This window comes from Cupriavidus numazuensis (assembly GCF_905397435.1).
GTDB lineage: Bacteria > Pseudomonadota > Gammaproteobacteria > Burkholderiales > Burkholderiaceae > Cupriavidus > Cupriavidus numazuensis.
Window position 1 is genome coordinate 1 of record NZ_CAJPVI010000029.1, and the last position, 57,671, is coordinate 57,671.

The 57,671-nt window shown below is 63.4% G+C and carries 46 protein-coding genes (1 of these 46 running past the window's edge); 9 read left to right on the forward strand and 37 right to left on the reverse strand.

Annotation, left to right across the window (positions count from 1 at the left end; all coding sequences use genetic code 11):
- Nucleotides 1–91 precede the first annotated feature (91 nt).
- The 4 genes from KHO41_RS22045 to KHO41_RS22060 form a co-directional block, all read right to left on the reverse strand.
- Entirely contained in the window at nucleotides 92–1,063 is a 972-nt protein-coding gene (locus tag KHO41_RS22045; RefSeq protein WP_211955417.1) for a Bug family tripartite tricarboxylate transporter substrate binding protein, read from the reverse strand.
- Between the two features lie 77 nt (nucleotides 1,064–1,140).
- A complete protein-coding gene (locus KHO41_RS22050) occupies nucleotides 1,141–2,205 on the reverse strand; it encodes an isocitrate/isopropylmalate dehydrogenase family protein (protein WP_211955418.1) in 1,065 nt (354 codons plus the stop codon).
- A 15-nt stretch (nucleotides 2,206–2,220) separates the two neighbouring features.
- Complete coding sequence (locus KHO41_RS22055) at nucleotides 2,221–2,646, reverse strand: cupin domain-containing protein (protein WP_211955419.1); 426 nt, start codon at nucleotides 2,644–2,646, stop codon at nucleotides 2,221–2,223.
- Nucleotides 2,647–2,687: 41 nt separating this feature from the next.
- The gene (locus KHO41_RS22060; RefSeq protein ID WP_211955420.1) at nucleotides 2,688–3,713 is read right to left on the reverse strand and encodes an amidohydrolase family protein; all 1,026 of its coding nucleotides are present in this window, start codon (nucleotides 3,711–3,713) and stop codon (nucleotides 2,688–2,690) included.
- Between the two features lie 312 nt (nucleotides 3,714–4,025).
- Between KHO41_RS22060 and KHO41_RS22065 the strand changes: the two genes are divergently transcribed.
- Nucleotides 4,026–4,907 carry a GntR family transcriptional regulator gene (locus KHO41_RS22065; protein ID WP_244873958.1) on the forward strand — a complete coding sequence of 294 codons (882 nt, stop codon included), beginning with the start codon at nucleotides 4,026–4,028 and terminating at the stop codon, nucleotides 4,905–4,907.
- 69 nt (nucleotides 4,908–4,976) lie between these two features.
- On the opposite strand, the gene KHO41_RS22070 is transcribed toward KHO41_RS22065, so the two are convergent.
- The 7 genes from KHO41_RS22070 to KHO41_RS22100 form a co-directional block, all read right to left on the reverse strand.
- Complete coding sequence (locus tag KHO41_RS22070) at nucleotides 4,977–6,374, reverse strand: aldehyde dehydrogenase family protein (protein ID WP_211955421.1); 1,398 nt, start codon at nucleotides 6,372–6,374, stop codon at nucleotides 4,977–4,979.
- 71 nt (nucleotides 6,375–6,445) lie between these two features.
- A complete protein-coding gene (locus KHO41_RS22075; protein ID WP_211955422.1) occupies nucleotides 6,446–6,748 on the reverse strand; it encodes a putative quinol monooxygenase in 303 nt (100 codons plus the stop codon).
- 12 nt (nucleotides 6,749–6,760) lie between these two features.
- A complete protein-coding gene (locus KHO41_RS22080; protein WP_211955423.1) occupies nucleotides 6,761–7,813 on the reverse strand; it encodes an Ldh family oxidoreductase in 1,053 nt (350 codons plus the stop codon).
- Nucleotides 7,814–7,869: 56 nt separating this feature from the next.
- Nucleotides 7,870–9,324, reverse strand: coding sequence for a CitMHS family transporter (locus tag KHO41_RS22085; RefSeq protein WP_211955424.1), 1,455 nt, complete (start codon nucleotides 9,322–9,324; stop codon nucleotides 7,870–7,872).
- Nucleotides 9,325–9,505: 181 nt separating this feature from the next.
- Nucleotides 9,506–9,925, reverse strand: coding sequence for a cupin domain-containing protein (locus KHO41_RS22090; RefSeq protein ID WP_211955425.1), 420 nt, complete (start codon nucleotides 9,923–9,925; stop codon nucleotides 9,506–9,508).
- A gap of 429 nt (nucleotides 9,926–10,354) precedes the next feature.
- Nucleotides 10,355–11,254, reverse strand: a complete 900-nt coding sequence (locus KHO41_RS22095; protein ID WP_211955426.1) for a GntR family transcriptional regulator — start codon at nucleotides 11,252–11,254, stop codon at nucleotides 10,355–10,357.
- Between the two features lie 111 nt (nucleotides 11,255–11,365).
- Nucleotides 11,366–12,367 carry a Bug family tripartite tricarboxylate transporter substrate binding protein gene (locus KHO41_RS22100; protein ID WP_211955427.1) on the reverse strand — a complete coding sequence of 334 codons (1,002 nt, stop codon included), beginning with the start codon at nucleotides 12,365–12,367 and terminating at the stop codon, nucleotides 11,366–11,368.
- Nucleotides 12,368–12,660: 293 nt separating this feature from the next.
- On the opposite strand from KHO41_RS22100, the gene KHO41_RS22105 reads away from it, so the two are divergent.
- Entirely contained in the window at nucleotides 12,661–13,728 is a 1,068-nt protein-coding gene (locus KHO41_RS22105) for a lactonase family protein (RefSeq protein WP_211955428.1), read from the forward strand.
- Here KHO41_RS22105 and KHO41_RS22110 read toward each other — a convergent pair whose 3' ends face one another.
- A complete protein-coding gene (locus KHO41_RS22110) occupies nucleotides 13,729–14,895 on the reverse strand; it encodes a M20 aminoacylase family protein (RefSeq protein WP_211955429.1) in 1,167 nt (388 codons plus the stop codon).
- A 178-nt stretch (nucleotides 14,896–15,073) separates the two neighbouring features.
- Between KHO41_RS22110 and KHO41_RS22115 the strand changes: the two genes are divergently transcribed.
- Nucleotides 15,074–15,544 carry an Lrp/AsnC family transcriptional regulator gene (locus KHO41_RS22115; RefSeq protein WP_211955430.1) on the forward strand — a complete coding sequence of 157 codons (471 nt, stop codon included), beginning with the start codon at nucleotides 15,074–15,076 and terminating at the stop codon, nucleotides 15,542–15,544.
- Between the two features lie 45 nt (nucleotides 15,545–15,589).
- Here KHO41_RS22115 and KHO41_RS22120 read toward each other — a convergent pair whose 3' ends face one another.
- From KHO41_RS22120 to KHO41_RS22130, 3 genes are all read right to left on the reverse strand, one after another.
- Nucleotides 15,590–17,179 carry an APC family permease gene (locus KHO41_RS22120; RefSeq protein ID WP_211955431.1) on the reverse strand — a complete coding sequence of 530 codons (1,590 nt, stop codon included), beginning with the start codon at nucleotides 17,177–17,179 and terminating at the stop codon, nucleotides 15,590–15,592.
- A 106-nt stretch (nucleotides 17,180–17,285) separates the two neighbouring features.
- Complete coding sequence (locus KHO41_RS22125; protein ID WP_211955432.1) at nucleotides 17,286–18,509, reverse strand: diaminopropionate ammonia-lyase; 1,224 nt, start codon at nucleotides 18,507–18,509, stop codon at nucleotides 17,286–17,288.
- A 26-nt stretch (nucleotides 18,510–18,535) separates the two neighbouring features.
- Entirely contained in the window at nucleotides 18,536–19,807 is a 1,272-nt protein-coding gene (locus KHO41_RS22130; RefSeq protein WP_211955433.1) for a Zn-dependent hydrolase, read from the reverse strand.
- A 551-nt stretch (nucleotides 19,808–20,358) separates the two neighbouring features.
- Here KHO41_RS22130 and KHO41_RS22135 point away from each other — a divergent pair.
- Complete coding sequence (locus KHO41_RS22135) at nucleotides 20,359–21,444, forward strand: NAD(P)H-dependent flavin oxidoreductase (RefSeq protein ID WP_211955434.1); 1,086 nt, start codon at nucleotides 20,359–20,361, stop codon at nucleotides 21,442–21,444.
- Between the two features lie 158 nt (nucleotides 21,445–21,602).
- Nucleotides 21,603–22,364, forward strand: a complete 762-nt coding sequence (locus tag KHO41_RS22140) for an IclR family transcriptional regulator (protein ID WP_244873959.1) — start codon at nucleotides 21,603–21,605, stop codon at nucleotides 22,362–22,364.
- A gap of 28 nt (nucleotides 22,365–22,392) precedes the next feature.
- Here KHO41_RS22140 and KHO41_RS22145 read toward each other — a convergent pair whose 3' ends face one another.
- The 3 genes from KHO41_RS22145 to KHO41_RS22155 form a co-directional block, all read right to left on the reverse strand.
- Nucleotides 22,393–23,163 carry an IclR family transcriptional regulator gene (locus KHO41_RS22145; protein ID WP_211955436.1) on the reverse strand — a complete coding sequence of 257 codons (771 nt, stop codon included), beginning with the start codon at nucleotides 23,161–23,163 and terminating at the stop codon, nucleotides 22,393–22,395.
- An 83-nt stretch (nucleotides 23,164–23,246) separates the two neighbouring features.
- The gene (locus KHO41_RS22150; protein WP_211955437.1) at nucleotides 23,247–24,746 is read right to left on the reverse strand and encodes an aldehyde dehydrogenase family protein; all 1,500 of its coding nucleotides are present in this window, start codon (nucleotides 24,744–24,746) and stop codon (nucleotides 23,247–23,249) included.
- A gap of 116 nt (nucleotides 24,747–24,862) precedes the next feature.
- The gene (locus KHO41_RS22155) at nucleotides 24,863–26,047 is read right to left on the reverse strand and encodes a CaiB/BaiF CoA transferase family protein (RefSeq protein ID WP_211955438.1); all 1,185 of its coding nucleotides are present in this window, start codon (nucleotides 26,045–26,047) and stop codon (nucleotides 24,863–24,865) included.
- A gap of 357 nt (nucleotides 26,048–26,404) precedes the next feature.
- Between KHO41_RS22155 and KHO41_RS22160 the strand changes: the two genes are divergently transcribed.
- Complete coding sequence (locus KHO41_RS22160) at nucleotides 26,405–27,547, forward strand: porin (RefSeq protein ID WP_376989540.1); 1,143 nt, start codon at nucleotides 26,405–26,407, stop codon at nucleotides 27,545–27,547.
- A gap of 319 nt (nucleotides 27,548–27,866) precedes the next feature.
- Here KHO41_RS22160 and KHO41_RS22165 read toward each other — a convergent pair whose 3' ends face one another.
- The 6 genes from KHO41_RS22165 to KHO41_RS22190 all read right to left on the reverse strand — a co-directional run bounded on the left by KHO41_RS22165 (nucleotide 27,867) and on the right by KHO41_RS22190 (nucleotide 33,989).
- Nucleotides 27,867–28,760, reverse strand: coding sequence for an HpcH/HpaI aldolase/citrate lyase family protein (locus tag KHO41_RS22165; RefSeq protein WP_211955439.1), 894 nt, complete (start codon nucleotides 28,758–28,760; stop codon nucleotides 27,867–27,869).
- Nucleotides 28,761–29,132: 372 nt separating this feature from the next.
- On the reverse strand, nucleotides 29,133–30,194 hold the full coding sequence (locus KHO41_RS22170) for a porin (protein WP_211955440.1): 1,062 nt from the start codon (nucleotides 30,192–30,194) through the stop codon (nucleotides 29,133–29,135).
- Nucleotides 30,195–30,239: 45 nt separating this feature from the next.
- A complete protein-coding gene (locus tag KHO41_RS22175; RefSeq protein ID WP_211955441.1) occupies nucleotides 30,240–30,764 on the reverse strand; it encodes a gamma carbonic anhydrase family protein in 525 nt (174 codons plus the stop codon).
- Between the two features lie 32 nt (nucleotides 30,765–30,796).
- A complete protein-coding gene (locus tag KHO41_RS22180) occupies nucleotides 30,797–31,786 on the reverse strand; it encodes a Bug family tripartite tricarboxylate transporter substrate binding protein (RefSeq protein ID WP_211955442.1) in 990 nt (329 codons plus the stop codon).
- Between the two features lie 55 nt (nucleotides 31,787–31,841).
- Entirely contained in the window at nucleotides 31,842–33,023 is a 1,182-nt protein-coding gene (locus KHO41_RS22185) for a CaiB/BaiF CoA transferase family protein (RefSeq protein ID WP_211955443.1), read from the reverse strand.
- 18 nt (nucleotides 33,024–33,041) lie between these two features.
- Nucleotides 33,042–33,989 carry a hydroxymethylglutaryl-CoA lyase gene (locus tag KHO41_RS22190; protein WP_211955444.1) on the reverse strand — a complete coding sequence of 316 codons (948 nt, stop codon included), beginning with the start codon at nucleotides 33,987–33,989 and terminating at the stop codon, nucleotides 33,042–33,044.
- 206 nt (nucleotides 33,990–34,195) lie between these two features.
- Here KHO41_RS22190 and KHO41_RS22195 point away from each other — a divergent pair, with 206 nt between their 5' ends.
- Nucleotides 34,196–35,167, forward strand: a complete 972-nt coding sequence (locus tag KHO41_RS22195) for a LysR family transcriptional regulator (protein ID WP_211955445.1) — start codon at nucleotides 34,196–34,198, stop codon at nucleotides 35,165–35,167.
- A gap of 157 nt (nucleotides 35,168–35,324) precedes the next feature.
- Here KHO41_RS22195 and KHO41_RS22200 read toward each other — a convergent pair whose 3' ends face one another.
- The 5 genes from KHO41_RS22200 to KHO41_RS22220 form a co-directional block, all read right to left on the reverse strand.
- Entirely contained in the window at nucleotides 35,325–36,803 is a 1,479-nt protein-coding gene (locus KHO41_RS22200; protein WP_211955446.1) for an aldehyde dehydrogenase, read from the reverse strand.
- A gap of 25 nt (nucleotides 36,804–36,828) precedes the next feature.
- Nucleotides 36,829–38,451, reverse strand: a complete 1,623-nt coding sequence (locus tag KHO41_RS22205) for a GMC family oxidoreductase (protein WP_211955509.1) — start codon at nucleotides 38,449–38,451, stop codon at nucleotides 36,829–36,831.
- The gene (locus tag KHO41_RS22210) at nucleotides 38,451–39,758 is read right to left on the reverse strand and encodes an MFS transporter (RefSeq protein ID WP_211955447.1); all 1,308 of its coding nucleotides are present in this window, start codon (nucleotides 39,756–39,758) and stop codon (nucleotides 38,451–38,453) included. Before KHO41_RS22210 ends, KHO41_RS22205 begins: the two co-directional genes overlap by 1 nt.
- 354 nt (nucleotides 39,759–40,112) lie before the next feature.
- Nucleotides 40,113–40,685: a flavin reductase family protein gene (locus tag KHO41_RS22215; protein ID WP_211955448.1), complete on the reverse strand. Its 573-nt coding sequence runs from the start codon at nucleotides 40,683–40,685 to the stop codon at nucleotides 40,113–40,115.
- Between the two features lie 93 nt (nucleotides 40,686–40,778).
- A complete protein-coding gene (locus tag KHO41_RS22220; protein ID WP_211955449.1) occupies nucleotides 40,779–41,654 on the reverse strand; it encodes an IclR family transcriptional regulator in 876 nt (291 codons plus the stop codon).
- 487 nt (nucleotides 41,655–42,141) lie between these two features.
- Between KHO41_RS22220 and KHO41_RS22225 the strand changes: the two genes are divergently transcribed.
- The gene (locus KHO41_RS22225; protein ID WP_211955450.1) at nucleotides 42,142–42,423 is read left to right on the forward strand and encodes a hypothetical protein; all 282 of its coding nucleotides are present in this window, start codon (nucleotides 42,142–42,144) and stop codon (nucleotides 42,421–42,423) included.
- A gap of 81 nt (nucleotides 42,424–42,504) precedes the next feature.
- Here KHO41_RS22225 and KHO41_RS22230 read toward each other — a convergent pair whose 3' ends face one another.
- Nucleotides 42,505–43,446 (reverse strand): hypothetical protein, encoded by a 942-nt coding sequence (locus KHO41_RS22230; RefSeq protein WP_211955451.1) that lies wholly within the window; start codon nucleotides 43,444–43,446, stop codon nucleotides 42,505–42,507.
- A gap of 376 nt (nucleotides 43,447–43,822) precedes the next feature.
- Between KHO41_RS22230 and KHO41_RS22235 the strand changes: the two genes are divergently transcribed.
- Entirely contained in the window at nucleotides 43,823–47,830 is a 4,008-nt protein-coding gene (locus tag KHO41_RS22235; RefSeq protein ID WP_244873960.1) for an AAA family ATPase, read from the forward strand.
- Between the two features lie 108 nt (nucleotides 47,831–47,938).
- On the opposite strand, the gene KHO41_RS22240 is transcribed toward KHO41_RS22235, so the two are convergent.
- From KHO41_RS22240 to KHO41_RS22270, 7 genes are all read right to left on the reverse strand, one after another.
- Nucleotides 47,939–49,036 carry a Leu/Phe/Val dehydrogenase gene (locus KHO41_RS22240; protein WP_211955452.1) on the reverse strand — a complete coding sequence of 366 codons (1,098 nt, stop codon included), beginning with the start codon at nucleotides 49,034–49,036 and terminating at the stop codon, nucleotides 47,939–47,941.
- A 250-nt stretch (nucleotides 49,037–49,286) separates the two neighbouring features.
- On the reverse strand, nucleotides 49,287–50,702 hold the full coding sequence (locus KHO41_RS22245; RefSeq protein WP_211955453.1) for an amino acid permease: 1,416 nt from the start codon (nucleotides 50,700–50,702) through the stop codon (nucleotides 49,287–49,289).
- Nucleotides 50,703–51,212: 510 nt separating this feature from the next.
- A complete protein-coding gene (locus KHO41_RS22250; RefSeq protein ID WP_211955454.1) occupies nucleotides 51,213–52,142 on the reverse strand; it encodes a LysR family transcriptional regulator in 930 nt (309 codons plus the stop codon).
- Nucleotides 52,143–52,229: 87 nt separating this feature from the next.
- Nucleotides 52,230–53,258 carry a DUF1214 domain-containing protein gene (locus tag KHO41_RS22255; RefSeq protein ID WP_244873961.1) on the reverse strand — a complete coding sequence of 343 codons (1,029 nt, stop codon included), beginning with the start codon at nucleotides 53,256–53,258 and terminating at the stop codon, nucleotides 52,230–52,232.
- A gap of 12 nt (nucleotides 53,259–53,270) precedes the next feature.
- On the reverse strand, nucleotides 53,271–54,677 hold the full coding sequence (locus tag KHO41_RS22260) for a DUF1254 domain-containing protein (RefSeq protein WP_211955455.1): 1,407 nt from the start codon (nucleotides 54,675–54,677) through the stop codon (nucleotides 53,271–53,273).
- A gap of 42 nt (nucleotides 54,678–54,719) precedes the next feature.
- On the reverse strand, nucleotides 54,720–56,141 hold the full coding sequence (locus KHO41_RS22265; protein ID WP_211955456.1) for an aldehyde dehydrogenase family protein: 1,422 nt from the start codon (nucleotides 56,139–56,141) through the stop codon (nucleotides 54,720–54,722).
- Nucleotides 56,142–56,176: 35 nt separating this feature from the next.
- A protein-coding gene (locus KHO41_RS22270) for a GMC family oxidoreductase (protein WP_211955457.1) crosses the window boundary here: on the reverse strand, nucleotides 56,177–57,671 show its 3' portion. 239 nt of this gene lie beyond the right edge of the window; 1,495 of the gene's 1,734 nt are visible here — the last part of the coding sequence; the start codon falls outside the window, past its right edge; its stop codon occupies nucleotides 56,177–56,179.

Here is a 57,671-nt window from a genome sequence, read left to right on the forward strand (position 1 = left end):
TGCAGCGCGGCACCCGTGCTGGGGTTATAGGTAGTAATGGTTTGGGTCATGGCTATCCTTCGGAAGACCAGTCAAAGGGTTGAGTAACGAGCTAGTCCGCTGCGACGTTCGTGGTCTTCACGACGGCCGACCATCGGGCCGATTCGTTGCGCATGAAGCGGGCAAGATCCTCGGGAGATCCGCCTGCGGGTTCCGCGCCCAGCTGTGCCAGCCGCTGCTTCGTCGCAGGCTCCTTGAGGATTTCATTGACCTGCGTATTGAGAAACTGGATGACCGGCTTCGGCGTGCCGGCCGGGGCCAGCAGCCCGTACCACGCCGGCGCGTCGAAGCCATTCAGGCCTGCTTCCGCGAAGGTCGGCACATCGGGCAGTTCGGGCAGGCGATGCGTGCCCGTCACGGCAATGGCGCGCAGCTTGCCGCCCTTGAGCTGCGGCAACGCGGATGCCGCGGTATCAAACATCATCTGCACCTGTCCGCCGATCAGATCGGTGACAGCCGGGCCACTGCCCTTGTAAGGCACGTGGATCATGTCGGCATTGGTCATGCTGCGGAACAGCTCGCCCGCCAGATGCACCGACGTTCCCTTGCCGCCCGAGGCAAAGTTGACCTTGCCCGGATTCGCCTTGATGTACTGGATCAAACCCTTGAGGTCCTTCTCCGGGAAAGCCTTCGTCACGACCAGCACGGTCGGGGACGTGGCAATCTGCACCACGGGCACGAAATCCTTCTCGGTGTCGTAGCGCAGCTTCCTGTAGACGAACGGATTGATCGACAGCGCCACCTGACCGAACAGCAGCGTCTGGCCATCGGGCGCGGCACGTGCTGCCAACTCATTGCCGATATTGGTGCCGGCACCCGGACGGTTGTCGATCAGGAACTGCGCCTTCGTCTTTTCGGACAGGCGTGTGGCGATATAGCGCGATACGTTGTCGCTGCCGCCGCCCGGTGCAAACGGCACGATGATGCTGACCGGCTTCGCCGGGTAATTGCTGTTGGCGCTGGCACCGCCGACGAGCGCCACGCTGGCGAGCGTTACCGCCAGCAATGACTTGAATGCGTGCATGCTGTCTCCGAATGTTCTTTTGGTGTCAGGAGGCGCCGTAGCAGTCGTGCCGCAAAGCGCCTCCCTCGAGGCGGGAATCAGGCCTTGGTGATGCGCTGCGCAACGGCCTTGCCGAATGCGGCGCAGCCCATCGTGCCGCCCAGGTCGGCCGTGCGCGTGGCGGGATTCGCCAGCACCTTGTCCACGGCGGCGTCGATGGCTTGCGCCGCCGCGACAAAGTTCGGCTTGTCACGGTGTTCACCGAGCCACTGCACGAGCATGGCGACGGACAGGATCATCGACGTCGGATTGGCCTTGTCCTGCCCCTGGATGTCCGGCGCCGACCCGTGCTGGGCCTGCGCGCAGCACAGCGAATCACCGGCCATGACCGATCCGCCCAGACCCAGGCTGCCCGACAGTTCGCTGGCCAGATCCGACAGGATGTCGCCATAGAAATTCGTCGCCACGATCACGTCGAAGCGCGACGGGTCGCGCACCAGGTAAGCCGTCGACGCATCGACCAGCAGGTCGTCGAACTTCACCTCGGGGAATTCGGCCGCCACCTTGCGCACTTCACGCAGGAACAGGCCATCGGTCATGTGGAAGCTGTTGGCCTTGTGGATCGCCGTCACGTGCTTCTTGCGCTTCATTGCCAGTTCGAACGAACGGCGGGCGATACGCTCCGAGCAATGCGCGGTGATCTTTCGCACCGAGATCGCCATGTCTTTCGACGGCATCATCTCGCCCCAGCCTTCGTACATATTGCGGTCGGGATAGAAGCCTTCGGTGGCCTCGCGCATGATGACGAGGTCCATGTTCCTCGCGCCCTTGCCCAGGAAGTCGCGCGAACGCGACGGCCGCACGTTGGCATACAGGTCGAGGTCGCAGCGAAACGCCGCAGAGATATTGCGGCCGCCCTTGTCCGGGGTCGGATAGTCGGCGTGGGACTGGGTACCGAGGATCACGCCGTCGTACGAAGTGGCTTTGTCCAGCACCTCCTGGCGCAGCGTGGTGCCGTGCTTTTCGAGGCTGGTGAAGCCCACGTCTTCATAGTCGTACTGCAGGCCCAGATCGAAGACCTGGTCGGCCTGCTTCAGCACGTCGATGGAGGCAGCAACGATTTCGGGGCCGATGCCGTCGCCCGGGAGAACAAGAATGCGCATGATGGAATCTCTGAGTTAAGCCTTGGGGGTCTGGTGCTCGGCCGATACGGGGCGCGTCTCGCCGCTATCGACCAGGGTGCGCGTGGCGTCGGTCATGGCGTAGATCCACAGGATCTTCATCGGCGACGTCTTCGACAGGTTGCGGAAACGGTGCGGCACGTTGGGCGGAATGAACGTCGTGTCCAGCGGCTTGAGCCGGTATTCGAGGCCGTCGATGTCGAGCATCGCATCGCCCTCCACCAGCACGACGCTTTCCTGGCAGTTATGGCTGTGGAACGGGATCTCGACGCCGGGCGCGAACGACGTGTAGCCGGTGATGAAACTGTCCGAGCCAATGGACTTGCCAACCAGCGGCGTCGTGCTGGCGCCACCGCCTCGGTCATAGTTGGGCAGTTGGTCGGGCTTGAGCAGCACGGCGCCCGATGGGGTCTTGATGGTCATGGTGAAACTCCGGAGGGATTGCTGGATCGGTGAATGCGGTGTCAGGCCGCCGCGCGGCCAAAGCCGTAGAGCCTGGCCGGGTTGTCGACGAGAATGCGTTGCAGCAGCGCAGGGGTATTTGCCCAGCTCGCTAACTGGTCCAGTGCGCGTCCGGCATCCTCTTTGCGGAACGGCTCGATTTGCTCGAGATTGCCGGACCGGTTGCCCGAGCTGCCCGTGTGGGGCCAATCGGATGCCCACACGAGCCGGTCCGGCCGCGCCTGGATCAGCGCCCGGGCGAATTCGGTGACATCGTCGAAGCCAGGCGCGCTGCGCGACGCGCGATACGGAGCCGACAGCTTCACGTAGGCGTTACCGCGCTTCACCAGTTCGACCACGCTTGCGAACGCGGCCTTCTGTTCGTCTTTCTTGTAGGTCTTGATGCCGGCAAAGTGATCGAGCACTACCGGCACCCTGAGGGCGGCAATATCCGTAGCCAGCTCGGCAATCACGTCGACGTCCGCATAGACCTGCACCGCCCATCCAAACGGGCCGATCAACTGCTCCGCACGCTTCAGCTGCGTCAGCGCGAAGTCGTGGTTGCGCTGGCCGCTGACTTCCAGGTTCAGGCGAATCCCGCGCACACCGTGGCCATGCATGGCCTGTAGCGCTGCGTGTGTGGTTGCCTCCAGATCGATCACCGCCACACCGCGTGCCCGCTCACCAAGCCTGCCCAGCGCATCGAGCAGCGCGGCGTTATCAAAGCCGTAGACACTGGGCTGAACCAGCACGATGCGGTCGATGCCGAGGCGCTGCTCGAACGCAATCAGGTCTTCAACACGAGCCGCGCCCGGCGTGTACGACCGCCTGGCGGCAAACGGAAAGCGCGCGCCATCGAAAACGTGGACATGGCAGTCACAGCTCCCTGCGGGCAGCTGGAAAGTGGGCACGCTGACGTGGCGAACGAGATCCGGGTTCACAGTGGTTCCTTGTATGGACAGGCCAGTTGCATCGGCCGCCAGGGCTTCGAACAGGGAAAGTCCGCCAATGGCCGCAAGGCCCGCCTGAAGCACTTGTCTGCGCTGCACTGTTGTCTCCTTGTTTTGGATCGCACCACCGTCCGGTGACGCGATGTTTGGTATTTTATAAATTCAAAGAACCGTGTAAAGGGTTTTTTGAGCAAACAAAGAACCAAGGAACAGGGAAGAAGCCGGCCAGACGTTGCGGCGCAACGCTTTGCGGGTAATTTCCGTGGTTTACCCGCAGGCAGCCTCAGTGCGCGCTGAATGTGACGCGTAGCAGGCGCTCCGGATCGACGGAGTCGCGTGGAACTTTGGATTACCAAAAGACCTTACGAGGATGTGATAGCATCAGCCAACCGGTTTGGAACGCTTTTCCCCATGGCCCGCCAACTCGCCGACGTCCTTGCGGCAAACATTCACCAGTACATTTCCGCCGCCGGCATGGCGCCGGGCACTCGCCTGCCCGAGCGCGCGCTGGCCGAGCAATTCCGGGTATCGCGGTCGCCGGTGCGCGAGGCGCTGCGCCGTCTGGCGACGCAGTCCGTGGTCATCGCCCACCCGGAGGGCGGCTATGCCGTCGCTGAAGGAGGCCCGGCCGTGCCGGCGAACGGCCACGAGCCCGATGCCGCCCAAGGCGACGACAGCGAGGCGGTTTACTTCAGGATTGCGGAGGAACGGCTCAACGGCGAACTGCCCGACCGCTTTACCGAGAATGAAATGATGCGCAGGTATGGCATCACGCGCGCCCAGCTGGGCGCGATCCTGCGCCGCATGACACAGGAAGGATGGGTCGAACGGCTGCCCGGCCACGGTTGGATGTTCTTGCCCGTGCTGACTTCCGCGGAGACCTACAAGCAGGGCTACCGCTATCGCCTGCTGATCGAGGCCGCCGGCATCCTGGAGCCAACCTTCGAGCTAGACCGCGAAGCGCTGCTGCGCTGCCGCGCCGAACAGGAAGCGCTGGCCAACGGCGGCGTCCACACCGCAACGGCGGCCGCCCTGTTCGATGCCAACAGCCGCCTGCACGAAACCATTGCCGCCTGCTCGGGCAATGCGTTCATCCTCGAAGGCTTGCGCCGGCTGGACCGATTGCGCCGGCTCATGGAATACCGCAAGGCAGTCGACCGCGACCAGGCCGAACGGCGCTGCCGAGAGCATCTGACGCTGATCGACATGCTGCTCGCTGGACAGCAGGAGGCGGCGGCAGATTTCATGCGGCTGCACCTGCGCAATGCGGTGCGGGAGAAATCCGATAGCTAGTGGTATCGGATTTACGTCCTTCCTGCCTGCGTGCTTGCACAACAGTCGAGTGCAAGCACGAACACCCGATCAGTTTGTTGCGACGGACCAGTATGTCCTGGCGTTCATGAATTCCCGGATACCCGCTGCGGCCAGCTCGCGCCCATATCCCGACTTCTTGGTGCCGCCGAACGGGATGCGGGCATCAGATGCCGTAATGGCATTGATGAACGCGGCACCGCTGGTGATTTGCCGGGCAACGTCCAGGGCGCGCTGGTTTGAACCGGCCCACACGCTCACCGACAGCCCGAACGGCGTTGCATTCGCCAGGCGAACCGCGTCGGCATCATCCTTGGCGATGGCGATGGCGGCCAGCGGGCCGAAGGTCTCTTCGTCAAACGCGGCCATGCCTGGTTGCATGTTGCCCAGTACCGTGGCCTCGTAGAAGTTCCCCGGTCCATCGACGGCCTTGCCGCCCGCAAGCAGCACCGCACCGGCATCCAATGAACGACGGACCTGTTGATCCAACGCGTCACGCAGGTCCGCACGCGCGAGCGGCCCCATCTGGGTTGCCGGATCCATCGGGTTGCCGACGACCAGCTTCTGGGTGCCTTGAACAAATCGCTCGACAAACGCCTTCGCAATGGCTTCGGAGACGATGAACCGCTTGGCGCAGACACAGCTCTGTCCGGCATTGTGGAAGCGCGCCTTGACGGCCGCGGCCACTGCCGCCGGCAGATCCGCGTCGTCCAGCACGATGAACGCGTCCGAGCCGCCAAGTTCGAGAACGGACTTCTTGGACGCACGCCCAGCCGCGGCACCCACGGCCGCACCGGCACGGTTCGATCCCGTCAGCGTCACGGCAGCGATGCGGTCGTCCTGAATCAGCCCGTCAATGACCTGCGGAACCTGCGGTTCAGCCACGACCAGCGTGGTCACAAGGTGCTTCGGCAAACCCGCGTCGACGAACAACTGTTCCAGGGCCAGCGCGCAGCCCGTAACGTTGGGCGAATGCTTCAGCAGAACGCCATTGCCGGCAGTGATGGCCGGGATGGCAAAGCGCATGACTTGCCACACCGGAAAATTCCACGGCATGACCGCGAGTACGAGGCCGATCGGCTCATAGCTGACCCACGCATCCACGCCGTCGATGCTGACCGGCTCATCGGCAAGGATGCGTTCGGCATTGTCGGCGTAGTACAGGGCGGTGACCGCGGACTTCTCCATTTCGCCGGCGGCCTCGGGCACTACCTTGCCCATTTCGGCGGCGATCAGTTCGGCCATCGACTGGCTTTGACGGCGCAGTTCCTCGGCGAGGCGGCGCACCGCCGCGACGCGGACTTCCAACGGTTGCTTTCCCCATGCCAGCGCAGCAGCATGCCCGGCATCCACGGCACGCTCGATCTGGTCTGCAGTCCAAGCGTCATAGGTCTGAAGCGCGGCACCCGTGCTGGGGTTGTAGGTCGTAATGGTATTGGTGTTGGTCATGGCTATCCTGTCGGCCAGTATCGTTCGGTACGGATGTCCCGCGGCAGCCTGCGCGCGGGTGCAACATGTCTTCAGGCGTGGTGGAAGAGCCGATCGCAGATCGTGTTGATCTGGCTACCCTTCACGACGCAGCGGTCCGCGGCCTCGCGCCATTTCGCAAAATGCGGTGCCGCACGATGGGCGTCGATGGCCGCCGCGTCGTCGTACAGCTCGTAAAACATGAAGTGATGCGGGTTCTTTGTGTCCTGCGTCACGTCGAAGTATTTGCACCCGACTTCATCGTTGAACGTGCGCTTGGCGTTTTCCTTGATCGCGGCAAGGAACTCTTCGAGGCGTTCGGGGTAGATGTCGAGGGAAACAATCAGGGCGATCATCGCAAGGTCCTTTCAGGTGTTGGCAGTCGGCAAGGCCGTGCCGGTCTCGGCCGCCAGCTTGGCCATGCTTTGCCAGGTGGTGTCGGCAAGCGAGATGCCTGCCTCGTTCAGTTGCGCGGTATTGCGGTCCTCCAGTTCGCCCGGAAAGAAGATCTCTTCGATGCCGTGGGCTTTCGGTACCGCCTTGACTTCGTCGATCAACGCTTCCATACGCTGCTCGAAGTCCGCAAGCGCCATCGTCGAGTTGATATCGATCGTGATCAGCAGGTGGCCGCAACCACTCGGGCGATTGGCCTCATACGGGCCCGCGACGTTGGAACCGAAGTGGCTGCCAGTGAGGACGCCCGCGAGCACGTCCATCATGAAGGAGATGACGTAGCCCTTGTGACCGGCCATCGGAAGGATCAGGCCGTGAATCGCCTCCTTGGCGTTGGTCGTCGGCACACCCTCCTCATCTGCCGCCCAGGTGTCAGGGATCTCGACGCCGCGCTCCGCGGCGAGGTAGATCTTCCCGCGAGCGACTGCGGTGTTGGCAATGTCCATGACCGCGATGCCACGGCTGCCGGCCGGTGCAGCGATGGACCACGGATTGGTACCGATGCTTTTTGCCTTGCCACCCCAAGGGGCCATTGCGGGACTGGCGTTGGTGGCAAGAATCGCCACGCAACCTTGCTTAGCCGCCATGCGCGTGAAGTAAGCCGCCGTACCGAAGTGGTTCGAATTGCGCACGCCGACCGCACTGATGCCATGTTTGCGGGCACGATCCACGCCGAGTTCCACGGCCTTGGCGGAAAGCACCTGCCCAATCCCATGCTGTCCGTCCATGACCGTGACCGCACCGCCATCCATGACGATCTCGGGTCGGGTGACGGCGGTCATGACGCCGCTGCGCAGGCGCTCGACATACCAGGGCAAGCGAAGCATGCCGTGCGACGAGTGTCCCCACAGTTCCGCGACGACGAGACTGTCGGCCAGAAGGTGAGCGTCTTCCGACGGGACGCCGAGCGATTCGAGAACCGCTGTTCCGAAATGCGTCAGGGCTTCGGCGTGAACGGTGGTTGGCATGTCAATCTCCAGATAATGCGATGTTTCTGTAGTGGCCTGCGTTGCTAGCAAGCCGGTCAGATCGGATAGGCGCCAGTCAAGCCGCCCGCGATGAGCATGACCAGACCCACGGCAACCGCGCGCCAGATCGTCTTCCGGGCATGCTCGCCAAGTTCGACCTTGGCCAAGCCCGCGAGCAAGAGAAATGAAGGAACCAGCGGACTCGATTGATGCAACGGCTGGCCAACGATTGCCGCCCGCGCCATTTCCACGGCCGAAATCCCGTAGTGGGAGGCAGTCTCGGCAAGGATCGGCAGCACGCCAAAGTAGAACGCGTCGTTGCTCGTGAAGAACGTCATCGGAATGCTGATGACCCCGGTCACGATGGCGAGATGCGGGCCCCAGGACGCCGGGATGATGGCCACGAGCCATTTGGCCATGGCTTCGACCATCCCACTTCCGCTCAGAACGCCGGTCAGTACTGTTGCGGCGAAGACCATTCCCACGACACCAACAATGCTCGATGCGTGCGATTTGATTTGATCCGCCTGATCGGCAACGCGCGGGAAGTTGATCACCAGGGCAACCGCCACGCCCAGCAGAAAGACCACCGGCGATGGGATGACCTCGACCACAAGCAACGTCATGACGCCCAACGTCAGCAGCGCATTGACCCATGCGAGATGTGGGCGTGCATTGGGACGCTGAAGGATATGACCGTCGCTCGAGAACGGCGCGGAGAAATCATCCTGGACGTCGCGCTGCGCGGCGGATGCATCCGCTCGCACCGATGCCATGGCGCCATGCGGGAACGCCATTGCGGCGCCGGATACGTTGCTAAATCCCGTGGAGGCCGCAACCGCGACCGGGCGCTTGCTGCCCGCACCCAGCAGCCCGGTGTCCGGCTGAATCGCCAGGTAACCGATACGCGCACGTTCCGAACGACCCAGCAGGTAGGCGAGGAAAAGCAATGCGCACACGGACATGAAGATTGCGGGCGCCATCGGGACAAAGATGTCGACCGGGTTCAACTTGAGCGCCGCTGCGGCGCGCGCTGTGGAACCTCCCCAGGGCACCGTGTTGAAAATGCCATTCGCTGTTGCCGCAATGCACGTCAGCACCCATGGGCTCATGCCCAGGCGAAGGTAAATCGGCAGGAAGGCCGACGTGACGATAATGAACGTCGTGGAGCCGTCACCATCGAGGGACACGATTGCCGTAAGCAGTGCGGTACCCAGGGCCAGGCGAACCGGATCGTTGTGGACGAACCGCAAGATCAGCCGGATGAGCGGATCGAACATGCCGACATCAATCATCATGCCGAAGTAAATGATGGCAAAGAACAGCAGGCACGCGGTGGGCGCTACGGTCTTGATTGACTTGATGATCGACTGACCAAGGTCCAGTCCCCCGCCCGCGACAAGGCCAAAGATGATCGGCACCAGGATGAGCGCAGCCACCGGCGTCAGCCGTTTGGCCATGATCAGGGTCATGAATGCGGCAATCATGCCGAAACCGAGAATTACCAACATCGTTGTCTCGCGTTTGTTCTGGACCGGCCTGTGGGCCTGACGAGAGAGTTTCCCGCCGGCTGGTCACATATTTGAGGGTGCAGGAAAACTACGCCCCGGCGTCATCCGGGTCGGTTCCTTGCGCAGCGAGGTCTGAGGCTATCCGCCGCAGACCTGAAAGGGAGCGATTAGCGTTGCGCGATCAGTGCTTGCCGTGCTCTGCGGCTACGGGGTTCGTTGCTCCCGTCTCGGTCAAGGTGCGCGTAGCGTCGACCGTCGCGTAGATCCACATGATCTTCATGGGCTCTGTCTTCGACAGATTGCGGAAGCGGTGGTTGACGTTCGGCGGAATGAAGGTCACGTCGTGCGGCTTGAGCAAATACTCGAGGCCATCGATATCCAGGATGGCCTCGCCCTCCATCAGCACAACGCTCTCCTGGCAGTTGTGGCTATGGAAGGGAATCTCCACGCCTGCGTCGAACGACGTGTAGCCGGTGATAAAGCTCGTCGTGCCCAGTTCGCGCGACACCAGCGGCGTGGTACGGGCCCCACCACCACGCTCATGCGTCGGCAAAGTTTCGGGCTTCAGGAGGACGGCGCCGGAAGGGGTCTTGCTGGTCATGCTTTGTCTCCGATCTGGATTTGCGCGGTCGGCTGCGGATGAGCAGGCTGCGTGGGGGAAATGGCGATGCGGAGCTGTTTGGCCGCGCGCCTTGCACTGTCGCAATGTCAATCTGCGACGATGCGTTGATTGATCGAAGTATAGCTTTCTGTGATTACAAAATGCAAAAAGGAAAACGTAAGCGTTTACCCTTGATTGCCAGTGGATAAGGCAAAAGCAACGAGTGCAGCCGGTGCGTCGGATGGCACGCGGTACACTTTTTGCGACCAAAATTGAGTTTGGAGGAGCCGGCGGAAACGCCGTCGCGGTTTGGAAGCGACGATGTGGGAGAACGCCTGCGAACAACAGGCGGGATCGGGTCAGACTAATGCCCGTAGATTGCCTTTTGAAGCAAGGAACAGCAATACAAACAGAGTATCGACTCGTGGGTCAAGCCGCGCTCTTGAACACGGATTTGCTGCGCACCTTTCTCTGGCGCGCGCCCTCAAGATGCTCCCGCATCAACCCCGCCGCCTTCAGCAGATCTTGCGCGGCGATGGCTTCGAGGATAGCCAGGTGCTCGATCGCCTGTTCCTGGCGCGGTTTGCGGTCCTTCGCTTGCCCGTATTCAACCAGCCGCCGCAGCGAGTCCATCCGCTTGATGGATTGCACAAGGAAGCGATTGCCCGACCATTTGGCGATGGTTTCGTGAAACCGGCTGTTGGACTCGAACAGCTCGATCGGGGTCATGGTCTTGTACCCGCCATCGACGATGGCGCGTTGCTGGCGCCGCAGAGCAGCCAGTTCCACGGGATCGGCGCGAAACCACGGGCTCAGCAGCCCGGTTGGCTCCAGAGCCGTACGGTAAAGATAGCTTTCCTCGTAGGCCTGTGCGGAGTCGATCATCGGGAGGAAGGTCCAGCCATGTCCAATGGACCGCTCTACCCACCCTTCCTCCTGGATCCTGGAAAGCGCCTTCCGCAATGCGCTGCGCGCGACATTGTATTGCCGCATCATGTCGGCTTCGGTGACGAAGTCCGGCAGCGCACCGCTCAGCCGGTCTTCCGCGATCTTCAGATGCAGCGGGTCGTCTGGCTCCTGCGAGAGCTCCTGAGCGATCGCGGACAGATCCGCGGCGTCCTTGTCGAGGAAGAAGCCGCGATTGTGGTCATGGACGACCGCCCCCACCTCAACAAGATAGCGCAGTGCCACATTGACGGGTGACCGCGACACACCGATCCGCTCGGCCAGAACGCTCTCGGCAAGGTGATCGCCGGCGCGAAGCGCATCCAGGCGCGCCAGGGCGACGATTTCGCGTGCCACGCGCGTTTGCAGTTGGGAGAGATTCATGGTTCGACCGGCGGTGATGGGCAAGGCCGCCGAGTCGTCTGGCGCACCCGGCGTGATGGTTCACATGGCATTTTGCCATGACGTCCGCCAATCGCCCACGGTGCCGCATGATCAGTCGATGCGCATGCCCAACTGCTGGATCAGTTTGGACCACTTGTCGTTCTCCCGGCGAATCAGCGAGGCGAACTCTGCCGGGCCGGCTGCCGTCGGCTCATAGAGCTGGCTGCGCAGCTTGTTCGCGTTGTCGGGATCTTTCAGGCCTGCCAACAGGGCCTGGCTCAGCTTCTGCGTCACCGCCGCCGGCGTACCTTTCGGCACCACGGCGCCGGCCCAGGAAGTCGCCTCATATCCCGGCACTGCTTCTGCCAGAGCCGGCACGTCGGGCAAGGCGCTGGCGCGCTTTGCCGATGTGACGGCCAGAGCCCGCAGCTTGCCAGCCTTGATGTGCGGCAGTGCTGCAAGCGGGTCAGCGATACAGGCATCCACCTCGCCGCCCAGAACCGCCACCACCGCCGGCGCGCCACCTTTGTAGGGGACATGGACCAGGTCGATCTTTGCCAACGATTTGAGCATTTCGCCGCCGAGGTGGTTGCCGCTGCCATTGCCAGCAGAGCTGTATGCGAGCTTGCCAGGTTTGGACCTGGCCAAAGCAATGAACTCCTGCAGGTTCTTTGCCGCCACGTTGGGATTGACCACCAGGATGTTGGCCACGGATGCCATCCACACCAGCGGCTCAAAGTCGCTCACCGAATACCCGGGCCGCGAGTAGAGATGCGGGTTGAGTGCCATCGTCGACAGATTGACGAACGTCATCGTGTAGCCGTCCGCCGCGGCACGAGCGCCGGCGACTGTGCCGATGTTGCCCGCGGCGCCCGGACGGTTGTCAATCACGATGGGCTGCCCCAGCACGCCCTGCGCTTTTCCCTGGACAGTACGACAGAGCAGATCCGCCCCGCCACCCGCAGCCTGCGGCACGATGAAGGTGATGGGCTTCGAAGGAAAGGCGCTCTCGGCCATCGCCAATCGAGGCGACATCGATGCAACGCCAGCCAGAGGCGCTGCCAGGATGCCTTGCACGATGGACCGCCGGCGTTGATTGGGCACGGACGTCATGATGTTGTCTCCTTTTGAACTTGTTTACATATCGCGTTTTATGATCATAGAATGCATTAAAGGCAGCGACAACGAGTCCAGGATTTACAGCGCGAGATATATGCGTCATGCGGCGCTTTCAGATGGAAACGTAGGGTATACATGCGTCCAATTGCTCAATCCTCACAGAGCAATTGGCGAAACCAGCAGCGCGGTTGAGGGCTACCACGTCGTACTGGCGCATGGCCACGTATTGCCTTTACAGATACCTAAACGCATTCGAACATCGATACGCGTACGAATCAGGAGGAGACATGCCAACCATCGCTTATACCGGTTGCCGCACGACGGCTCAGCGCAATGCCAGAGGATGCGGGATAGAAGTTTTCGCTGTCGATGAACAAGGGAACTGGGTACATCGGCAGAGCGTTGGCGACCTGGTCAATCCTTCTTTCCTGCTGGTCGACCAGGAGCGGCATCGTCTTTACTGCGTGCATGGGGACGAGAGTGAAGTCAGCGCCTTTCGCATTGATGCACGGAGTGGCGTGCTGACAAGGCTTAACACGCAATCCACGCAGGGCGCAAACCCCGTTCATCTTTGCCTGACCCAAAGCGGCGACAGTCTGGTCGTCGCGAACTACGCAAATGGAACGGCCGTCGCGCTTCCCGTGGAGAAAGACGGCCGCCTCGGTCTTGTTGCAAGCACACTTCGATTCACTGGAGACCCTGGCCCACATGCCAGCGAGCAACGCGGTCCGCATCCGCATCAAGTGCTGAGGTTGCCAGGGACAGACCGCTTCGTTTTTCCGGACAAGGGCACCGATTCCATATGGTTCGCAGAGTACGATTCCGCACGCCAGGCATGGAGACCAGACTCTCTTCTGCGACTCGACGCCAGCCCCGGCGCGGGACCGCGGCACGGCGCCCTTCACCCGACTCGCGCTCTGCTGTACATCGTCAACGAGCTGGACTCGACACTGGCGACCTACCAGCTCAGCGGCCAAACAGGATGCGAACTCATCACCATGTCAGACCTTCTTCCGGGCGGCTTCACCGGGCACAACCAGTCGGCAGGCATTGCCCTCGATCGAACGGCTGAGCGTGTATTTGTCAGCAATCGCGGGCACGACACGATTTCGATGCTGGCCATTGACCCCGCGACCGGAATTCCGCATCTGAGCGGTTGGGTGCCAAGCGATGGAAGAACGCCGCGATTCATCACTGTGGACGCGGCGCAGCGCAATCTGGTGGTGGCCAACGAAGGCTCTGACGCGATCAGCCTCTTTCCGATCCACGATGTCGCGTCGCGCTACGCGCTTGGAACGCCGCGGCGAGCGGTGAATACCGGCAGTCCGACTTGTGTGGCGTTCCTGTCGCTGTAGTCAGCCCACCAACGACAGCCGCGCGATTTCCGCAAAGTACTGTGCGCCGATAGTCAGCACGTCGTCATTGAAGTCATATCGGTTGTTATGCAGCGGTACGCCGCCCGGCGTCCCGGCTTCGCCATTGCCGATGAAGACGAAGGCCCCGGGGACGGCCTGCAGAAATGCGCCGAAGTCCTCGGAAATCATCATCGGATCGACAGCGCCGTTGACGCGATCTTCACCGACGATATTCCGCGCCGCTTCCAGCGCGACTGGCACGCACCGCTCCCAGTTCACGGTCGGTGCGAACTCATGGGTGTACTCGAAAGTGCACGTGGCGCCGTGCGTGCGGCAGATGCCTTCACTGATTTCCCGCATCCGGGTTTCGAGCAACGACTGCACCGCGGGCGTATAGCTGCGCGTGTCCCCCTTGATGATGACGTTCGTCGGAATCGCGTTGCGGATGCCGTCGGTGATGAACTCGGTGCAGGAAATCACCGCCGGCTGGCTCGGGTCCAGGTTTCGGGAGACGATGGTCTGCAGCGCCAGGACGATTTCCGCGCCGATCACGATGGGGTCCACACCCATATGCGGCCTGGCCGCATGGGTTCCCTGCCCTTTCACGTGAATGACGAAATTGTCTTCGCTGGCCATGATGCCGCCCACGCGGGTGGCGATGTTACCGACCGGTAGTCCCGGCATGTTGTGCGCCCCGTAAATGGCATCGACAGGGAATCGCTCGAACAAGCCATCCTGCATCATCGCCTTTGCCCCGCGGCCATGCTCCTCCGCCGGCTGGAAGATGAAGCGCACCGTTCCGTTGAAGTCGCGCCGCTGCGTGAGCAGCCTGGCGGCGCCAAGGATCATCGCCATGTGGCCGTCGTGCCCGCACGCATGCATCTTCCCTTCGGTCTGCGAGGCATGATCGCGCTCCGGCGCATTCTCGTGAATCGCCAGCGCATCCATGTCGGCACGCAGGCCGATGACGCCCTTCCCGTCGCCGACGCGCAAGCTCGCGACGAGCCCGGTGCCGCCGATGCCGCGATGCACCTCCATCCCCATGCCGGACAGCAGTTCCGCCACGAAATCCGACGTCCTCAGTTCCTCGAAGCCGGTTTCGGGATGGCGATGCAGCGCGTGACGCCAGGTCTGTAGGAGGTCGCGAAGTTTGATGTCAGCGTTCATGTGAATCCTTTGGGTAAGTCAGGCCGGTGCGGGAATCTTACGAGCGGCTCGCTGCAAAGTTCGGGCGTTGTGGCCCGTCGAAGCGAAACGTTGTTGCGTGGAACGGCCTAAAATTCCGTGAAGCTCCCGTTCCTTCCGGGTGAAACTTGCGCGCAGCGCAATCACAAGGGCGAGAACCATGCCACTGCAACTCGATGCATACGACAAGAAGCTGCTGCAACTGCTTCAGGCCAACAACAAGCTCTCCCAGCGGGATCTGGCGGACGCCGTCAACTTGTCGCCCTCGGCCGTCAACCGCCGTATCGCAGCGCTCGAGGCCGAGGGCGTCATCATGGCGAACACCGCCGTGGTGGATCCCGCCAAGGTCGGCAAGCTGATCACCGTGCTGGTCGAGGTCACGCTGGAGAATGAAAGGCTCGACCTGCTCGATGAAGTGAAGAAGCGCTTTGTCGAGTGTCCGCAGGTCCAGCAGGTCTATTACGTCACCGGCGACTACGATTTCCTGCTCGTGCTCGCGGTCACGGATATGACCGAGTATGAACGGCTCACGCGGGAACTCTTCTTCGTCTCGGGCAACGTCAAGAACTTCAAGACACACGTGGCCATGCAGCGGTCGAAGGTGAGCCTGGGCGTTGCCATCGAGTCCTGATGGTAACGGCGGCGGGCGTGCCGGAACGCACCCGCCTCCCATCGCTCAGGCAAATTCGCTCATCGCGGTAGCACCACTCTCGGCCAGGTACGACGTTCTGCGGCCGCTTCGCACGCCCCAGCGGTAGAACACGAGACCGACCGCGGCAACAGAAGCCAGATCCCAACCCGGCGGGATGACGCCAATGCCGCCAAACTCCTCCCCGCCCAGAAAGGACATCAGCGCTACGGTGGGCAGGTACAGGATGAACCACCAGGCCGATTGAAGCTCTGCGCCAAAGCCGCGCCATCCCGCCCTGGCCTGGTAGTACAGGTACAGCGGCAACGCGGCGACCATCAGCACGATGACCTGTCCGGTCAGTGGCCACCTGGCCCAGTAGAGCACGAGCGTCGCACAGACGAAGGCAAACGGTGCGATCACCGACATACCGCGGATATGCAGGGGCCGCTCGATGTCGCTGGCGTGTTCGCGCAGCGCCATCAGGCTGACGGGGCCGCTCAGGAACGAGATCACGACGGCGACCGAGATCACGGCAGCCAGCGCGCCCCAGCCGCGGAAGAAGAACAGGAAGATGAACGATACAGCCAGGTTGAACCACATCGCTTCCCGCGGCACGCCGTAGATAGGATGCGTATTGCCGAAGAGCCGGGGCATGGTGTCATTGCGCTCCATGGCGTGGATCATGCGCGCGGTGGTGGCCGTGTAGATGGCACCCGTGCCGGACGGGCTGATGAATGCATCCACGTACAGCATCATGGCCAGCCAGTTCAGGTTCAAGGCCAGCGCCAGCTCGGCGAACGGGGACGTGAAGTCCAGATGGGACCAGCCCGCGCGAATGCTGTCGGGACTGACCGCGCCGATAAACGCGACCTGCAGCAACGCATAGATGACCAGCGCGACGAGGATGGAACCCACGACCGCGAACGGGATGCTTCGCGCCGGATTCCGTGCCTCGCCGGCCAGGCTCACCGGACTCTGGAAGCCGTTGAAGCTGAACACGATACCGCTCGTGGCCACTGCGGTCAGGACCGCCGACCAGCCATAGGGAGCAAATGCCGCACCGGTGCCAATCGCAAAGTTCTCGGTATGGAATCCGCCCCACACCAGGCCAGCTACGGTCAAGGCCGGCACCGCAATCTTGAAGACCGTGATGGCTGAGTTCGTCTTCACGAAGAGCTTCACGCCCCAGTAGTTCAGCAGGAAGTACACGACCACGAGCGCAGCGCTGGCCACCAGGCCCGGCGATGTCAACTCGCCTTTGGCCATCAGCCCTTGCGCCCAGGGGTACGGCCACGACGCCATGTACTGCACGGACGCGATGGCTTCAATCGGGATGACCGAGACGATCGAAATCCAGTTGGCCCATGCACTGACAAAGCCGACGAGCGAACCGTGGGAATAGCGCGCGTAGCGAACCATGCCGCCGGATTCCGGGAACATGGCGCCAAGTTCCGCGTAGGTCAGCGCGATGGCCAGAATGACCACCGCGCCAATCACCCACGCCAGGATGGCCGCGGGGCCGGCAATCTTCGCGGTGTGCCACGCTCCGAACAGCCAGCCGGAGCCGATGATCGAGCCGAGCCCTGTGAACATCAGGGAAATAGGCCCGATACTGCGCTTCTGTGTCGAACTCATTGTTGTCTCCATGTCGTAGGGGCGCACGTCTCCCCGACGATGAGGAAGGCCTCATCGTCGCGGTGGTGCGCTTCTAGGTGGTGCGTAAGGCGGGGTGCGGGTTGAATCAGCGCGCGAGCCAGGCAGCCTGGCGCGCGAGCACGGATTCGTGCGGCTCGCCTACCAGTTGCCGGTAGACGGACGGTGCCGTCGCGCCTTCGGTGTTGATGACCAGCACATGGGAACTGGCGTCAAGTCCCGTCTCTGCCGACAGTGCCTCGTTCGCGCGAAGAACGGCCAGCCCGGCCATGCCGGCTGCACCGGATTCGCCAGCCACGACGGGAACATCGTCGCGTTGCTTGCCAGCCAGCTGATGCATGGCAGTGACGGCGTCGTCATCGGAAATCGTCATGAAGACGTCGACGCTGTTCTCAAGAAAGCGCCAGGCCAGTGGCGAGGTTTCACCGCAGGCGAGCCCGGCCATCACGGAATCGACGGAACCTGTCGCGGCGGCTGCGCGTCCTTGCAGCGCGCTTTGATACAGGCAATCCGCCTGCACCGGCTCCACCACGATGAACGTTGGCCGGTGCTCGCCAAAAAACTCCCAGAAGTAGCTCGCGATGCCCGCTGCCAGCCCGCCCACACCGCCTTGCAGCAAGACATGCGTGTACGGACACGGCTGGCCGGGAGCCACGTTCCCCTGCGCAAGGATCTCTGCCGCAATGGCGCCATAGCCTTGCATCACGTCACGCGGAATGTCCTGATAGCCCTCGTACGAGGTATCCGAGACCACCGTCCAATTGTTCTCCGCAGCCAGGCGTGCCGCTTCCGCGACCGATTCGTCGTAGTTGCCGGCAATACGCACAATCCTTGCACCATAGGCAGCGATCGCTTCCTCGCGTTCCTGGCTCACATTGGCGTGCAGCACGATCACGCATTGGCAGCCAAACGACCGGGCTGCCGCGGCGAGCGCGCGGCCATGGTTGCCGTCGGTCGCGCTGATGACCGTGAAATCCTTCAGCAAGTTGGCATACTTCCCGTCGATCAGCGCCAGCGCATCCAGATTGCGCTCGGGGAACATCCGGAGAATCAGGCGAACCAGCGCAATCGGCGCACCAAGTGCCTTGAAGCTGCCAAGCGGAGAGCGCACGGATTCGTCCTTCACGCTCAACCGGGCGATGTTCAGGCTCGCCGCCAGCGCGGGAAGCTCGCGCAACGGCGTTGGCCCGGCAGTCAGCTGGTCCCAATGAGACAGCCATGTCCGGCTGCGCTCGGCTTGCTCGATGCTCATGATCGAGCGAAGCTCGGCAGGATACGAAGCCCGACGGGCAAGAGGATTCTTTGTCAGCATGGGTAAGTCCGGTATCGATGGAATGGTCACGCCTGCGATTGGCCGAGGCGGTTGAGGACGACGTCGAGCAGCAGTTCCGCGCCCATGACGAGTTGATCGTCATCGGTATGCTCGCGCGGGTTATGGCTGATGCCTCCCTTGCTCGGGACGAAGATCATTGCTGCGGGAGCGATGCGGGCAATCATCTGGGCGTCGTGGCCGGCGCCGGATGTCATGCGCCGGTTGGTAAAGCCGAACCGCTTTGCCGACGCCTCGATGGCGGCCACGAGATCCGCGTCGAATACGACCGGCTCGAAGCGCGCGAGGCGCTCGGTGGTCACCTTCACGCCTTCGCGCTGCGCTATTTCCTCCAGGAAACCGGCAAGGCGCTGCTCGGCTTGCTTCAGTCTTTGCTCGTCCGGGTCGCGCAGGTCGATGGTCAGGGTGGCGCGGCGCGGGATGACGTTGATGACGTTTGGCTGCACACTGAGGCACCCCACGGTGGCCAGCGTTGTGCCGCCGGAACTCAGCGCCAGCTCGCGCAGGAACGTCACGATGGATGCCGCGACCAGCCCTGCGTCGTGCCGCAGATGCGTCGGCGTCGTCCCGGCGTGGTTGGCATTGCCCTGGATGTTGACCTGCTGCCACGAGATGCCTTGCAGGTTCTCGACCACACCAATCTGGACGCCCTCGGCTTCCAGAATCGGTCCCTGCTCGATATGCAGTTCGACGTACTCGTGCGGCACGATCGCGCCAGGCTCCATGTCTCCCGCGTAGCCAATGCGCGCCAGTTCGTCCCCGAGCCGCGTTCCGTCCGTACCGGTTGTGTCCAGCGCGGCTTCGACGCGGAGACCACCCGCGTAAACGAGCGAGCCCATCATGTCGGGCTGATATCGGATGCCTTCCTCATTCGTGAAAGCGCCGACCATGATGGTACGCGCCGGTACGACGCCAGCCTCCCGATATGCGCGCGCCACAGCCAGTCCCGCCAGTACGCCATAGCAGCCATCCAGCGCGCCTGCGTTCGTCACCGTGTCGATGTGCGATCCCATCATGAACGGCGCCTGGGTACCGTCGTCGCGATCGGAGCGCAGCACACCGAACACGTTGCCGATGCGGTCGACGACGACTTCGAGTTCCAGCTCGCGCATCCACCGGACAACGAGGTCGCGGCCTGTCTTCTCGTCGTCGGTCAGTGCGATGCGGGTGCGGCCGCCGGCGTCCGGATCTGCGCCGACTTCACCAAGCTCCCTGAGCTGGCGAAGCAAGGTGGCGCCGTCCAGCCGCGGGCGGCGCTCATTGGTTGGGGTGTGTGACATCAGCATCTCCATTTATCTCTCGCTCCGTGACTGGCATCTCGGCTCGTGGCCGGCGCAGACGCGGAATGGATGTCTGGAATGCTAGAGGGTTGTGGTGCAACGGGCGCCCGATTTGGGGCGCAGCGATGCAACAACGATGCGTTGTCGTCCCGAAGCGGCTACGGCGCACGTTCAGGAGCGTGATGTGCCGCAGCCGCTTCCTCGAACAACCAATCCCGAAAGGCCGTCAACCTCGGCAGATCGTCCGCCGGCGAAGCCGTCGGCGCCATGACGCTGCGCGAGTGCGACGCTCTCCCTCCACGCCGTAGATAGAGAACAACGGTATCGCCGCCCGAGAACGCTCGCCGGCATTCCCGCACACCACCACGGTGTCGGCAATCGCGAACACCGACGTTCGTGCCTTTCGATTTGTCCGCAGCCCTCCCCCTCGCTACATTGCAACGGACGGAGGCTGTTCGACCCGGACAGTCCTTCACGGCGCGGCTCAACCGCGCATCGAACTGCGCCGCCGCGGATAGCGGCCGGCAACAATCCAAATATCGGAGGGACCTGTGTCTACCTTGAAGACGCCGCTGTGCGACCTGCTCAATATCGAATACCCCATCCTCCAGGCCGGCATGGGCGGCGTGGCGTTCGGCCCGCTGGCGGCCGCCGTCTCGGAAGCGGGTGGTCTGGGAACCATCGCCGCCATCTCGCCGACGCCGGAACGCGTCGAACAGGAAATCAAGCTCGCGCGCAGCCTGACGAAGAAGCCGATCTGCGTCGACATCGGCTTTCCCCTGCGTGCCCCGAAAGAGAAGTCCGACGTCAACCTGCCGGAGTTGCCCGGTCCACTCAAGCAGCTGCAACAGGAAATCGAGGCACTCGGTGTCGAGGTCAAACCGACCGACGACCAGGCCATGAGCATTGACGATGCGCGCGCCAAGCTGGAAATCTGCTTCAAGCACGGCGTGGAAGTGATCGCATGCGCGCTCGGCACGCCGAAATGGGTCGTCGAGGAATGCCATGCGCGCGGCGTGAAGGTGATCAGCCTCGTGGGCCGTGCCTCGCACGCCGCGTCGGCGATTCGTGCGGGCACCGACATCGTCGTAGTCCAGGGCACGGAAGGCGGTGGTCATACCGGTGATGTGGGCCTCATTACGCTGCTGGCCGAAGTGCTGGAGTTCTCGACTGTTCCGGTGGTTGCGGCCGGCGGCATCGTCAATGGCTCCCAGATTGCAGGCGTGCTGACGCAAGGCGCGCAAGGCGTGTGGGTCGGCACGCGCTTCATTGCCACGCACGAGTCGAGCGTCGGGCCGAACTACAAGTCATCGCTGGTCGAGGCGGAGAACGACAGCACCATCCGCTCGCTGCTGTTCGATGGCCTCTATGTCCGCCAGCTGCAGAACCGCTTCACCGAGGTGTGGGAAGGCCACGAGAACGAACTGCAACCGTATCCGATCCAGCGCATCGTCGTCGCGCCGGCACGCTTCGCCGCAGCGGCAGCCGACCTGAAGGATCATCAGCCGCTGCCCGCCGGGCAAGGCTCGGGGTTGATCCACGACCTGCTGCCAGCCGGCGCGGTCCTGCATCGTCTGGTCGAGGAGACCGTGACGGCGCTCAGGCAGTCGCGCGATCGCATCGGGCTGGCGGCCTGACAGTCGTGTGATGCATCGGGGCTTGTCTCGCTCTTCGCTGTGTGGACGATGCCCCGGATTTTGAACAGGTCATGCCGGCCGGGAGGATGGCGATGCTGACAGAGTTCTGTTCCACAGGCGCTCCGGCGCCTGTTTCCCGTTCTACACCCGCTGCGCCCGTGATACAGACGCTGGATCGCGGCCTCGAGGTCCTGCGCGCGTTCCGCGCCGAGCGTACGCCGATGACGAACGCCGAGCTGGTCCGGCGCACCGGCCTGCCGAAAGCCACCGTCTCGCGGATGACCACAACGCTGGTCGCACTCGGCTTTCTCCGGCGCGTGGGCGGAGGTCCCCGATTTGCACTGGCAACCGGCGCCCATCGCATCGGCCAGACCTATATCGAATCGAGCCCGGTCGCACGGTGCGTAACGCCATTCATGCAGGCGCTGGCCGACCGCCTCCGCGTCTCCGTCTCGCTGGCCATACCGGATCGGCTCGACATGCTCTACGTCGCGCAATGCACGAGCGCGCGGATCGCCACGCTTCGCATCGGCGTTGGCTCCTTGCTGCCGATGGGCTGGACTGCGAGCGGCCGCGCATGGCTCTCTGGCCTTCAGGCCGAAGTGCAGGCACGCTACATCGCTTCTCTCCGGCAATCGGCAGGACCGCGCGCCGATAACATGGAGCAAGGCATTCGGGCTGCCTTCGACGAATTGAAGGCTACCGGTGTCTGCACGTCGTTCGGCAATTTCCAGCGTGGCGCATTTGGCATTGCGATACCGGTCACGGTGGGTCGTTCCGACACGCTGATGGCGCTCGCCTGCGGCGCGGTCGATCCGCAAGCCGACACTGCGGCCATCGCGTCGCGAATCGCGCCAGAACTGGTCGCTGCGTCAAAGGCGCTGGTCGACCTGTTGCGCGATGTCGACGCGCAGCCGTAGACGGAAAACGCCCACTCTGCCGGCAGCGCTACGCTTCCCACCGCTCCCGCAGCGCTTCCGCCATCGCTATCAACCGCGGCGCCAGCTCACGCTCGATCCTGCTGCGCGCCATGCGCGCGCTGCGACCGATGCAGGCCAGCGCGACCGGTGGCAGGCCGGGAACACATACCGGCACCGCGAGCAATACGAGCCCAGGTTTGTCGATGATCGCCGACACGCAATAGCCGGCGTTGTGCAACTGCGAAATGCCAGCGGCAATGCGCCGGCGCCGAGACGGCCAGTCGTTGCCGCTCTTGCGTTCCACGTTACCGAGCAGATAGAAGCGCTCGGACTCGGGCAGCGCGGCCAGCAGCGCCCAGCCCATCGGTCCCGCGCATAACGGCATACGCACGCCGGCCGACAGCCCCGGGTCAAGCAAGGCATGCGCGCCGACCTGCGCATCGAGCACCGTCACATCGAGTTTGTCCCGTGCACCCAGCACGACGCAGGTATCGGTCGCCTCGGCGAACGCTTGCATCGGGACGCGGGCGGTGCTCACCATGTCCGTCGGCATGATGGCCGCATAGCCCAGCGATAACGCACCGGCAGCAAGGCGGCACTTCTTGTGGATGGGATCACGATGGAGATACGCGAGCGAAACCAGCGACTGGACGATGCGTGCGACCGTAGGGACCGGGATGCCGGTCAATGCCGCAAGGTCGCGATTGGTCATCCAGTGACGGTCCGCGGTGAACGCACCGAGCACCGCCAGTGCCCGCGCAAGGGGGACGATGCGGATGTCTGGGGAATCGTCCGGCATGGTTGCCTCACGTGGCTGCCGAAAGCGCGGATACCAGCGCAAACCGGCAGTCGTCGGATCAGTGCTGAGCGCTGGCCAGGCGTTCAGGCGTCGAGGTTGAAACTGATCGTCTTGAGTTCCGTGAAGGCCTCGATGGTCGGCCATCCGCCTTCGCGCCCGAGGCCGGAACGCTTCACGCCGCCCATCGGGGCATTTGGAATACTCGCGTAGCCGTTGATGCCGACCGAACCACTGCGGACCGCGCGCGCCACGCGCAACGCGCGGCTCACGTCGGTCGTATAGACGCAACCGGCGAGACCGTACTCGCTGTCGTTCGCGATCCTGATTGCTTGCTCTTCGGTCTCGAACGGAATGACGCTGAGCACCGGGCCGAAGATTTCCTCCCGCGCAATCGTCATGCCGTTGTCGACACCGGCGAATAACGCAGCGTTGATCCAGTTGCCGTTGGCGAGTTCTCCACCCGGCGTATCGCCGCCGAACATCAGGCGTGCGCCTTCAGCCTTGCCGCTTTCGACGTAGCCGAGAATGCGAGACACCTGCCGCTTCGAAATGATCGGCGCGGAAGTCGTCTCGGGGTCGAACGGATTGCCGAACCGGACCTTCCTGACCTGCTCGCCGGCGTGGTACAGGAATTCGTCGAGGATCGAGACATGCACGACCGCGCGGGACGGTGTCGAGCAGACCTGGCCGGACAGGAATGTCGAGCACAGGCCCATCAGCGACGCCGCCGTGGTGGCGACACTGCGCGTATCGGGGAACACCAGTGCAGCGCTCTTGCCGCCGAGCTCGAGCGAAAGCCGCTTCATGTTGGCGCCGCTCGCCATCAGGATCCGCTCGCCGGTTGCCGCGCTGCCGGTGAAGGTCACCTTGTCGACACCGGGGTGCGACGACAGCGCAGCGCCCGTCTCGGGGCCGCCGGTCACGAAGTTGAACACACCGGGCGGCAGGTCGCTCTCCGCGACGATCTCCGCGAACCTGCGCGCGGCGAGATTCGTGTACTCGGAAGGCTTTACCACCACCGTGCAGCCGCAAGCGAGCGCCGGTGCCACCTTCATCGAGAACATCAGCAGCGGCGCATTCCACGCGAGCACCGCACCGACCACGCCGACCGGCTCCCGGAAGCTCATGTAGTGCATGTTCGACGCACTGGAGAACTGCGGATAGGTTTCGCCGTTGATCTTGTCGGCCCAGCCTGCGTAGTGATCGAACACGTCCGCCGCGGCCTTGGCCGAGACGCGGGTGTTGCGGCTGAAGTGAAACGGAATGCCGTTATCGAGCGTCTGCAGCTTCGCGAGTTCGAGCTCCGATTCATACAGCCGGTCGATGATTCGCTGCAGCATCCGCTTGCGGTCCTGCGCCGGCATGCGCGGCCACGGGCCTTCGTCGAATGCGCGCCTTGCCGCCTTCACGGCCAGATCGACACCACGCGCGCCCGCATCGGCGAACGTGGTCATGACTTCATTGGTGGCGGGGTGGATCTGGTCGAAGCGCGCCCCCTCCCACCCATGCCAGGCACCATCGATGAACAGGTTGCCGGGGCGGACTTGCAGTTCATCCCGAACCGGGATCAGGCTGAAGGACATCGCATCGTCTCCGATCTTGTGGTTTTCGTCGATGCTAGCGGACCACCGGCCGTGCTCTCAAGTTCTCGCTTGCGATCCCCCTGTTCGCCTGCCGCGACACCAGCCTGCGTCGCCCGTCAAACCACCCCTGCCTGGCGCAGCGCCAGGATCTGCGCGCGGTCGTAGCCGACCTCGGCCAGCACTTCATCGGTGTGCTCGCCGATGGTTGGTGGCCGACGCTCCACTTCAGGCGGCGTACGCGACAGCACGGCCGGGGGCGCGACGATGGGTGCCTTGCGAGGCAAGCCCGGATAGTCGGTCCATACATAGGCGCCCGACGCCTGTATCGACGGATCATCGAGCGCCTCGCGCGGCGAGTAGACCGGTGCGGCCGGAATCCTGGCCTGCTCAAGTTGCGACAGCGCATCGGCCCGGGTGCGGGTGGCACACCACTCCCCCATCAGCGCGCTCAGGTATTCGCCGTGGCTGCCGCGGCTCAAATCGTCGTGGAAGCGCGGATCGTCGGCCAGATCCGGCTTTCCTACCAGCGCACACCAGCGCCGGAACAAGGGCTGGCCGATCGCCTGCGCGATGATCCAGCCGTCTGAGGTACGGAAGATGTCCGATGGCCCGTACGACGGGCTGCGGTTGCCGGTTGCCTGGCGGTTGATCGCCAGCGTGGCTTCCTCGATCAGTGCGCCGCTCGACAGGTTCAGCGCCGTGCGCAACAGCGACGCTTCGACGCACTGGCCACGACCACTCACGCGCCGCTCGTACAGCGCCATGACTGTTCCCAGCGCACATGAGAGCGCGGTGGAGAAGTCCACCACCGGCACCATCGCCTTGGTGGGACTGTCTGGCGTGCCCGACATGTACACCGCCCCGCTCAGCGCTTGCCCGACACCATCGAAGCCGACGCGGTGACCGGCGCCTTCATGCGAGCCGAACGCCGTCGATGCGGTGAGGATGATGTCCGGCTTGATCGCGCACAGCGTCTCATAGTCGAGCCCCAGGCTCTTGAGGCTTCGGGGCGGCATGTTGGCGACCACCACGTCGGCGGTTTCCACCAGCCGGCGCACCACATCGCGGCCTTCCGCGCTGTCGATGTCGAGCGTGATGGAGCGCTTGTTGCGATTTACCTGGAGGAACAGCGCGCCCTCGCCAGAATCCGTCACCGGCACGATGAACCGGTCTTCGCTGCCGCCAACGCGATCGATGCGGATGACATCGGCGCCGTAATCCGCCAGCAATGCCGCGCAGAAGGGGCCGGCGATGAAGCGTCCGAAATCCAGGACGCGGATACCTTCAAGAACCTTCGACATCTTGTTCCATTCCATGCGTGATCGACCTGCTCCCGGTACCTCGCTGGGAATGCGGTCTTTGCGCAGATCGTGAACGGCACGCCAGCCCGCGTCAACGTAATGCCAGCCAACGTTCCGTGCTTCGATACAGACGCAATGCAATGTGCAGTCCCATCGGTTCTGGCGCGCTGAGCATCCATCCGAACCGCTGTACGGAACACATGCGCGGTCTCCGTTGACGGCCATTGCATCGGCAATCCAGCATCCGCCGTGCACGCGCGTCGGAATGCGAATGCGCCTGACAAATCGTGAAACACGAACCTCGACCATCAAGACGCTGGCGAGGCAACTATCCCAATGACAAGCAGGAGGAGACACATGAAGTTGACCAACAAGGGCTGCAATCGCATGAAATGGCTTGCCGCAGTTCCGGCCCTGCTGGTTGGTGGCCTGAGCCAGGCCCAGACCAGTGTCACCGTGTACGGCGTCATCGACACGAACATCGAGTACGTGAACAATATGTCTGCGGTCGTGCCCAGCGCGGCGAACGGCTTCGCCGTCGGTCCGGGCAAGAACGTGGTGCGCATGTTGAGCGGTGGCTTGTCCGGCTCGCGTTGGGGCTTGCGCGGCACGGAAGACCTTGGCGGCGGCCTGAAAGCCGTATTCGCGCTGGAAAGCGGGTTCGGCTCCGACGATGGCAAGATGCAGCAAGGCGGCCGTCTGTTCGGTCGCCAGGCCTTTGTGGGACTGGACCACGCCAGCTTCGGCAAGGTGACATTCGGGCGCCAGTACACCAGCCTGTTTGACGGCCTGACGAACTTCTCGCCCACCGGCTTCTCGCTGCAGTACGAACCGCTCATCCTGGAAACCGGCGTGAACTTCCGCTCCGACAACGTAGCGAAGTACACCGGCCAGTTCGGCCCGGTTACCGCCATTGCGCACTGGACCTTCGGCAATGGCGCAGCCGGCGCCGGCGAAGTACCTGGCCAGTTCCGCCGGGACAGCGGCTATGGCGCCTCGCTGGCGTACCTCGGCGGTCCGTTCGGCGTGTCGGTCAACTACGACCAGTACAACCCGACGCTCACCGCGGCCGGTGGCACGGGTACGGTCAAGAAGGCAGCGGTGGCCGCGAGCTACGCACTGGGTGGTGTCGGGAAGATCGTTGGCGGCTACCGCTGGGGCCGAAGCACCAGCGCGACCGACGCGACCATCCTGCGCGACAACTTCTACTGGATCGGCGGCAACTACCAGGCCACATCGGCGCTGCTGTTGACGCTCGCGTACTACTATGACGACGCCAAGGAGTTCCTCGGCAACAACATCAAGAACCCGTGGCAGGTTTCGTTCATTGCCGACTACAGCCTGTCGAAGCGCACCGACCTGTACCTGACCACTGCCTATTCGAAGAATGCCGGGTTGAACTTCGACTCGTCGGCCATCAGCTTCGCCAACGGCTACTTCCTGGGCAGCGACAAGAACAATATGTTCGGTGTGGCGCTGGGCATCCGGCACAAGTTCTGAGAAGCGAGATGCGAAAGTAGAAGTCGGCGCTTGGCGCCGACTTCAGATTGCTGACAAAGCTGGCGCACCAGATTGTTCGCTCCCCTCTCCCGCTTGCGGGAGAGGGGTTGGGGGGAGAGGGCAGGCGCATGGCAAGCACCATGACGCCTCACTTCGTGGCAACTCCTGCCCTCTCCCCCGCCCCTCTCCCATAAATGCGAGAGGGGAGACAACATTCGCTCCTTCTGACTCTGTCAGCAACCTCAAGTCGGCGCTTGGCGCCGACTTTCGGCTCGGTCGAGCGGCTGCAAGGCGCCGCACCGATATCTGCATGGCCCGATCAGTCCTCGCCTTCCACCTGGCAAAGAATCCGATGCGCCAGTCGCAAGTGGGGACGGTCGATCATGGTCTTGCCCAGCTTCACCACGCCCGAGGCGCCTACCTTTGAAAATGCCTCGACCACCTCTCTTGCCCAGCGAATCTCTTCCATCTGCGGCATGAAGGCTTGGTTGATGGCTTCGATATGGGAGGGATGGGCAGCAGCCTTGGCAGTAAAGCCGTCGCGCTTTGCCTGCGCCGCCTCGTGGCCGATCTCGGCGTCGTCGGACAGATTCGTGCTGACCGCGTCGATGGCGTCGATACCAGCTTGCGCGGCTGCCATCAGGCACATCGTACGTGCCACGGAAAACGGCGCGGTGAGTTCCCGTCCCTGGTGCGACGAGCGAGCCCCGAGGTCGGCCGCGAGATCGTCCACGCCCCACATCAAGGCGCGCAGACGCATCGGGGCATTTCGATAGGAAGACAGGCCGAACACCCCTTCCGACGACTCGGTGGCCATGGCAACAATGCCAGTCTCCCACGCGCTGTCGAGCAACACACACTCGAGCGCCGCCAGGAAATCGCACAGGCGATGAACATCGGCCACGCCCCTGCACTTTGGAAGCACGATGGCATCGGGCCGGTGCGGCACCACAGCGGCCAGGTCCTGAAGAATATGTCCCGACGCCAGGCCGTTGACTCGCACCATCACCGCTGCGTCCATGCCTTGACGGTTCTCCCCAAGAAAAGCCGCCAGCTTGCGGCGAGCCTCTTCCTTGCCATGCTCGGGAACAGCATCTTCAAGGTCAAAGACCAGCGCATCGGCTCCCGTCTTAAGTGACGCCGCGAGTTTCCTGTCGCTGTCCGCGGGAACGAATAGCAGGGAACGTAGACGTTGTGACATGTTGGCGTGCATGGTCGCTTGCTCCTGGGAAATTGCTGCAGCTATCGCTGAGCCGGGGCACGTGACGAATAGCGTGCTGTGTCCCACGATGCCAGCAATCTCCGCGCACGACAAACTGCCATTCCCGAAAGGGCCATTCGCCAAATACGAACGGCTTGCCCTGCCGGGCGCAAGGCGGCGATGGAGGTGTACCGTCCGCCAGATTCAGAACTGGATTCAAGGGACATGTCCTCGATGGATACGGTGCGGCCGGAGAGGCGCTGGATGGGCATGGGAGGAAAGGACAACATCGCTGAGATTCCTGGCATCACGATGTGAAGGACGCTGCCTGCCCCGTCTCCGCCCTGCGGCATGGGCAAAGAACGGGACAGAAGAGCCGCTTCTTCAGAAGATATGCTTGATGCCTGCCACGACACCCGTTTGGTTGACACCGGAGGCGACCGTTCCTCCGTTCACCACCCCAAGGCGCGACGCGCCCTTGTTGTCCATGAAGGAAGCGTTCAGATAGAGATCCGTGCGCTTGGACAGGCTGTAAGCTGCGGCCAGGGCATAGCTCATCGCATCATTCGGAGAATCGCGTACATCGGTGCGATATACACCGGCACGCAGCACAAAGGCCTGCGTGAAGTTGTAGGAGCCGCCGAGCCAGTACAGGTGCGCGCGCAGCGACGGCGCGGTGATGGTGCCCTGGAGGAACCGGTATCCGACCGTGGCTGTGAACGGGCCGGAGGTCCACAACAGGCCTGTCGCGTAGCGTCGCTCGATATTGGGCGCGCTGGCGGCAGTGGTGCCACGGCGCTGATCGTAGTCCAGCACCATGCCGAGATTGCCAACTGTGTAAGAGACTCCCGCTCCGATCTCCTGGCCAATGCGCGGATTGCCGGGAACCTCGCCGCCATTGGCAATCGTCGCGTCATAGCCGGCGCTGTACAGGCCGATGACGGTCAGGTTGCCAAAATTGCCGGTGTACTTGATCGCATTGTCCGCACGGTTCGCAAACTGGGCGTCCTGCGCGAGCAGGCCGTAGCTGGTATAGCGCACAGGATCGAACGGTACGAACATCTCGTACAACGTATTGATCTGCCGGCCAAGCGTCACCTGGCCCCACTTTCCCTGCAGACCCACGTAGGCCTGCCGCCCAAAAAGCCGGCCGCCCTGGCCAGAAGTCCCAGTATCGCTGTTGAAGCCACTTTCCAGCACGAATATCGCTGTCAGGCCGCCACCAAGATCCTCGCGCCCTCGCAAGCCCCAGCGCGAGCCCGTGACGTTACCGGACGACATACGATATTGAGCGCCCGACCCGTCGGAGCCCGCGTGGCTCAGGTATTCGATACCCGTGTCGACCAGTCCGTAGAGCGTCACCCCCGACGCCACCTGCGCGTACGCACCGCCCGACATCAGCACCGCGACGGCTGCCGCCATGGCGGCCACATATTTCAACTTCATTCCTCCTCCTTGCGGTGCGCCCCTCCGGACGGCCACCTCGTTGTCTCAGCCAATTCTGGTCAGAGTCTTTTTGTAGAGTCCGGCTCGCCGGACGTAGTCCTCTGCATTGGCGCGCAGATTGGCCACTTCCTCTTCCGTCAGCTCGCGCACAACCTTCGCCGGCGTGCCGATGATCAGCGAGCGCGGCGGGAAGACCTTCCCTTCGGTGACCAGCGCGCCGGCCCCCACCAGTGACTCCGCGCCAATCCTGGCCTTGTTCAGGATGACGGCCTGGATGCCAACCAGTGCGCCGTCGCCCACAGTGCAGCCATGCAGCATGGCCTGGTGGCCCACACTTACGCCCTTGCCGATATCGAGAGGAATGCCGGGGTCGGAGTGAAGCACAGCACCTTCCTGGATATTGCTGCCTTCGCCAACGCGGACAGGCTCGTTATCCGCGCGGATGACTACCCCGGGCCACACGCTGACGTCGGCAGCCAGTTCCGCACGACCAATGACGGTGGCCTCTGCGGCCACGAAAGCGGACTCGGCAACGGCAGGCGACAGTTCGCCCAGCTTGTACAGGGACATGGTTATATTCGCTAAGAATGAATGAGGACGGATTATTCGAGGCTCACATTTGCCTTCTTCACAAGCCCCGCGTAGCGGTCGGCCTCGGCGCGGAAGTACTTCGCCGCTTCCTCCGGCGTGCCCGGCTTCACGGTAGTCGCCTGCCGCTTCATCGCGTCGATCACTTCGGGACTCGTGAAAGCGATGGCGAACGCATCGTGCACGCGCTTGACGTCGGCCGGCTTCATGCCGGCGGGGCCAATCAACGCGAACCAGCCTTCAACGTTGTAGCGCGGCAGGCCCTGCTCTGCGATGGTCGGAATATCAGGCGCGGCGGGCGAGCGGGCGTCGCCGCACAGGCCGATGGCGCGCAACTGTCCCGACTTCAGGTACGGCAGCGCTGCATTCAGCGCGACCACTCCCAAGTCGACCTGGCCGCCGAGCAGGTCGGTAATCATCGGGCCGGTGCCTTTGTACGGCACGTGGTGCGCCTTGACGCCCGCCTCGCTCAGGAACATCTCTCCGGCGAGATGGATGATGGTGCCGTTGCCCGACGACGCCAAGTTGTAGGCGTCGGGCTTGGCTTTCATCAGCGCCACGAGCTCCTTGACGTTCTTCGCCAGCACCTTCGGGCTGACTACCAGCACCAGCGGCGTGGCGCCAATGACGCTGATGGGCGTGACGTCCTTGATGGCGTCGAACGGCATCGACTTGAAGACACTCGGGTTGATCACGTGGTTATTGGACACGAGCCCGAGCGTAGTGCCATCGGGCGCGGCCTTGACCACTGCTGCGGCGCCGGTGATGCCACCCGCACCGGGCAGGTTCTCGATCACAACGGGCTGGCCGAGCGCCTTGCCGAGCGCGGGGCCGGCGGCACGTGCAATGGTATCCACGCCGGAGCCTGCGCTGATCGGTAGTATCAGCCGTACCGGCTTGGCGCTCTGGGCGACGGCGGGCATGCCGCTGAGGCTCGCCGTTGCGGTGGCCGCGATGATGAGCCGCAGAACGGCACGCCGGACGGGGTGAGGGGTGCTGTACATCCTTGTCTCCTTCTTGCTGTCTGTCGTTATATGTCTGCTATGCAATGTCCGGTTGTCAGTTCCGGTGCGCTGCCGGCCGCATGGCGCCCAGGATCTCGGCGTTGTGCTCGCCGGGCTTCGGCAGCGGCCGTCGCACGCCAGGGCGCCGGCCGCCCATCGTCAGCGGCAGCAGTACGGTCGGCGCGAGCGAGCCGTCGTCCACCTGCATCGGCACCAGACCGCCGCTCGCCTGCAAGTGCGGATCGTCGAGCAGTTGATCGGGTCGCACGATGGGCGCGTAGGGAATTCCGGCAGCCTCGAGCCTGGCTGACAGCGCCGCAACGTCGTGGTGCAGCAGAATCGCGCCCAGTTCCTCCAGCAGCGTCGGGCGCACGGCGACGCGAGAGGCGTTGTCCGCGTACTCGGGCCGGGCCGCCATGGCGGGGTGGCCGAGGACATGGCACAGCGTGACGAACTGCTTGTCGCTTACCGCACCAATGAACAACTGCTCGCCCGCGGCCAGCGTGAATACGTCGTAAACGCTCCACGCCGACACGCGCGACGGCATGGGCGGTGGCACCTCGCCCGTCATGTCGAATTGCTGCATGTGCTGCGAGGAGAGGAATACGCAGTTCTCGAACAACGCGCTCTGGATCTCCTGGCCCTTGCCCGTGGCGTCGCGCTCGCGCAGTGCGGCCAGCACGCCGATGGCGCCGAACATGCCGCCCATGATGTCGTTGACCGACGTACCGGCGCGCAGCGGCCGTCCCTTCGGGCCGGTCATGTACGACAGGCCGCCCATCATCTGCACGACCTCGTCGAGCGCGAGGCGCTTCTCGTAGGGGCCGGGGAGGAAGCCCTTGTGCGAGACGTAGATCAGATGCGGGTACTTTGCAGACAGCGTTTCGTAGTCGAGGCCCAGCTTCTGCATCAAGCCGGGACGGAAGTTCTCCAGCAGCACGTCGCACTGGCCAGCAAGTTCCGCGGCGGCCGCGCGGCCGTCTTCGGTGGTGATGTCGAGCACCACGCTTTTCTTGTTGCGGTTGAAGGCGCGGAAGAAGCCGATGCCAAGGCCGGGAAGATTGCGCGTCTTGTCGCCGCCCGGCGGCTCGACTTTGATGACTTCGGCGCCGAGGTCGGCCAGGATCATGCCGCACGTCGGACCCATGACCATGTGCGTGAATTCGACCACGCGTATGCCGGAAAGCGGCAAGTGCTGGCTGTCGGGTTGAGCGGCGGGGTTCAGGGGGTCGTGCATGGTGTCGTTCTCTTTCATTCAGGCAGTGGCATGGCCGGACGCGGCCGCGTAGGTCTTCGGCAAGCCGGCGCGCCACAGGGTGCCGTGCAGCGTCTCGCTGGCCAGCCAGCCGCTCACCTGCTCCCGCAGGGCAAGCAGGCGGGTGATGTCGATACCGGTGTCGACGCCCATGCTGCCTAGCATGTAGGCGAGGTCCTCGCTCGCCACGTTGCCGCTCGCGCCCGGCGCATGCGGACAACCACCGATGCCGGCCAGGCAGGCGTCGAAGCGGGTGACGCCGGCCTGCAACGCGGCGAAGACATTGGCAAGGCCGAGGCCGCGCGTGTCGTGGAAATGACCGCACCAGAAACGGTCGCCGGCGATGGCCATGGCGCGGGTGAACAGGTCGGCCACCAGGCCCGGGTCGGCGTAGCCCACCGTATCGGCCAGACTGACCCGATCGGCGCCAGCGTCGAGCAGCGCCTGCATCAGGCGCAGCACCTCGTCCGGCTCGACGCGTCCTTGCAGCGTGCATCCGAACGCCGTACCCACACCGCCTTCGATCAGAGTCTTCGATCCTGCTGCGTCGCGGGCGGCGCGGATGCGCGCCACCTCGGCCACCACTTCTTCCGGTGTCTTGCGCAGGTTGGCCACGCTGTGGGCGTGGCTGGCGGAAAGCGGGACGATCATCAGGTCGGCACCACTGGCGATCGCGCCTTCCGCACCGCGCAGGTTTGGCACGAGCACCGAGGCAAACAGCCCCGGAAGCTCCCTGGCAAAGGCCACGAGTTCAGCTGTGTCGGCCAGTTGCGGCAGCAGGCGTGCGGGGACGAAGGAACCGACCTCGATTTCGCGCTGGCCGGCCGCATAGGCTGCGCGGATCCATGCCTTCTTCTGCTCGGTGGGAAGGATGGTCTGGATGCTTTGCAGACCGTCGCGGAGGCCAACCTCTCGGATCACGGCGCTACAGGGGTATCTGGCTGTCATGACAAGGGATAACCGGGGGAATGTGTGAACGGGGTTCGCGCAAGTCGCGCGCTGTGGAATAACTTTATGGCGTTCCTACATCTGGCACCAGCGATCATTCGTGCACGTCATCGTTCCAAACTGGAAATCCTCACAGCATTCCGAAGCACGATGCGTGCGGGCACGAAAGGCCGTAAGATTCCGTGCAGGAAAACCTGCGCCCCCTCATGCGAGATCTCGACCTGACCACCCTCCGCCTGTTCGCTGCCGTTTGCGAAACGCAGAACATGGCCCGCGCCGGCGAACAGGAGAACATCGTCGCGTCGGCGATCAGCAAGCGCCTCGCCCAGCTCGAGGAAACGGTCGGCGCGACGCTGCTTGAGCGCCGCCGTCGTGGCGTCATCCCGACACCGGCCGGGGAAATCGTGCTGGCCCACGCGCGGGCCATGCTGGCGGCCGCCGACCGCGTCGCACGCGACATGGCAGACTATGGGTCCGGTATCCGGGGTCAGGTCCGCCTGCTGGCCACTGTGTCGTCGATGGCCGAATCGCTGGCGGATGACGTAGCGGCCTTCCTGCAGGCGCCGGAGCACCGCGACGTGGGCGTCAGTATCGAGGAAGGACTAAGCACGGAGATCGTGCGCTCGCTGCGCGAGGGTTCGGCACCGCTCGGCATCTGCTGGGACGCAGCCGACCTGGAAGGCTTCGAAACACGCCCTTATCGGAGCGATCACCTCGCCGCGGTGGTCCATGCGTCGCACGCACTGGCCGACGAGGCGACGTGTGACTTTGAGGAGACGCTTGCCTTCGCGCATGTCGGCATGCCCGCGCAGACGGCGGTGCAGACCATGCTGGTGCGCCATGCCGCCATCCTGAACCGCAAGATCGTCCACCGCGCGGTCGTCTCCACATTCGATGCGGCGCTACGCTGCGTGCGGGCCAATCTGGGTATTGCCATCCTGCCGGCGGAAATCGCCCGGCCCATCGCCACAGCGCTGGACGTCCGGGTCATTCCATTGCGCGACCCCTGGGCGCGACGGCGATTTGCCATTTGCTTCCGCAAGTTTTCCCTGCTGTCTCCCGCGGCGCAATTGCTGGTTGCCCATCTGGAAAGAACGGCGGCCGCCGAGCCCGCGAAGGACGCCGTGCCCTCGGTGGCGAAGCAGCGTGGAAGCGTAAAGAAGCGGCCGCGCCTGTAACAGAAGCAAAGCCCGCACTTGGATGAGCTGGGCTTTGCGATGCTCAAGGTCAGGGCAAACGAACGCCCCGATGTCAGGACCGTCGCCGTGCCGGGTTACAACAAGAGCGAAGCCGCGGCCAGCACGATTCTTGCGCGAAGCTGGCCTTCGCTCCGGGTCAGCCAGCCGGCGTGTCGAGAACAACGGTCTTGGATTCGAGAAACGCCTCGAGCCCTTCCACACCGCCTTCCCGTCCAATGCCCGATTGCCCGAAGCCGCCAAAGCCGATCGAGAAATCGGTACGCGAGGCGTTGTGCCCCACGCTGCCAGCGCGCAGTCGCCGCGCGACGGCCAGCGCGCGTTGCGTATCGCCGGTGAACACCACGGCGTTCAGACCGAAGATGGAGTCGTTGGCCAGTGCGATGGCGTGGTCGTCGTTGTCGGCGGCGATCACGGACAGCACCGGGCCGAAGATTTCCTCGCGCGCAATCGTCGAACGATTGTCCACGTTGCCGAAGACGGTCGGCTCGAAAAAGAAGCCACGCTTCAGGTGCTGCGGACGCTGGCCACCGGCGGCCAGCGTCGCGCCGTCTTCGACGCCCCTGGCCACGTAGCGCTCCACCGTCTCGCGCTGTCGCGCGGTGGCGAGCGGTCCCATCGTGGTGCCGTCGTCAAACGGGTCGCCGATCACCATGGAGCGCGCGGTCTCGCTCAGCGCTTCGACCATCGCATCGTGCCTGGCGCGCGGCACGATGATGCGGGTCAGGCTGTGGCAGACCTGCCCGGTCAGGTAGCCGAAGTAGGAAGCGCCAATGGTTCTGGCGGCGGTGTCGATGTCGTAGTCGTCCAGCACGAGTGCCGGGGATTTTCCGCCGAGTTCCAGCGTCACGCGCGCCACCCGCTCCGCCGCCGCCGCGCCGATATTGCGGCCCGCAACCGTGGAGCCGGTGAAGGTGATCTTGTCCACGCCCGGATGGCGCACCATGGCTTCCGAGACATCGCGGTCCGCCGTCACGACATTGACCACGCCCGGCGGCAGGCCGACTTCTTCACAGATCTGCGCGAACAGGTACGCGGAGGTCGGCGCTTCCGGCGACGGCTTGATGACGACCGTGCACCCCGCCAGCAGCGCTGGTGCCACCTTGTACGCGGTCAGCGCCGCCGGACCGTTCCACGGAACGATGGCCAGCACGACGCCAACCGGCTCCTTTACGCTGAATGCCTCATGCCCGCTGGCGGACCGCTGCGGCTGCACGAAGGCATAGGTCTGCGCCATGTCGGCATACTGCCGAAACGCACCGCCGAGGAATTGCCCGATGCGCGGCCTGGCAAGCTTGTTGAGGATGCCGGATTCGATGGTCCAGCCGTGTGCGAAGTCATCGTTCAACGCCTCCAGGCGTTGCGCAATGTCTTTCAGATAGACAGCACGTTCATGCGGCTGCATTTGCGGCCAGGGACCACTATCAAAGGCACGGCGCGCGGCCGCAATTGCGCGCTCGGCGTCCGCAGCGTTCGCCTTCGCGACATGCGCAGCCACGGCTTCCGTGCTGCAATCGAGCACGGCGAACCTGTCGCCGGTCGTGGACCGTACCCATTGGCCGTCGATGTAGAAACAGTCCGGATGCTTCAGCGGAATAGCGCGTTCGGCAGGGGTCATGAAACTTCTCTCCATGGTTTCTGATTCAGGATGCGACGACGCGAGCGGGTGTCGCATCGGCCCGGATCATGTCGGCACCCTTCTCGCCGATCATGATGCAAGGTGCATTGGTGTTGCCCGCGACGATCTTCGGCATGATCGACGCGTCGATGACGCGCAGGCGCCGCATGCCGCGCAGGCACAGGCGTGCGTCCACGACTGACATCGGATCATTTCCCATCCTGCACGTGCCCACCTGATGCCAGCCACTATTGCCGTTGGCCTTGAGGTGGTCCAGCAGCTGGTCGTCGGTCACCGTGTCAGGGCCAGGCGCCATCTCGTCGACGATGCGCGATGCCAGCGGCTGCGTCTGCGCGATCTGGCGCAGCATGCGCATGCCCGCCAGCGAACGGCGGATGTCGCCGGGCTCGCTCAGGTAGTTGGGATGGAAGGCTGGAGCTTGCAACGGATCGGCCGACAGCATTTCCATATGTCCGCGCGAATCCGGCGTGAGCAGCACCATCGAACCGCCGATGGCAGGGAAGCCGTCGACCACGGGCTCGCCCGAAGGCGCGAATCTGAACGTCATGGGGCTGACCGTGAGTTGCAGGTCTGCTTCCGGACGCCCCGGCTCACTGCGTGCATACGCCGTCACCGGCGATGCGCCGAGCGCAAGGTAGCCGCCATGCGTCAGCAGATAGCGCATGCCTTCCACGTACTTCTGCGCGCCGCGCAGCCGGTGGTTGTAGGAGCTTCCGGCCGTCGCGCGCCATGAGAAGCTGCCGAACCAGTGGTCTTGCAGGTTGCGCCCTACGCCCGGCGACTCGACGGCCGGAACGATGCCATGCCGATGCAGGCTCGCGCCGTCGCCAATGCCCGACAGCATCAGCAAGTGCGGCGAGGCCAGCGCGCCACCGCACAGGATGACTTCCCGCACGGCAGCGATGCGGCGCCGCTGGCCTTGCGCTTGCACCTCGACGCCGGTGGCCTCGCCATCTTCCAACAGCACGCGCGTCACCCGCATGCCGGTCCGGACGGTCAGGTTGCCACGATGGCGGACCGGCTCGATGAAGGCGTTGTATGACGTATGGCGGCGCCCGTTGCGAATCGTGTATTGCCGGTAGCCAACGCCTTCGTGCGGCGGACCGTTGAAATCCGCGCTGCGGGGAATGCCGACGCGCTGCGCGGCGGCAATGAAGTCATCCGCCGTCGGATGCCCGATAGCGGGGTCGCTGACGTGGAGCGGACCATCGCCGCCATGCCAGTCATTCGCGCCGCGCTGGTTCGACTCCGAGCGGATGAAATAAGGCAGCACATCTGCCCAACCCCAGCCCTCGTTGCCCAGCGCGGCCCAGTGATCGAAATCCGACGGCTGGCCGCGCATGTAGATCATTCCGTTGATGGCGCTGCTGCCTCCGAGGCCCTTGCCGCGCGGCCAGTACACCTTGCGGCCGCCCAGCGTCGGCACGGCCTCGGTGTTGAAGGCCCAGTTGAACCGCTTGTCCATGAACAGCTTCCCGGTGCCCGCAGGCGTGCGCACCCAGAATTTGTTCGTATCGGCGCCGGCCTCGATCAGCAGCACGCGCACCGCCGGGTCCGCCGACAGCCGGCTCGCCACCACACAGCCCGACGACCCCGCGCCCACCACGATGTAGTCATACGCCTCCATCACGCCACGCTCTCGGCCCCGGATTTGGGGATCAACGGGACGATCATTGCGGCAAGGACGGCAGGCACCAGGAACGCATAGAAATTCCAATGCATGGCAAGGTTTGCACCGATGATCCAACCGCCGATTGCCGGCCCGAGGATGGAGCCGAAGCGGCCGAGGGCCTGCGACGCGCCGAGTGCCGAGCCGCGGCAGGACGCGGGAAAGTGCGTGGCGATGTACCCATAGATCAGCGAACTGGTGCCGATGGAACCGACGCCGGCGCCAAACACCGCCAGCATCAGCCAGGCGAACTCGAGCTTCTGGCTCAGCGCGATCAGCGACAAGCCGCCGATCATGAAGAACGGAATGATCACCCGCTTCGAGCCTAGCCGGTCCGCCAGCCATGCACCACCCAGCATGCCGGCGACCGCGCCGAGTTGCATGACCAGCAGGAACTGCAGCGACGAGCCGAGGGGATAGCCCGCCTTGCGCATGAGCTGAGGCAGCCACGCATTCAGGCCGTACACGATCAGCTGCACGCAGAAGGTCACGAACGCGAACAGCAGCGCCGAGGAGCGGAATTCCGCAGACATCAGCAGCCGGTAGCCGCGCGCGCCGGCGGCCGCGCCTTGCGGGCGGCGCTGGGCCTGCTGGTCGCGCAGGATTTGCTCAATGTCGAGCGAATACCGCTCGGCGGTCCGGCGAGCCTCATCCATGCGGCCACGTTCGACCAGGAAGCTCACCGACTCGGGCAGCAGGAAGTACATGACCGGCAGGATCACCACATAGAGACCGCCCATGGCATAGAGCGTGCGCCAGCCATGCGACTGAAGCAGCGCGATGGCCACCAGCGCGCTGATAATCCCGCCGACCGAATAGCCGGTCAGCGTGAGCGCGTTATACATCTGTCGGCGGTTGCGCGGTGCGTACTCCACCGTCAGCGCCACGGCCGAAGGCACCACGCCGCCCAGGCCGATGCCGGTGACGAAGCGTGCCATGCCCAGCGCAAACGGGGAACCGGCAAGCGCGCACAATACCGAGCCGATGGAAAACCACAGCACGCCGATCATGATCAGGTTGCGGCGGCCAATACGGTCTGTCATCGGACCAGCGGCCGCCAGGCCTACCATCAGGCCCATCAATGTCCAGCTGCCGATCAGCCCTGCCGCCTGGGGCGTGAGCCCCCATCCGGGCTCTTCCAGCAGACGTGGCACCGTGGCGCCGTAGACGATCAGGTCGTAGCCGTCGGCTACCAGTGTCAGGAAGCATAGAATCACGACCGAAAGACTGCTCCTCGGCGCCAGTTTTGATGCGGATAGATGCATGTTGTCTCCTCGCTGTTTTATGTAGAAGTGCGATGGGGTGAACTGGCTGAAGCGTAGGTGACGCCACCACCGGTCCAATTGGCCTTTTCGAAAGCGGTGCTTCGGATAGGCCAAAGCGTGCTGCGGGCGCGCAGCACGCCTGCGCCGGACCGCTGTCGATCCGGCACGGAATGCGATCCTGTGAAGCCGATCAGTACCGTGAGATTGGGAGGAAATGCCTGGGGTCGTAGACGTGCGCCGGCTCGTCGCCACGCGGCCTGTCCTGCCGCAGGCGTCCCAGCGGCTCGCCTTCAGACCGCGCCTTCTCTGATGCAGTGAACCGTTGCGCAGTATTCGATGGCGTCGATCCGAGCGTCAATTCCGCTGATGGAAGATTCCGTACAGTGGTTCGTTCCGGGACCTGGATTCAGGATGCGTCAGCGGCGGCGAAGAGCCGTCCGGTTCGTGTGGCATCGTCACCAGGTACCCACCGGCGCCGAAGGCGAGCGGCCTGCGGAACGCATTGGCGAAGCGCTCGATCCTGCCGATGTAGATGACATGGTCACCGGCGGGATGGGTCGCTACCTTCTGGCATTCGAGCCATGCGGCGGCGTCAGGAAGAAGGGGCGCTCCGCGGATGCCGCTTACATAGCGCACGTCGCTGAACTTGTCGCCGCCCGAGCGCGCAAAGTGGTCCGAGATGGCGTGCTGGTCATCGGCCAGGATGTTGACCGCGAAATGATCGGTGTCACGAAACGCTGGATGGCTCCGCGAGGTAAGCGCCTGGCTCCAGAGGATCAACGGCGGATCCAGCGAGACGGAACTGAAGGAGTTGACGGTGACGCCATACCTGGCCCCAGTCTCGTCAATGGTCGTCACGACAGTCACGCCGGTGACAAAGCTGCCCAGCACACTGCGCAATGCACGAGTATCAATATCTTGTTTCACGGTAGCTATCCAAAGTACGTGCCCGGCCGGGCGGCCAAAGTTTCCGGGGTCTGGAACCCATGCAGGATGCGAGGACTGCTTTCCATCAAGCCGTCACTGGCGAATCGGCTTGCCGACATCCGCGGCACTGTTCTCGCAATTCAGCATTCGCTCTTGCAACGCCTGCGCGACATTGACGAGCCTCGGTCCCAACTCCCGCTCGATTCTTGCGCGCCCCATCTGGGCTTCGCTACCAATGCAAGCCAGTGCGAGCGGCGCGTGGTGGGTCACGCGGACCGGCACCGCAACCGACACCAGATCGGCCTTCCATTCGTTGCGCGCCGTACAGAAGCCGAGTGCACTGACTTGCGAGACGCCTTCAGCGATGCCGCGCCGCAGCGCAGGCCAGTTGCGCAACGTCTTGCGCTCAAGGTTGCCCTGCAGGTAGGCACGTTCGGCCTCAGGCAGCGTCGCCAGCAGCGCCCTGCCCATCGCGGACGCACCGATGCACCGTCGCATGCTGACTGTGCGCCGAAGATCGTATGGTGTTGAACGCGCCGCCCAGGATTCAAGCACCACCACATCGAGCCGGTCGCGTGTACCAAGCACGACGCAGGTGTCGTGAGCGTCGGCAAGTTTCTGCATTTCGGCGCAGGCGGCAACCTGAGCGGCCACATCGGCGCTGGCGGCATAGCCCAGCGCCAGCGAAGCTGCCGTCAGGCGGTAGAGACGCTGGTCGTTGTCAAAGCGGAGGTAACCCGTCTCCACAAGCGAATGCAGCAGCCGCGCCACCGTGGCGGTCGGGATTCCCGTTTCCCGCACAATGTCACGGTTACGCAGCCACCTTTGCTCGCCGCCGAATGCCGCCAGCACGGCAAGTCCACGGGCAAGCGGAACGATCATCGCGCCGCCGGGGTCGCCACGCTTGCTTACAGTCCGCCGTCGCGTGCCCGAAGTACTGCCTGGCGAGGATTCCGCGACTTCCGGCATCACTGTCTCCTTTGGCGGCGCGGCGCCTTGTATGCCTGCACAAGGATGATCGATGGGGGCAATCTGTCCAAAGCGTAAGGGCTTCGGTCCGGCAGGCCAATTGGCGTTTTTCGAAGTACCGGTTTCGTGTGATGGAATCAAGGCAACGGCAAGACCGCGGCAAAAACTGGCACAACCGGGCCCCGATCAAGACGAGCAATCGACACGCCGCAGCACGTCAATCGGGCTCGACGCGACGGATCGCAGCGCAGCGTCATTGGTCTCGGCCCGTCTTAACCCTTCCCGGCGAGCGGCGACTGCAGCACACAGGAACCAAGGAAGGCAAGCGTTACCCCACTTGGCAGCAAATGCTAAGTCAACTGTGTGCAATGCAAATCAAGCCGGTCGTTAATTCCCTATATTGCATCCGGTAAATCCGACCGGGCACGAGGCGATCGCTCGTGCCCGGCTCCCGCTTGATTGGGTCAATGAAAGGAGGAAATGATAAGTGAGTCTTCTGAGAGGGATAACGTCCGCCGCTTATATGCTGTGGGGCCAACACGCCGCCGCAAGAGCGAGAACCCTGTCGCGGGATATTCGATCATTGATGCACGAAGCAGGCACTACCCCAAACGACGTGGACGATCACCACGGCGTGAAATCGAAAATCTGGCGCAGAACGCGTCATTGCTCAGAGAAGGAGTTGCTGTTTCTCTATGCGGTCGACAAGGAGGTTGCGATGATGTGCGAACGGGTCGCGCGACAGCACCTCATGCCAGATCTGGTGTAAGCGCGTGCAGACCGCTTCCCGTGCTTGGCCGATACCCAGCGGCTACGAACAGGCACTTCGTAGCCGCCACTGACGTGTCCGCTAACTCATGATCGGCGCCATCGCGGTTTCGATTCGAGACAGTTGGCTTCCAGTGATCATGTTGCTGAGAACCTGACTGAAGCGCGGCTCCTGAACGCCGGAGATGATGTACTGCCACCTGTATGCCGCCAGCAGGCCGATGCGCACGGAATCCTTCTCGGTCATCGACAGCGAACGGCCGCAGATCATCGCAAAGTAGTCCGCGTCCGCGCTGGCCTGGGTCTGCAAGATGCCGTCCACGGCGGCGACCAGCTCGATCAGATCGTTAACGCCCGCGTCGCGTTCTTCAGGCGAAAGCTTCGCATCTTCACGCTGCCATTCGAGTTCGTCGAGAATCGCATGCTGTGATTCCTCGCGCCAGTGAAAGAGGAAGACATCCTTCCAAAGTTCAGAGGCGTTCATGTCCCCGTCGATGCTGCCTCGATAGTGCGCGAGCACGAAGAGTTCGATGTGGCAGGTCAGAGCGAGCACCGCCCACGTGGACTTCGCGAGCACAAACGACGCCACACTGTTTGCTTCAGGCAAGAACGCGTAGCCGTCCGGCATGCCTTCGGCGCACATGCGCTCAATGCGCCGAAACAGCTCCTGATGCTTGATCTCTTCATCGCTGAACCGCACGAGCGCCTCGAGCGCTGTCTGGTTGCCGAGGCGGTAGGGTCCGCTCATCTCGAGGACCTTCGCTGCGATGAAGCGTTCGACGAGTCCGAACATGTTCGCATAGGTACGACCCTGGATCTGGCTGAGCAGACGCTTTTCGTCCTGCCCAAGAAAGGAAAGAGCGTCGACCTTCGAAAGCGCATCGGGCAGAAACTTCTTCGAATAATCGAAGCTCCGGCCGCGAATCACATCGCGGTCGATATCCCAGCGGACGCGCTTGGACGCAGCGATGCACTTGGCGTAGCGATTGATGGTCGCCCCATCGACTTCGGTCATGATTTCCATTTGGCACATCTCCTTCCATATCTCACACACTCCGTGGCTGCGGTGGGCGACGACCGTCCCCCCACCCGCACGGATCAAGCGCCGGGCTGTCCGGCATCCTGCGACGGTAGTGCGCGCCTTTCGCAGCGCTTCGAAGGGGAAGTCCACGTTGGAAATGCAGCACCATCACGATTCCGACTATCGGCGCCCGACGTCATGAATCCGTGATCAGCGGTCGAGGCTGCGTAAAAACGCCGTAAAAAATTCTCATGCAGTTGGCCTCTTGCCTCTGTCCAGCCAGGCCATGAGGTCAGATTCCGATATCTGGCCAGACCGGGTCGCTCCAATCTGCGCCGTGAAAAGTGACCCATGAAATACGGCGCCGGCGCATCGACGCATGAAAGTTGCGCCGGGCGGACTAGACTCTTTGAGAGCGACGCTTCACCTCACGCACGACATGACCCGGCTCAAGATCGAAGTCCTCGGAGGCCTCCAAATCCGGCTGGCCGGGCAACATGGATCGCCGGCTTTTCCCACCAGGAAAAGCAAGGCCATCCTGGTCTACCTCGCCTTGTCGCCGGGCATGCTGCGGTCGCGAGAGCAACTGGCGAGCGTGTTCTGGGAGCGCAGCGCGGAAGAGCAGGCAAGAGCCAGCCTGCGCCAGACGCTCTCGAGCTTGCGCCGGATCCTGCCGAACGCTCCGCCACTCCTGAGCGCGGAGTCCGATGCCGTCTGGCTCGACGAGCAGTCCGTGGAAGTCGACGCGCTGCAATTCCGGCGCCTTGCCACTGACCGGTCTTCTGATGCCCTGGCAAACGCTATCGCACTCTACCGGGGTGCACTACTCGATGGCTTCGGTCTTCGCGAAGAACCATTCGAGCAGTGGATGATCCTTGAGCGCCGCTGGTTTCATGAACGTGCCGTGGACGTGTTGACCGAACTTGTCGACCTCTACGAACAATCCGGCGAGTTGGATCAAGCCATTGCTACGGCAAGCAGAGTATTGACCCTGGACCCGACCCTCGAATGGGCGCATGCAGTGCTCATGAAGCTCTATGCGAGAACGGGACGCCGCAACGCTGCAGTTCGCCAGTACCAGGAATGCGTCCGCGCCCTCAATATCGAACTCGGGATTGCCCCGGCGGAGAGCACGCAGCGGCTGGCCGCCCAGATCCAGCGGGATGCCGATGCAGATCGAGAGCCTGCAGGTTCGGCCATGGTTGTCGAGAATCTGGCCTCGCAGACAGCAAGTGCGTCGCGCACCGGCTACGAGGCAGGCAATGCAACGTTCTTGCCAGCGGAGCGCAAGCACTTGAGTGTGCTCTGCGCCCGCGTGCGCCAGCCGGTCAGCGTGACGGATCATGAAACGGCACTGGAGCGCGTCGACGCTGTGCTGAAAGCCATGTCCGACGCCGTTCAGCGATTCGGCGGCCTGGTCACCCAGGTCCGGAGCGATGGTGTGACTGCGCTGTTTGGCGCGCCTGTCGCCCGCGAAGAGCATGCGGTAGAAGCTTGCTATGCAGCGCTCGCGATGCGCGAGCGCATCTCGGAACTGATTGACCGGTCCCTGGAGGTGCGCATTGGCGTACATTCCGGCGAGGCTGTCGTTCGCACGATTGGGGAAGGCGGGTCGCAACACTATGACGCACTCGGCGCCGTCCCGCAGGTCGCGAATCAGATCGATGTCGCGCTCGCAGCGGGAGAGATCGGGGTGAGTGCCGACACCGTCCGGTGTGCCGAAGGCTTCATCCAGCTATCGGACGATCCTGCGAGACCGCTCCCTGGTGCGGCGCCTCGCATCGATATCTTCCTGTTGCGCACAAAGTCCGAGTTGCACCTGCGCTGGAACGCACGCACGGTACGCGGCCTCACGCGTTTTGTCGGTCGCGACGCAGAGATGTGTGGCTTGCGGGGGATGCTCGAGCGTGCCGGACGCGGCGCAGGCCAGGTATGCGCAATCGTCGGGGAGCCTGGCGTCGGAAAGTCCCGCCTCGTGCATGAGTTCGTCAACTCGGAACAGGCGGCCGGATGGACCATAGTCGAGACAGGCGCGACGTCGCGCGACTCGAGCGCGATCTACCTTCCGCTAGCCAATTTGCTCCGGACATGGTTCCGCATCGCGGCCCGGGACTCCCTGGCCGAGGCAGCCGGCAAGCTTCATCGCGGCGTCGAAGCGGTCGACCCCGCGCTCGCGTCGGCCTGTCCTGCATTGTCTGCCATGCTGGACTTGCCGCCGGATGATCCGCAATGGGACATGGCGAGTCCACCGCAAAAGCGCAAGCTAACGCTCGAAGCGGTTGCCTCTTTCGTGATTTGTGCGAGTGACCACCATCCATTGATCCTCGTTGTCGAGGATCTGCATTGGATCGATGAGGGCACGCAGGCGGCTCTCGATCATCTCGTCGACTTTATCGGTGCATTACGCGTCCTGCTTCTCGTGACCCATCGCCCCGAGTATCGGCACACATGGTCCGGAAAGAGCTATTTCTCCCAGATTCACGTTGACAGCCTGGACGCCGAAAGCGCGAAGGTGCTGCTGCAGACCCTCCTCGGCGACGGCAGCGAGCTTTCCACCCTCAGGCGTCGCCTGATCGAGCGTACGGGATGCACGCCGCTCTTCCTGGAGGAATCCGTTCGCGCGCTTGCAGACACGGGCGCACTGGTTGGCCGAAAAGGCGCATATCAAATGGCGCGGACGATCGACACGCCCGACATTCCATCCACGGTGCATGCGGTCCTCGCTTCGCGGATCGATCGCCTGTCCACGCAGCAGAAGTCCCTGATGCAAATGGCATCCGTGATCGGCCAGGAATTTTCCGTCGATGTGCTGCAGCCGATCGCCGATCTCGACCGGGAACGGCTACTCGATCTGCTCGCTGAACTGCAAGCGGCGGAGTTTCTTTATCAGACCCGGCTGTTGCCGCACCAGCAGTACACCTTCAAGCATGCGCTCACGCATCGCGTCGCCTATGCAAGCGTGCTCAAGGAGCGAAGGCGCTCCATGCACGTACGGCTCGTGGATGTCATCGAGCAGCTTTACGCGCAACGTCTTGACGAGCATGTCGAACGCCTCGCGCATCATGCAATTGCCGGCGAACTGTGGGACAAGGCCATCCATTACCTGTACCAGTCTGCGGGCAAGGCGCTCCAGCGGTTCGCCTACCAGCAGGCGGTTGATCACCTGATCCAGGGACTCGGGATCATCGGTACGCTACCGCCCTCACCTGCGCTGCTAAGGCAAGAGCTCGAATATCAAAAGGTTCTCGGCGTGACCATGATGGCGGCGAAGGGGTGGGCGGCGAAGGAAGTCCTCGACGCCTATACGCAAGCGAGGACGCTCTGCGAGGCGCTTGGCGACAAGGGCGAACTGTTCACCGCACTGCGGGGCGAAGGGCAGTATCGAATGATCCGTGGCGAATCGGAAATCGCCCGCGAACTTGGCAATCGTTGCGTCGCTCTGACCGCGGGTTCACATGACCACGGCATGCAGATCGAGACCCATCATCTGTTCTGGACCAACAGCTTTTTCATGGGCGAGTATGCGACGTCGGAGTTTCACAGCAGCAAAGGAATGGCGCTTTACGAGCAGGAGCGGGACCACGCGCTGACATTCAAGTACTCCGGACATGATCCCGGTGTGTGCTGCCGATGCTTCGCCGCATTGGCTGAGTGTTTGCGCGGATACCCGGACAAAGCGCTTTCGGTTTGCCACGAGGCGCTGGGACTCGCGCAAGACCTCGGTCATCCCCTGACGACCGCACTGGTGTACTGGACCTGCAGCTTCGCGCATATCCTGCGGGGCGAGCCGGAACTGGCCAGGCAGTGGGCCGTGCGAGAGATTTCAATCTGCGATGACTACATGTTGCCCCTGCTGCTGTCGCAAGGCCAATTTCAGCTTGGCTGGTCGGTGGCACAGACCGGCGACCTCGACGAAGGCATCGAGCGCATGCGGGAAGGCATTTCGGCAATCAGTGCGACCGGTGCCGAGATGGGGCGGCCCTACTTCAATGCGCTGCTTGGCGAAGCGCTGGGCCGCGCCGGCAAACCAGAGGCAGGGCTTGCAGAGATCGAACGCGCGCTCGCGACTGTCAACCAGCACGGCGGACGCTTCCAGCTATCAGAAATCTTGCGCCTGAAAGCCGAACTGCTCGCAACCGGGCGCTTTGCAAAACAAGACGAAATACTCGCGATCCTCCATGAGGCGATCGCGATTGCACAAAGGCAGGGTGCAAGTCTGCCCGCACTACGCGCGGCGCTGAGCCTTGCCCGCCAGCTGGCGGCAACCGGCGACATGCAGAATGCATACGCCGTGTTGCAGCCAGCCTGCGACAGCATCAGGGAGCGCAGTAACCTCGTCGATATAGCTGCGGCACAAAGGCTCCTCGCTGAGATAAAGCAGCGCTAGCGCGAGCCCTTGCCGGCATCTGCGAAGCTGGATAACTTCAGCGTACGGACGAAGACCAACACGAGAACCGATACGCTGCCGATACCAGCTCCGGGTCAGGACGACCGCTCAGTTCGGCGCGATGCCGTGCGACAACACCTCGTGCGCCCACTTCACCGCCGCGCGTGCAGGCGCCTGGCCCGTCGACTCTACGCGTTGCGCCAGTCCGAGCACCCGATCGCGAATACCAGCGACTTCGTCGCGAAGGGCTGAATCGTCGACGCCACCGAGGTATTCCCGCGCGCAACTTACGATGCCGCCGGCATTGATCAGGAAATCGGGTGCATAGAAAATGCCACGCTGATGCAGGGTGTCGCCCTCGGCCAGTGAGGCGAGTTGGTTGTTTGCGCCGCCGGCGATGATCTGGAAGCGGCAGCTCTCGGCCACGGCCGCGGTGATGACGGCACCCAGAGCACAGGGCGCGAATATGTCGGCATCCACTTCCGTAATGGCTTCCGGCGATACGACCCGCGCGCCAAATTGCTGTTGCGCCTGTGTCGTGCGCCCGGCATCAATATCGGCCACAGTCAGCGTGGCGCCCGCTTCATGCAGGCGGCGGCAGAGCTCCCAGCCTACCGACCCCAGACCCTGAACGGCCACAGACAGGCCGGTGAGCGACTTGCGGTCCAGGCGGTACTGCGCCGCCGCTTGAATGCCGACGAACACGCCGTAAGCCGTCCACGGCGAAGGGTTGCCACCGAACCCGCCGTCGCGCGGCATGCCGCTGACATAGCGGGTTTCGGCCTGGACGGCGCGCATGTCGTCCACCGTCGTACCCACATCTTCAGCCGTGATATAGCTGCCACGCAGCGACTCGACCATGCGACCGAACGCGCGGAAGAGTTGTTGGCGGTCCGTCTGCGCCGGCGAACGCAGGATCACCGCCTTGCCGCCGCCGAACGGAAGCCCGGCGAGGGCGTTCTTGTAGGCCATGCCCTGCGACAGGCGCAGGGCGTCGGACAGCGCCTCGGCTTCGGCTGCATAGGTCCAGTACCGGCAGCCGCCGAAGGCGGGGCCCAGTCTGGTGTTGTAGATGGCGATGATGGCCTGCAGGCCGGATTCCGGATCGGTGGCGAGCGTCACGCGCTCGTGGGACAGGCCTTCGCCGGTGCCGAACAGGCGGACGGCGGCTGCCGCGTGGGTACGGTCGTTCAACTTCTTCTCCATGACGTGGGGAATGCAAAGCTGTAGCTCTGCCTTCCTTGGCACACCGCCTGGGTTGCAGTGCGGTGCGGCTTTGACAGGGCGCGGAGCCCCATCGCGTTCGGCTGCGGGCGATTGTGTCGCTGCCAGCGCCGGGTTAGCTTCTTACCCAGATTCCGGGTGCAGGAAGGGTTCGGGTTTTCGCTTGCTCCGAGGTCGAAATCTGCATTCATTCACACGTCTGGCTGGCAAACGGTGGCGTCCATGTGTGCTCTTACAGGTGGTCCCGCGTGCTACCTGCTGCCCCGTGCAGCACCGCATTGCGGCGCGCGTACAGGAAGTAGACCGACAGTCCGATCGCCAGCCAGGTGAGGAAGGCGATCCAGGTCAGCGCTTGAAGGTGTGCCATCAGGAACAGGCAGAAGCCCACCGATAGCAGCGGAACCACCGGCACGCCGGGGCAGCGGAAGGCCCTCTGCAGTTCGGGACGGGTTCGACGCAGCACCAGCACCGCGATCGAGATCAGCGTGAAGGCCGAGAGCGTGCCGATATTGATCAGCTCGGCCAGCACATTGAGCGGCACGAATGCGGCGATCATCGCGAACACGATACCGACGGTCCAGGTAGCGAAGAATGGTGTGGCGTGCACCGGGTGCACCGACGACAGCTTCGCGGGCAGCAGGCCGTCGCGTGACATGGCAAAGATGACGCGGGTCTGGCCAAAGGTCATGACCAGGATCACAGTGGTCATGCCGACAATAGCGCCCAGGTCGACAAAGCCGGCCACCCAGTTCTGCCCCGCGTACTGCAGCACCAGCGACACCGGATGGTCGACGCCGGCGAACTTGGCGAAGGGAACGACGCCGGTCATGATGGCCGCGACAATCACATATAGCACCGTGCAGACCGTCAGCGAGCCGATGATGCCGACCGGGAGGTCGCGGCGCGGATTGCGCACTTCCTCGGCGGCCGAGGTCACCGCATCGAAGCCGATGAAGGCGAAGAACACCAGCGCTGCCGCGTTGAAGATGCCCGATACCCCGAACGGTGCGAATGGCTGCCAGTTGGCCGGCTTGACGTGCCAGACGCCGACCGCGATGAACAGCACGACCACCGCAATCTTGATCGCCACCATCACGTTGTTGAGGCGAGCCGACTCGCGCACGCCGCAGGACACCACCCAGGTGGTAATCAGCATGATCAGGAAGGCCGGCAGGTTGAACAAGGTTTGCACGCCCGGCACCGCTCCCGGCGCCGCGGTCAGCGCCGTCGGCAAATGCAGGCCGAAACCCGCCGCCAGCGACTGGAAGTATCCCGACCAGCCCACCGACACTGCCGAGGTAGCCAGGCCATATTCGAGCAGCAGGTCCCAGCCGATCATCCAGGCGATGATCTCGCCCAGCGTCGCGTAGCTATACGTATAGATCGATCCCGACACCGGGATGGCGGAGGCGAACTCGGCATAGCACAGTGCGGCGAAGCCGCAGGCCATGGCGGCGATGACGAAAGATATGGTCAGTGCCGGGCCGGCGGTCAATGCGCCGGTGCCGGTCAGCACGAAGATGCCGGTGCCGATGATGGCGCCGATGCCCATCAGTACAAGGTCCACCGGACCCAGGACCTTCTTCAGGCCGCCAACGTGGCTGTTCACCAGCATGGCGTCAATGTCTTTGGTTCGGAACAAGCTCATATAGGTGTCTCCTGCATGTGCTGCCGCGCGATCGCACGGCCGGCGCCGGAGATGGCGACGAGTCATGCGGGAACGCTGGCATCCGGGCAGCGTGCTGCCGGGGTCGACGGCACGGCTTGCCGGCACGCGGGTAGCGCACCGGTCCCGGTAGTTATTGGAATATCCGGACCGCGATCAGAAGCCGCGGCCAGCCTGATCGCGTAGATCGAGGGCTCGGCCAATGGCTGCGACCGGGTGGTGTTCCTTCTTTTGTTCGGAGGAGTGTAGGAAGCGTCCGCGCCATCGTAAAATCAAAAATTCCGACACCTGATATCCTCGAAACAGATAGCGGAAGAGTGGTCACGGCCGAGTCCCTGACCGCCTCATTCTCGACTGACGCGGCACCGCTTGAAGGGCTGCCAGGCTATGAGAACGGACGTCGACATCACGGAGGCCCGACCGGCGCCGAGGCGTCGTCGGGGAACGGCATGCTATGCCAAGGTACAGGGAACGTGTCGGAAAGCGGCTCTGCTATTGCCGCTCATGCGGCGCGGCCCTGTCTTCGATGTCGAACACCATTTCGTGCTTGCCATGCACCTTTGAGAGAATCGCCATCAGTGCCTTGGCGGCTGGCTTGACCGTCCATTGCTTGGGCACGGCCCAGCAAACTTCCCTCTTGGGTAGCTGAAACCCTGCCAGAATGCTGAAGCGCTGGCGAAAGTAGGCCGTTTCCGCAAAACCCTTGTCAACCAGGCCGATGGCATCGCTGGCCTCGACGACTTTGCATGCGAGGGGAAAATTGGCGATCTTGTGGCATTGCGTGTCAAGATCGCCGCCGTAGCTGGACTCCAGTTGCCTCAGCGCCTGTTCTTCCCACACCTCGGTTGGCAGAACGAGCGGATACTCAGCGATGTTGACGGGAGCGGCGGTGTTCAGCACCGGATGGTCACGTCGCACGAATGCGAGCGGCTCGAGCGATCCAAAACGTTCGTAGTGAAGTTGCGCTCGTCCTTCGAAGACGGGTTCAATGCTTATCGCTATATCCACATCGCCACGTTCCAGCATACGAAGGGACTGCACTTTGTTGCCGGTGACCAGGTCGAGTCGCACCGACGGGTGTCGACTCACCAGCCATTGCAGTGGCTGCATGAGGATCCATTCAAGCGTGCCGGGAAACACACCGATGCGCAGCACGCCAGCATACGGGTCGGCGATACTTTGCCCGCCCAGCAGTTCCGCCGTGTCGGCGATGATGCGCTGCGCGCGTTCGAGGAAGAGTCGACCCGCGTCGGTTGGCGTGACGCCGCGGACCGAGCGGTTGAAGAGCTGATAACCAAGCTGGCGCTCCAGGTCCGCAATGCTCTTGGTGACGGCGGATTGCGACAGATGCAAGGCCTCGGCGGCTCGGGAAATCGTGCCGTGCCGCCCCACAGCTACCGCGTGCGCAAGTCTGCTGTCCATGCTGAATCCCTTCGTGTGAGAGGCTCTCCGGCGGGATTGTACTTCCCCGGATGGCGAGTCTGCCCATCGGGCTCGACGATCTACCCGTCAATTCACCAGCCTGGCTTCGGGGAACTTCCAGCTTCCATCGAGAACCTCCGGGCCCGGACGATAGAGGCGGACGATATAGTTCCATCCGCTCATGGTGGGCAGACAGTTTGAAGTCTTGCCATCGCACCCGCCAAACTGGACGGCGACGGATCCGTCCGCGCTCTTTTTGGCCGTCACATTGTTGATGGTGTAGACGCCATATTGATTCTTCTCGAAACGCCCCTGATTGTTGTACAAGCTGATGGACCAAAAGGCACCCACAGGTACGTTCGCCGGAATGGTGAGCCGATAAACGAATTGGCCATCATTTCGAGGCGGCGTAAAGTTCAGATAGATTGCATCCCTGTCGGGAGCCAATCCCCAGCCCGTCGCACTGACGATCAGATGCCGGACCGGATCAACTTCTCCCCTTCGTCCGCCGGCTCCCCGCCAATCGGGCAGAGTCTCACCCAGAATCATCAGGGCGTCGCGAATTTTCTTCTGACTCGCCTGATCCCAGGTGGGTGGTGCGAACGTTCCGGGACCACCAGGCTGCGATACCTTGATCTGATCCTGCAACGCGCGACCGCGGTCCATGTCGGCAGCATCGTTCGGGTCCACGAAAATGCGGACGGCCGCCATCATGTAACGGGTCCCGACCTTGTCCCTTGTGTAGGTATGGGCGCCGGCGCTGTAGTCAACGCCGTAGACGTAGTGATCTTCGTCCGTCGCCTGTAAGGATATGAAGCGCTTGCCGCTCTCCGGAATCGTGATCGTGACCGGCCCCGCTTCCAGATCGAACACACCGAGAGAATAGAGCGTATCGCGATTGGGTCGTACGCCTGTCCCCTCAAGCGGCAAATCGCGGCGATGGGAAAACTTGCCGAAGCCGCCGCGATCGACCAGCATCTTGAAATACGTATCGCTCTCGGCGCGCGCGAAGTTCTCCGCAGTGACCACGACCGGGCTGTTTGCCGAATGCGCAGGCGCCGTCAATGCCGTAAGCGTTGCCACCGCAGCGGCACATCGCATAGCAGAGTTTGCCATTCCGGGTCTCCCTCAGTTCACCTTCTCAATGTCCGGCAACACCCACGTCTTATCGAGCAGCGACTTCTCCGGCCCGAAGAAGCGGAAAATGACCTCGAATCTTCCAGCGGAACTTGTGGGCGCCCAGTTCCCCTCCTTTCCCTTCGGCGCAACGGGGCCGAAATAGATGTCCACCGAACCGTCGCTGTTCTTTTGCAATCCCAAGCTCAACGACGAACGGCTGACGACCTTCGCATGACGAATTGGCGCATGAGTCGCCCGGTCGTACAACGCTGCCGACCAATAGAGCCTCACCGGTACATTCGCCGGCACGCGCAGTCGATAGCTTCGGCCGCCGTCAAGGGCGTGACCGTCGCCATCTTTTGTCGACATCAAATAAAATTGACCGACTCCCCTATGCTTGATTGAGCTAAAAGCATAAGTCCCAAACAATCCACGCCCGTCGACCGAATAGACATTCGGCGCTTCATAGAACGTGGCAAATGTCTTCGCCAATTCCGGTGAGGCGGGAATCGTCCACTGATGGCGGTCATAAAATCTTGGGAAACCCGATTCATGACGTTCATCCAGCCACTGGCGAGCTTCGCCGGCAGCCGAGTTCAAGACCTCTCGCGTTGCGGCATCCGGTTCGAATGGCTTGCCTTTCTCGATACCGATCGACTTGAGCATGTCGATCATTACCTTGTCGCGCGATAGCCAAGGCTCGGCCTGAACGATCCGGTTGAGCGATTCGAAGAAGCGGATGTCATAGGGAATCGTGGCATCGAACACAACATCCATCGCGTCCACAAAGATCGTTCGCGGTTCGGTGCCGGCCAGTGATAACGGATAGAACCTCACGCGCCTGGCATAGGCGACGGCCTTGGCGACATCGGCCTCGCTCGCGCTTTCCGGATTGGATCGAAGGAGGGCATACCCCTGATAGGTCATCGAAGGCAAGGCGATATAGCCCTCGGGGATGGCCCCCTCATATCCCGGTGGCAGAATCAGATACTTTCCGCCTTTTCCCTTGTCGACACCGGCCGGCCCTACATCCTCCAACGCGGACTGCCATCCATCCATGATCGTCCCCGTAATGGAGCCGCCGTCCGCAGGAGGAATCTCAAGCACCATCGGCCCGACGTCCGTGGTGTTGAAGAACGGCATCGCATAGATCACGTCGGGATTGGGCGTGAGCGTCTGGTTTCGCCAACCGGGAAGGCCGGACCAGTAAAGCACCTGGTTAGGCCTGCCCTTGGCGCTTCCAATCATCGCCTGAAGCATCACGTCATAGTTGACGGCGGGCATTCCCCAGTTGATCGCCTCGATGGCTCGCCGCTCAAGCACTCTGCGCGACAGTTCACCGGAAGTCCGGCTCTGCGCATACCCCGGAATGGCAGACAGGAAAGCAACGGACAGAAACAGAAATGCCCTGATCATATGGCCAACCTTTCGACTTGAGGGTTTTGGATATTTCCGAGCTCAGCCTGCGATCGCCTTGAGCTCCAGGAATTCCGACAGGCCGTGGATACCCAGTTCGCGTCCGTTGCCCGAACGCTTGTAGCCGCCGAATGGCGCGCTCAGGTCGGCCGCAGCGCCATTGATGCGCACCGATCCCGCTCGCAGCCGGCCCGCCACGCGGCGCGCGCGGGCAGCGTCGGTTGACTGGATATAGGCGGCCAGCCCGTATTCGGTGTCGTTGGCGATGGCGATCGCTTCCTCCTCCGAGTCGTAGGGAATCATCGCGAGCACCGGGCCGAAGATTTCTTCGCGCGCGATCGTCGCCTGGTTGTCAGCAAGGGAGAACACGGTGGGGCGCACGAAGTGGCCCTTTTTCACGCCCTCCGGCAGGTCCGTACCGCCAGCCACCAATTGCGCGCCTTCCTCGATCCCGGTGGCGATCAGGCGCCGGATCTTCTCGAATTGCGCGCGATTGGCGACCGCGCCGACCTTGGTGTCCGGCTGCGTGGGATCGCCGCATTTCAGCGCCGAGGCCGTTGCGCCCGCAATCGCCACGGCCTGTTCCATCAGGTGGCGCGGTACCAGCATGCGCGTGGGCGCCACGCAGGTCTGGCCCGAGTTGATCATCACGCTGATGACGCCGTCAGAGACGGCCGTCTTCAGGTTGGCGTCATCAAGGATCACGTTGGGCGACTTGCCACCAAGTTCCTGCAGCACGCGCTTTACTGTGGGTGCGGCATCCGCGGCCACCTGGCAGCCGGCGCGAGTAGAACCCGTGATGGAGATCACGTCGACGTCGGGGTGACGCGCCAGCGCCGCACCAACCACCGGGCCTTCGCCATAGACCATATTGAACACGCCCGCCGGTACGCCGGCGGCGTGGATGACCTCGGCGAAGATGCGCGCGTCGAGCGGCGACACTTCCGACGGTTTGAGCACAACCGTACAACCGGCGGCCAGCGCGTAGCCGACCTTGCCCGCCACGGTGGCGGCCGGCCAGTTCCACGGCGTGATGAGCGCCGCCACGCCGATGGCCTCGCTGACCACTTCCGTCTTTCCGGCCGTCTTGCTGAACGTCATTTCCTTCAGTGCCGCCACGGCCGAGGCCAGGAACTGCGCGCCGAGCTGGACGTGGTTGCTCTTCGCCAGCCACAGCGGGGCGCCGATCGCCTCGTGAATGGCGACGCCCATCTCCTCCATGCGAGTCTTGTACACCTCGATGATGCGCGTGAGCACGGCCAGGCGCTCCTCGCGGCTCGTGGCCGACCACGTCAGGAAGGCGGCGCGTGCGGCGGCCACCGCACGGTCGACGTCCGCCGTGGTGCCCAGGGCGAGCGTGCCTATCACGCCTTCGGTGGCGGGGTTGACGATTTCCATCGTGGTGCCGCCGGCGACTGGCGCGACCCATTGGCCGTCGATGTAATACTGGTCTAGGTGGTGCATGCCGGCACTCCTCCTGGTTGTCGTGGTCGTCTTGGTCATGCGTTGGTGGTCACGGGAACCGGGCGGCCTGTAGCCCCGCCCGGCGTGCCAGCCTGACCGTGGGCGCTTGTCCAGACAGATGCGAGTGCCTGGCCTTGCGGGCGGTCGCTTCCGCCAACGAGGTCGGCCGCTTTCTCGCCAATCATGATCGACGGGGCATTGGTGTTTCCGCCGATCAGGTCAGGCATGACCGAGGCATCGGCAACGCGCAGGCCCTCCACGCCGCGCACGCGCAGTTGCGGATCGACCACTGAAGCGGAGTCGCCGCCCATGCGGCACGTGCCGACAGGGTGAAAGACGATGTCGGTGTATTTGCGGATGAACGCGCGCGCCGCCTCGTCATCGGTGCCATCGAATCGCAGCGCTGCATGGTTGTGCGCCGTCGCGCCAAGACGAGCGAGCGGCGACTGGTCAAGGATGCGGCGTGCAACGCGCAGTCCTGCCAGCATGGTGTCCATGTCGCGCGCGTCGGCCATCAGGTTCTGATCGATGACCGGCGCCGTCCGTGCGTCCGGCGAGGCCAGCAGCACTTGTCCGCGCGTGTGCGGCCGCAGCACGCACACGTTCAGGCTGTAGCCGTGCAACCGCCGGGCCGCCGGATCGTTGAGCGTGGTGGAAAAATGCAACTGGATATCCGGATCGGAGAGCGCAGGGTCGGTCTTGAAGAAGGCACCGGTCTCAGCAATATTCGATGCGAACATGCCGAAGCGTTCGCGCTTGTAGCGCCTCCATTCGCCGAGCAGGCGAATTCCGCCGCGCAAGCTGGCGGCGTACAGGTCAGTGCTGAACACGCGCTGCTGGAGCTTCACATTGGGGTGTTCCTGAAGGTTCTGGCCAACGCCCGGGGCGTCGTGGACGACAGCAATGCCATGCGACCTCAGGTGCGCGGCCGGGCCCACGCCCGAGACCATCAGCAACTGTGCGGAGCCGAACGTGCCACCGCTGAGGATGATTTCCCGTCGCGCCCGGATCGTGTATTCCTGACCATCGCGCGTCACCACCACGCCGACCGCACGCTTGCCTGCAAACAGGACGCGCAGCACCTGGCTGTTTGTCAGCACATCGAGGTTGTCGCGACCGCCGTTGACCGACTGCGGATTGCCTCGATGCAGATAGGCGCGCGCGGCGTTCCAGCGCTCGCCGTCGCGCTGCGTGCGCTGATAAAAGCCCACGCCCTCCTGCTCGGGACCGTTGAAGTCTGCGTTGTAGCGCAGTCCCGCGCATTCGGCCGCCTGAAGGAAGCGCCGGTCGAAGGGGTTGGTGGAGCGCGTATCCACGACATGAAGCGGGCCCTGGCCGCCATGCAACGCATCTTCCGCGCTGCCCCCCAGGCGCTCGTTGCATTCCGCCCGCTTGAAGTACGGCAGCACGTCGCCCCAGCCCCAGCCTTCGCAACCGGCCGCCGCCCAGCGATCGTAGTCCGAAGCCACGCCACGGATGTAGATCATGCCGTTAATCGATGAAGTGCCGCCGAGGCCGCGACCGCGCGGC

What these genes read in the sequence shown, in the direction of transcription:
- KHO41_RS22045 (WP_211955417.1), bottom strand. Translation starts at nt 1,063, where the DNA reads ATGCACGCATTCAAGTCATTGCTGGCGGTAACGCTCGCCAGCGTGGCG.
- KHO41_RS22050 (WP_211955418.1), bottom strand. Translation starts at nt 2,205, where the DNA reads ATGCGCATTCTTGTTCTCCCGGGCGACGGCATCGGCCCCGAAATCGTT.
- KHO41_RS22055 (WP_211955419.1), bottom strand. Translation starts at nt 2,646, where the DNA reads ATGACCATCAAGACCCCATCGGGCGCCGTGCTGCTCAAGCCCGACCAA.
- KHO41_RS22065 (WP_244873958.1), top strand. Translation starts at nt 4,026, where the DNA reads ATGGCCCGCCAACTCGCCGACGTCCTTGCGGCAAACATTCACCAGTAC.
- KHO41_RS22070 (WP_211955421.1), bottom strand. Translation starts at nt 6,374, where the DNA reads ATGACCAACACCAATACCATTACGACCTACAACCCCAGCACGGGTGCC.
- KHO41_RS22075 (WP_211955422.1), bottom strand. Translation starts at nt 6,748, where the DNA reads ATGATCGCCCTGATTGTTTCCCTCGACATCTACCCCGAACGCCTCGAA.
- KHO41_RS22080 (WP_211955423.1), bottom strand. Translation starts at nt 7,813, where the DNA reads ATGCCAACCACCGTTCACGCCGAAGCCCTGACGCATTTCGGAACAGCG.
- KHO41_RS22085 (WP_211955424.1), bottom strand. Translation starts at nt 9,324, where the DNA reads ATGTTGGTAATTCTCGGTTTCGGCATGATTGCCGCATTCATGACCCTG.
- KHO41_RS22090 (WP_211955425.1), bottom strand. Translation starts at nt 9,925, where the DNA reads ATGACCAGCAAGACCCCTTCCGGCGCCGTCCTCCTGAAGCCCGAAACT.
- KHO41_RS22095 (WP_211955426.1), bottom strand. Translation starts at nt 11,254, where the DNA reads ATGAATCTCTCCCAACTGCAAACGCGCGTGGCACGCGAAATCGTCGCC.
- KHO41_RS22100 (WP_211955427.1), bottom strand. Translation starts at nt 12,367, where the DNA reads ATGACGTCCGTGCCCAATCAACGCCGGCGGTCCATCGTGCAAGGCATC.
- KHO41_RS22105 (WP_211955428.1), top strand. Translation starts at nt 12,661, where the DNA reads ATGCCAACCATCGCTTATACCGGTTGCCGCACGACGGCTCAGCGCAAT.
- KHO41_RS22110 (WP_211955429.1), bottom strand. Translation starts at nt 14,895, where the DNA reads ATGAACGCTGACATCAAACTTCGCGACCTCCTACAGACCTGGCGTCAC.
- KHO41_RS22115 (WP_211955430.1), top strand. Translation starts at nt 15,074, where the DNA reads ATGCCACTGCAACTCGATGCATACGACAAGAAGCTGCTGCAACTGCTT.
- KHO41_RS22120 (WP_211955431.1), bottom strand. Translation starts at nt 17,179, where the DNA reads ATGAGTTCGACACAGAAGCGCAGTATCGGGCCTATTTCCCTGATGTTC.
- KHO41_RS22125 (WP_211955432.1), bottom strand. Translation starts at nt 18,509, where the DNA reads ATGCTGACAAAGAATCCTCTTGCCCGTCGGGCTTCGTATCCTGCCGAG.
- KHO41_RS22130 (WP_211955433.1), bottom strand. Translation starts at nt 19,807, where the DNA reads ATGTCACACACCCCAACCAATGAGCGCCGCCCGCGGCTGGACGGCGCC.
- KHO41_RS22145 (WP_211955436.1), bottom strand. Translation starts at nt 23,163, where the DNA reads ATGCCGGACGATTCCCCAGACATCCGCATCGTCCCCCTTGCGCGGGCA.
- KHO41_RS22150 (WP_211955437.1), bottom strand. Translation starts at nt 24,746, where the DNA reads ATGTCCTTCAGCCTGATCCCGGTTCGGGATGAACTGCAAGTCCGCCCC.
- KHO41_RS22155 (WP_211955438.1), bottom strand. Translation starts at nt 26,047, where the DNA reads ATGTCGAAGGTTCTTGAAGGTATCCGCGTCCTGGATTTCGGACGCTTC.
- KHO41_RS22160 (WP_376989540.1), top strand. Translation starts at nt 26,405, where the DNA reads ATGAAGTTGACCAACAAGGGCTGCAATCGCATGAAATGGCTTGCCGCA.
- KHO41_RS22165 (WP_211955439.1), bottom strand. Translation starts at nt 28,760, where the DNA reads ATGCACGCCAACATGTCACAACGTCTACGTTCCCTGCTATTCGTTCCC.
- KHO41_RS22170 (WP_211955440.1), bottom strand. Translation starts at nt 30,194, where the DNA reads ATGAAGTTGAAATATGTGGCCGCCATGGCGGCAGCCGTCGCGGTGCTG.
- KHO41_RS22175 (WP_211955441.1), bottom strand. Translation starts at nt 30,764, where the DNA reads ATGTCCCTGTACAAGCTGGGCGAACTGTCGCCTGCCGTTGCCGAGTCC.
- KHO41_RS22180 (WP_211955442.1), bottom strand. Translation starts at nt 31,786, where the DNA reads ATGTACAGCACCCCTCACCCCGTCCGGCGTGCCGTTCTGCGGCTCATC.
- KHO41_RS22185 (WP_211955443.1), bottom strand. Translation starts at nt 33,023, where the DNA reads ATGCACGACCCCCTGAACCCCGCCGCTCAACCCGACAGCCAGCACTTG.
- KHO41_RS22190 (WP_211955444.1), bottom strand. Translation starts at nt 33,989, where the DNA reads ATGACAGCCAGATACCCCTGTAGCGCCGTGATCCGAGAGGTTGGCCTC.
- KHO41_RS22195 (WP_211955445.1), top strand. Translation starts at nt 34,196, where the DNA reads ATGCGAGATCTCGACCTGACCACCCTCCGCCTGTTCGCTGCCGTTTGC.
- KHO41_RS22200 (WP_211955446.1), bottom strand. Translation starts at nt 36,803, where the DNA reads ATGACCCCTGCCGAACGCGCTATTCCGCTGAAGCATCCGGACTGTTTC.
- KHO41_RS22205 (WP_211955509.1), bottom strand. Translation starts at nt 38,451, where the DNA reads ATGGAGGCGTATGACTACATCGTGGTGGGCGCGGGGTCGTCGGGCTGT.
- KHO41_RS22210 (WP_211955447.1), bottom strand. Translation starts at nt 39,758, where the DNA reads ATGCATCTATCCGCATCAAAACTGGCGCCGAGGAGCAGTCTTTCGGTC.
- KHO41_RS22220 (WP_211955449.1), bottom strand. Translation starts at nt 41,654, where the DNA reads ATGCCGGAAGTCGCGGAATCCTCGCCAGGCAGTACTTCGGGCACGCGA.
- KHO41_RS22230 (WP_211955451.1), bottom strand. Translation starts at nt 43,446, where the DNA reads ATGGAAATCATGACCGAAGTCGATGGGGCGACCATCAATCGCTACGCC.
- KHO41_RS22235 (WP_244873960.1), top strand. Translation starts at nt 43,823, where the DNA reads ATGAAAGTTGCGCCGGGCGGACTAGACTCTTTGAGAGCGACGCTTCAC.
- KHO41_RS22240 (WP_211955452.1), bottom strand. Translation starts at nt 49,036, where the DNA reads ATGGAGAAGAAGTTGAACGACCGTACCCACGCGGCAGCCGCCGTCCGC.
- KHO41_RS22245 (WP_211955453.1), bottom strand. Translation starts at nt 50,702, where the DNA reads ATGAGCTTGTTCCGAACCAAAGACATTGACGCCATGCTGGTGAACAGC.
- KHO41_RS22250 (WP_211955454.1), bottom strand. Translation starts at nt 52,142, where the DNA reads ATGGACAGCAGACTTGCGCACGCGGTAGCTGTGGGGCGGCACGGCACG.
- KHO41_RS22255 (WP_244873961.1), bottom strand. Translation starts at nt 53,258, where the DNA reads ATGGCAAACTCTGCTATGCGATGTGCCGCTGCGGTGGCAACGCTTACG.
- KHO41_RS22260 (WP_211955455.1), bottom strand. Translation starts at nt 54,677, where the DNA reads ATGATCAGGGCATTTCTGTTTCTGTCCGTTGCTTTCCTGTCTGCCATT.
- KHO41_RS22265 (WP_211955456.1), bottom strand. Translation starts at nt 56,141, where the DNA reads ATGCACCACCTAGACCAGTATTACATCGACGGCCAATGGGTCGCGCCA.